Consider the following 56,249-nt stretch of genomic DNA (forward strand, 5'->3'; position numbering starts at 1 on the left):
GCGGCCACCGGATTCAAAAACTAGTCGCGGCCCGGCATCCGACACACTTCGGTGCTGATCTGCGCTTATGACGCCACCGCGGCATGAGCTTGGACACAGTGGCGCGAGCGGGAATCACGCAAAGGGCAAAAGGGTTCTAACATATAAGCAACCTCCGCTTTCGCCCCGAAAGGTTCATACGTGACTGAGTTCAACCCCTTTGCCTTTGAAGGACTCACCTACGACGACGTGCTGCTGCTGCCTGGCCCAACGGATGTGATCCCGTCCAACGCCGACACCACCACCCGCTTCACCAAGCGCATCAACATCCAGGTGCCGATCAGCTCGGCCGCCATGGACACCGTCACCGAGGCTCCGATGGCAATCGCGTTGGCCCGCCAGGGCGGCATCGGCGTGATCCACCGCAACCTTTCCATCGCGGACCAGGCCAAGCAGGTCGACCAGGTCAAGCGCTCCGAGTCGGGCATGATCACCGACCCGGTCACCGTGCACCCGGGCGCCACCCTGGCCGACTGGGATGACCTGTGCGCGCAGTACCGCGTCTCCGGCCTGCCGGTGGTTGACGAGAACAACAAGCTGCTGGGCATCATCACCAACCGCGACACCCGTTTCGTGCCGCGCGAGCAGTACCTGACCACCAAGGTCTACGAGGTGATGACCGGCATGCCGCTGATCACCGCCAAGGACGGCGTCTCCCGCGAGACCGTCATCGAGCTGCTCTCCAAGAACCGCATCGAGAAGCTCCCGCTGGTCGACGACGAAGGCAAGCTGACCGGCCTGATCACCGTCAAGGACTTCGACAAGGCCGAGCAGTACCCGCTGGCCACCAAGGACGAGGACGGCCGCCTGCGCGTGGCCGCCGCCGTGGGCTTCTTCGGCGAAGGCTACGAGCGCGCCATGACCCTGATCGACGCCGGCGTCGACGCGCTGGTCGTGGACACCGCCAACGGCCACTCCAAGGGCGTGCTGGAAATGATCGCCCGCCTGAAGAAGGACCCCGCCGCGGCGCACGTCGACGTCATCGGCGGCCAGGCTGCCACCTTCGAGGGCGCCAAGGCGCTGATCGACGCCGGCGCCGACGCCATCAAGGTCGGCGTGGGCCCGGGCTCCATCTGCACCACCCGCATCGTCGCCGGCGTGGGCGTCCCGCAGGTCACCGCCATCTACGAAGCTGCCAAGGCCGCCATCCCGGCCGGCGTGCCGCTGATCGCCGACGGCGGCCTGCAGCACTCGGGCGACATCGGCAAGGCGCTGGTGGCCGGCGCCGACTCGGTCATGCTCGGTTCCCTGCTGGCAGGCACCGCAGAGTCCCCGGGCGACCTGGTCTTCATGGGTGGCAAGCAGTTCAAGGCCTACCGCGGCATGGGCTCGCTGGGCGCCATGGAAACCCGCGGCAAGAACACTTCCTACTCCAAGGACCGCTACTTCCAGTCGGACGTGCCGTCCAACGAGAAGCTGATCCCGGAAGGCATCGAAGGCCAGGTTCCGTACCGCGGCCCGCTGTCCGCCGTGGTGCACCAGCTGGTCGGCGGCCTGCGCCAGACCATGTTCTACGTGGGCGGCCCGACCATCGAGGAGCTGAAGGCGCGCGGCAAGTTCGTCCGCATCACCGCCGCCGGCCTGAAGGAATCGCACCCGCACGACATCATGATGACCGTCGAGGCCCCGAACTACCGTTCACGCTAGAAACCCCAGGCCAAACCCCGTCCCAGCCCGCCCATCCGGCGCGCAGGGGCGGGGTTTTCCCGTGCCCGCGCGCCGCCGACGGATTCGCGGCCAACGCACGGGTCCACATGCCGCGCACGGACTTATCATGGGATGCACGACGCCCTGGCCTACTGCCGGTTTCGCCCCGAAACCCCGACCCCGGCCCGCAGAAAGTGGAGGGTGCGCCATGAGCGACACCGAGGAAACCATCGTCCACTACGCCTCCGGAAACGTGCGCGAGGCCATGTTCGCCGCGCTGCGCGCCGCCGGACACGACCCGGCCCGGCTGCGGGCCGAGGACACCAACGAAGCCGACCACCTCCACCTGGGCGGGAAGCACACCACCGCCTGGATCGCCGACACCCTGGCGCTCGACGACGGCGCGCGCCTGCTGGATGTCGGCAGCGGCATGGGCGGGCCGGCTCGCTACTTCGCCGGCCGCGGCGCGACCGTCACCGGGGTGGACGTCACCGCGGAGTTCGTCGACCTGGCCACCGAATTGAACCGCGCCTGCGGGCTCGACGGCGCCGTCACCATGCTCAACCGGCCTGGCCAGGACACCGGGCTGCCCGAGGGCTCCTTCGATGCCGCGCTGATGCTGCACGTGGGCATGAACATCGCCGACAAGGCCCCGGTGTTCGCCGAGGTCTTCCGGCTGCTGCGCCCCGGCGGCGTTTTCGGCGTCTACGACCTGATGGGCACCAACGAGCTGACCTTCCCGATGCCATGGTCCATCACCAGGGAATGCTCCCACGTGGAATCGGAAACCGCCTACCGCGGCTACCTGGAAGGCGCAGGGTTCGATGTGCAGCGCAGCATGGAGCACCGCGACGAGGTGCTCGCCCGGGCAGCGCTGATGCTGCAGCAGGGCGGCGCCCCGCTCTCCGGAGCGCTGATCCTGGGCGAGGACGTGGTGCTGCGACGGCAGCATTCCATCGAAGCGGTCCGCGACCGGCAGGTCACCCCGACGCTGCTCATCTCGCGCAAGCCGGAATAGCGCGCTCAGTGCGGCCGCCCGTCGCGGGGGAGCGGCACTGCTTGCCCGGGACGGATGCGCCCGGGGATCAGCGTGCGGCACCCTGCCTCGCGCGACGGCGCAGCCAGCCGCGGCACAGCATGAAGACCAGCGCCCCCAGCCCGGTGCCGAGGGTATTGGCCACCAAATCCCTGGCCGAGGGCACCCGGTCAGGGAGCAGGAGCAGCTGCCCGGTTTCGATCATCACGGAGACCCCGAGTCCGCAGAGCACCGCCAGCCACGGCCAGCGCAGCCACCACGAGGCCAGCAGGCCCAACGGCATGAAGTACAGGATATTCGCGCCGAATTCGATCTCGCCGTAGCCGAACCACTGCGGCACGCCGATCCGGTGCAGCTGCTCGATGAACGCGAACAGCCACGGCCCCGCTTCGGCATCCACGGGTGTCGGCCAGAATGCCACCAGCACCAGCGCGATGGCGTAAGCCACCGCCGCGACCAAGGCCCACCGGGCCGAACGGTTCTTCACTCCAACTACCCCCAAGAAGTTGCGCAAACGCATCTGTCCGCAATTTTAGTCTGGTTCGAGACCGCAAGACCTGCATGACCGGCACGCGTGTATCGCCAGTGACTGCCGGTGTTTCGCGGCGACTAAGGAGCGACGGCGACGTCCGACCTTCCCCGGGCCCAAAGAATTCTTTTCCGGCACTTCTCCACAATCCGCACCCCACCCACCACCAGCCAGTGCGCCCGGGCGTTCACTGGAGCCATGAACACCACCGCACTGGCCCAAGGCCTCACCAGCCTGCACCACGTACTGGCCCAGGTACGTCCCGCGCCCGGTGCCGCCCTGCCCGAACTATCGGGCACCCAGCTGCGGGACCTGGCCACCAGCCTGCTGGACACCTTCGCCGCCCTGCGCGAAACCCTCTCCGATACCACCGATCCCCGCCTGGCCCTGGAACTGGCGACCACCGCCCAGCAGCTCGGCTTCGAAGCGACCCGCATGGATTTGGTCGCCGCCGAACGCACTGCCGCCACCGCCGCCCACACCCTGGCCCACACCGAACTGGAGCACTTGCGCGAGCACCCCGCCGACACCACCAGCACCCCGGTGCGCGCCTGCGGACGCGCCTGCTACCGCAACCCCGAAGAACTGCTGGCCTCCTGGACCCGCACCCCCTACTGGCACACCCACCGCCTCATCCTGGATTCCATGGACTTGGTGGGGCGCAAGGACTTCACCGGCGCCCGGGTTGCCCCACGCTTCGAGCACCTGGCCGCCCTGCTCTTCGAGTCCGGGGTGGATCCGACGGTGGTGCGGCAGGCCAGCCGGAAACTGGCCAAGGTCGAACCCGAAGACCGCACCTTCGAAGGCACCGCCACCAGCCCGACCCTGTTGCATGCCGATGGGCGCACCGTGGAGGAACACGCCGCCCACGTCCTGGCCGAGGAGTTCATCCCGTTCGCGGCGGTGAAGAAGATCGCCTGCCTGATCCTGGAGGCCATCAACCGGTCCGGGCCAATCCCGCCGGCCTCGCTGCGCCGTGGCGTGTTCCCGCTGCCGATCCGCAGCCCGCACTTCCGCGAGTTTTTGGTGCGGACTTCCACGGCGGAGGGGGCGTGGGTGGATGCGTTGATCGCGGCGGCGAACAAGGCCAGCACGCAGGCCGGGCAGGCCGCGCGGAGGAACCCGGCCTCGGCGAACCCGAACCGGGGGTCAGGCTCAGGCGGGCCGGTGGCGGGGGCGTCGTTTTTCAAGGACCCTGCCGACAATCCGAACCAACCCACGGGGCAGGACCCGCAGCCGCAGGCGGATGCCGCCACCGAGAGCGAAACCACCGGGGCCGGAGCTACCGGGGCCGGCCCCGACGGGGAAGGCGGCTGGTCCATCCAGGACCTGCTGCCCGAAGGATCCGAGCAGCTGCGCTGGGACGATGACGAGTTGTTCATCCCCGAAGCGACCCCGCCCGAACGCGCGTTGAACGCGTTGCTGGAGATCCTGCTGGACGCCACCGGCGACGACCCGCCCGGAACCGCCTTCGGGGACGGCGGCCCGGGCCAGGGATCCCTCTTCGATTCCGACCCCGCGAACGCCGACGAGGACAGCGCCGGCAAGGCCGCCTGGGCCGAGGACGGAGACGAGCGCTCCGCCGGGGACCCCGACAGATCCCCGCCGCAGCGCAAGCGCAAGCGGTTGCGGCCGGTGGTCATCGCCCACCTGCAGCTGAACGACTTGCAACACTTGGCGTCCTCCACGGCGCAGACCGCGCACGGGGTGGATCTGCCGCCGGCGGCGTTGCGGCAGCTGCTGTGCCAGGCGGATCTGATCCCGGCGGTGTTCAACACGGACGGGGTGCTGCTGGACTTCGGGCGGACCAAACGCTTCGTGCCCGAGGTGCTGCAGCGTGCGGTGCTGGCCAGGGACCGGTACTGCCTGGTGCCCGGGTGCACCGCGACGGTGGAGCAGCTGGAGTTCCACCACACCGACCCGTACGCCTTGGGCGGGGAAACGAACTTGGACAAGATCGCTCCGGGGTGCAAGAACCACCACATCGAGTTCGACCATGAGGTGATCAAGATCGTGTGGGTGAAGGGCTTGCCGTGGGTGCTGCTGCCCAAGGACAGGGATCCGGCGCAGCGGTTGCGCAGGAATTACAGTCCACCGGGCGTCCCGACCAGCATCCCGCTACCGGATTGACGAGCATTCGGTTTTCTTTCCGCGCGCAGTTGCCAATCCCACGTGCCCCGACCGGTCGCCAAACCCGATCTGACACGTAGAATTATTCGATGGCGGCGCGAGGTGCGCGTGCGGGGTCCCTCCCGCCACGGCGCCGCAGGACGGAAGGAAACCGATTCACGTGGCTCAGCCAGCGAACCTGAAGAAACTTGCCCGCGAGCGCATGGAGCGCACCGGCGAGAGCTATACGACCGCCCGCAAGAACATCCTCACCAACAAGCCCGAAAGCCCCCGGGCCGCCCGCGCCGCCGAAGCGCGCAACTACGCCTCACAGGGCAAATCCGGAAAGCAGGGCTCCGGCAAGGCCAAGTCCGCCAAACCAAAGCGCCCGGAACAGCCAGCCAAGGCACCGGCCAACTTGGACGAACTGCCCGAATACCCGGCCCCGGAGAACGTGGTGCAGTACGACGCGGCGCTCTGGCATCGCGTGCTCACCCAGGCCGGCGTGACCAACCCCGTCACCGGGCAGCCGTACTCCGAGGCCATGCTCGCGGGCCTGGCCGGCGGCGTCGGCTTCATGCAGCACAGCTTCCAGGACGAGGACGCCGTCAGCGTCACCCTGGTGACCCGCGCCCATCCTGAGCCATATACCCAGAACCTGTTGACCCGCTGCGGCGCCAAGATCAACGAGCGCACCACCGGTTCGGCCGTGCGCGCCGCCGAATACCTCGACACCGGGCTGGACGCCGGACGCGCCGTCGTGGTCCGCGTCGCGGTCAACGCCCTGCCGTGGATCGAGGAGGGCGAAGTCGACGAGTCGGACACCATCGATCTGGCAGTGGTTGGAGAACTCGACGACGACCTGCTGGTGGACGACGGTTCCGGCTCGCTGAACCCCATCAGCCCCGAGGACCTGACCGCTGCCCGCGCCCGCCGGAAGCGCGAGAAGTTCTGGCAGGCCTGGGTCACCTCGCGCCGCTCGCCCAAGCCCGAGGCCCTGGCCTCCAATGTGCTGGACGCGGTCCAGGAGACCACGGCCCGGCTGCTGGGCACCAGCGAGCTGCGCGGCATCCCGGTGCACTTCGCCAAGAACTTCGGCATCGCAGGCATGCGCAACTTCGCGGCCCGCCTGCGCGACACCGAAGGCAAAACCGGCTGGAACCAGATGTTTGCCGACGCCGAACAGCTGGAAATTGGGCTCTCGCAGCTGGCAGGCTTCCTGTCCGACACCCGTTTCGGCGGAATCGGCGGCCTGCGCGGGCTGTATGCGGACTTCCTTGACGAAGCCGCGGACCTTCCGGGCCTGTCCGAACTGGGGGAGCACTCCGCTGCCTACGCCCAGCTGGCGGCCTTCTGGATCGACTTCGCCCAGCTGCTCGAAGAGCCGGCGGACATCGACCAGCGCCAGCCGCTGTTCGACAAGATGGCACAGGTCATGGACCAGATTGCCGATGCCGAGCAGGAGGCCGCGCAGGCCCTGGCCGACACCGCGGCCACGCTGCGCACGGTGGCGGGTGTGGCGCACTAGACGCGCAGTCCGGCGCAATCTGGCGGTGGTCAAAGGCGGGAATCGGCCGCACTCTTGATAACCTAGGGTCGTGAGTAATGAGATTGAGATCGGCCGCGGCAAGCGGGCCACTAAGGCATATTCCCTGGACGACGTAGCGATCGTACCGAATCGCCGCACCCGTGACCCGAAGGACGTGTCGGTCTCCTGGCAGATCGATGCCTTCCAGTTCGAGACCCCGTTCATCGGCGCACCCATGGACTCGGTGACCTCCCCGGCCACCGCCATCGCGCTGGGCAAGCTGGGCGGCCTGGGCGTACTGAACCTCGAGGGCCTATGGACCCGCTACGAGGATCCGGCCAAGGTGCTTGAGGACATCGCCGGCCTGAACCACGAAGCGGCCACCCGCAACGACCCGAAGATCACCGCCAAGCTGCAGGAACTGTACTCGGCCCCGATCCAGGCCGAACTGATCACCTCCCGCCTGGCTGAAATCCGCGAATCCGGCGTGGTCGTCGCCGGCTCGCTGACCCCGCAGCGCACCCAGGAGTTCTACCGCACCGTGGTGGCTGCCGGCGTGGACATCTTCGTCATCCGCGGCACCACCGTGTCCGCGGAGCATGTCTCCAAGACCACCGAACCGCTGAACCTGAAGCAGTTCATCTACGAGCTCGACGTGCCGGTCATCGTGGGCGGCGCCGCGGGCTACACCCCGGCCATGCACCTGATGCGCACCGGCGCGGCCGGCGTGCTCGTCGGCTTCGGCGGAGGCGCGTCCTCGACTACCCGCCGCACTCTGGGCATCCACGCCCCGATGGCCACCGCCATCGCCGATGTCGCCGCGGCCCGCCGCGACTACATCGAGGAATCCGGCGGACGCTACGTGCACGTGATCGCCGACGGCGGCCTGGGCAACTCCGGCGACATCGTCAAGGCCATCGCCATGGGCGCCGACGCTGTCATGCTCGGCACCGCACTGGCCCGCGCCGATGAGGCGCCGGGCGCCGGCTACCACTGGGGCATGGAAGCAGTCCACGAGGTCAGCCCCCGTGGCGACCGCGCCCGCGTGGGCACCGTCGGCTCGCTGGAGAACGTGCTCTACGGCCCATCCCGCGAAACCAACGGCACCTCCAACCTGGTGGGCGCGCTGCGCCGCTCGATGGCCACCACCGGATACTCCACGCTCAAGGAATTCCAGCGCGTGGACGTCGTGCTCTCCCCGTACGAGTCCGACCGCTTTTAGGCACTCCGGGCGCCTCGCGCCCGCAGGCTTCCGCGGCCCGCCACCTGCGCCTTCACCGGGCAGGCGGCGGGCCGCCGCCGTTTGGCCGCACGCCGGCACCCCAACGAACTAGCGGCGCGGAAGGTTCCCGCGCGGGCTGCGGAGGTGTCCAAGGCCAATCTCACGCCCCGCGCATTTCTACTTCTACAGCCAATCGAAGTACGGTGGTAGGGTGCTGAAAACCGCCCTCAAACCCCAATGGCTCCTCGCGCTGCTGGCCGCCCTGGCGCTGGCCACCGGCTTCGTCGCCCTGTCCGGCTGGCAGTTCGGATCCTCCGAAACCGAGCCGCTGGTCAAGGCCGACAAGACCGAGGTCGCCGTCCCGCTGACCGAGCACCACCAGGTCGGCACTGAACTGCTGGGCACCGTGGCGGACCAGATCGTCACCTTCAGCGGCGAATTCGTCGAGGGCAGCGACGAGCTGGTCGCCCCGCGCCTGCACGACGGAGTCAAGGGCGCCTGGGTCGTCACCGAGTTCAAGGTCGACGGCGCGCCGAAGGATGCGGCCATCGCGGTGGTCCGCGGCTGGCAGCCCGATTCCTCGGCGCCCAGCCCCGCTCCCGAGGGCGAGCTGGAAATCACCGGACGCCTGCTGCCTTCCGAGGGCCCGGAGCTGGCCCACGACGTGCGCAGCCCCGCGCTGGAGACCCTGGCCTCCTCGCAGCTGTCCAACCTCTGGGACACCACCTTGTACGAAGGCTTCGTGACCGCCCACGAGATCAAGACCGCCGAAGGCGCCGCGGCCGAGCAGCCTGGCCTGTCCCGCGTCTACGTCGGTCCGCAGCCGCAGGAAGCCCAGGTCAACTGGCTCAACGTCTTCTACGGCATCGAATGGGTGGTGTTCGCCGGCTTCGCGCTGTTCCTCTGGTACCGCATGGTGCGCGACGACTACCAGCGCGGCATGGAAGAGATCGCCGAGCGCGCCGCCGAAGCCCACCAGAACGACCCCCGCGACGACGACGGCCCAGCGAGCAGCTGACGCGCCTTCGCATACCTGAATGACTGACCTCCCACGGAAGGACCGCCCGACCATGTCCAGCACCACCCCCGCACCCCGCCCCCGCAAGTTCGGCGGCACCCCGGCGCAGATCCGCTCCGCGGCTGCCTTCTTCCGGGTGTTCGCCTACGTCACCGGCGTGATGCTGCTGCTGCTCGTGCTGGAAATGGTTTTCAAGTACTTCTGGCAGCTGGAGCTGTTCATCGGCGGCCAGCTGCTTGACGGCACCGCCAACACCATCGGCATGCACAACCGAGCGGAAGTCGCCGGCGGCTTCAACGCCTCGCTGGGCATCCTGATCGCCCACGGCTGGCTCTACGTGGTGTACCTGTTCGCGGACTTCCGCCTCTGGTCCCTGATGCGCTGGCCGTTCTCCCGCTTCATCACCATCGCCCTGGGCGGCGTGGTGCCGTTCCTGTCGTTCATCACCGAGCGCAAGGTACACAAGGAAGTCATGGCGGAGATGGAAAACCACCCGAAGGCAGCCAAGCGCTACTAGCGGCACACGCTGTCGCAAACGTCCGGCGGGCCGCTTCCCCTTGCAGGGAGGCGGCCCGCCGACGTCGTTTCCACCCCGGGCCGGCGGGCGGCGGCGCCGTATTCCGCGCCCGGAACCGGCCAGGGGGCAGCGAGCGCGCCCGGAAACCGGCCCGAATGTGACCCGGTGGTGACGTTGATGACAGTGCCCGCGCTGTTTCGCGACCGGCGAACCCAGTAGACTGGGGGAGTGACTACTGCTCCCCTCAATCCAGAACATAAGCCGGTTCTGGTCGTCGACTACGGGGCCCAATACGCGCAGCTGATTGCTCGCCGCGTACGTGAGGCTCGTGTGTACTCGGAGATCGTTCCGCACACCCTGTCCACCGAAGCCATCTTGGCCAAGAACCCTGCAGCGATCATCCTCTCCGGTGGTCCCTCCAGCGTCTACGCCGATGGCGCCCCCTCCGTCGGGGCCGACCTGTTCGACGCCGGCGTGCCGGTGCTCGGCATCTGCTACGGATTCCAGGCCATGGCCAGCGCCCTGGGCGGCACCGTTGCCGAAACCGGCCTGCGCGAATACGGCCGCACCGCGACCGAATTCGCCGGCGAGGCACGCTCCATCCTGGCCGGCGCGGAAAACGCCCCGACCGTATGGATGAGCCACGGCGACGCCGTCTCGGAAGCCCCCGAGGGCTTCGAGGTCCTGGCCACCACTGCAGGCGCCCCCGTGGCAGCCTTCGCCAACGAGGCCAAGCGCCTCTACGGCGTGCAGTGGCACCCGGAGGTCAAGCACTGCGAGTTCGGCCAGGACGTCCTGGAGAACTTCCTGTACAACGGCGCCGGCCTGAAGGGCGACTGGACCGCTGACAACATCGCCGACGAGCAGATCGAGCGCATCCGCGCCCAGGTCGGCTCCGGCAAGGCCATCTGCGGCCTGTCCGGCGGCGTCGACTCCGCCGTGGCCGCCGCTCTGGTGCAGCGCGCCATCGGCGACCAGCTGACCTGCGTGTTCGTCAACCACGGCCTGCTGCGCGAAGGCGAAGCCGAGCAGGTGGAGAAGGATTTCGTCGCTTCCACCGGCGCCAAGCTGTACATCGCCGACGAGCGCGAGCGCTTCCTGACCGCGCTGGACGGCGTCACCGACCCGGAGACCAAGCGCAAGATCATCGGCCGCGAGTTCATCCGCGCGTTCGAGGCCGCCGAGGCGGCGATCATCGCCAAGGAAGCCTCCGAGGGCGAGCCGGTGAAGTTCCTGGTCCAGGGCACCCTGTACCCCGACATCGTCGAGTCCGGCGGCGGCGAAGGCACCTCCAACATCAAGAGCCACCACAACGTGGGCGGCCTGCCGGAGGACCTGCAGTTCGAACTCGTCGAGCCGCTGCGCACCCTGTTCAAGGACGAAGTTCGCGCCGTGGGCCGCGAGCTCGGCCTGCCCGAGGAAATCGTGGGACGCCAGCCGTTCCCCGGTCCGGGCCTGGGCATCCGCATCATCGGCGCCGTGAACGAGGAACGCCTCTCGATCCTGCGCAAGGCCGACGCCATCGCCCGTGCCGAGCTGACCGCAGCCGGCCTGGACGACGAAGTCTGGCAGATGCCGGTGGTGCTGCTCGCCGACGTGCGCTCCGTGGGAGTCCAGGGCGACCACCGCACCTACGGCCACCCGATCGTGCTGCGCCCGGTGTCCTCCGAGGACGCCATGACCGCAGACTGGTCGCACCTGCCGTACACCCTGCTCTCCAAGATCTCGAACCGCATCACCAACGAGGTGGACGGGGTCAACCGCGTGGTGCTGGACGTCACCAGCAAGCCACCGGGAACCATCGAATGGGAGTAACCGGCAGCTAGCTGTGCCGGTCCCGGGCCCGCCGCCAGGCGCGGCCCGGACACCCGAAGCGGAATCCATGCGGTGGGCCGCGGCGCGTTATGCGCCCCGGCCCACCGCCCGGGTTCCGCTTCACACGCTTAAAACGTGTTTCACGCCGGTGTTCTGCCGCGCGCGTGCACTACGTTAGATAGAGGTGTCGCGCGCGGGCGCGCGCCGCCGCTAGGCCGGTTCAGTGAAGGGAATGACTGTCGTGACCAGTGCTCAGAATGCTGCTGCGGATCGAGTAGCCGCCTGGGTGAAATCCTTGGGGCAAAGCGCCGGGGCCGACACCACCTTGAGGTTCGCTCCGTCGACGTCCAACAGCATCGACATCACGCACGCCAACCCTTCGGGGCTGGCCCAATTCCTGGCCGGCCGACGCACCCGTCTGTCCACCCTGCTGCACGACGCCGAGCAGTACGCCGCGGCCAAGCGCACCGCCCGCGCCTTGGCCTCCAAGATCAGCGAGCTATGGGACGAACGCGGCATCGACGTGGGCTACCTGGCCGCCGGCGTGGCCAACTGGCGCGCCGTGCACGAGGGCAAGAGCGAACCGGTCTCCGCCCCGATCATGCTCGGGCGCATCACCCTGTCCAAGCACGTGGACACCGACGACTACGACGTCCAGCTGGTCGGCCGCGCCACCATCTCCCCGGCGTTCGTGCGCCAGTTCGAGGCCGACCACCACGCGACGATCGACGTCTCCGCGGTGGACGCCGCCGCCTACTCGATCGCCCGCTTCGACCCGGTGCGCGGCATGGACGCCCTGCGCCATCTGGTCTCCGAGGTGCCGGGTGTGGTCGTGGGCCACCGCCTGCTGCTGTCCACCTTCTCCGACCTCATCGACCCGGCCGACCCGGCCAAGCTCAACGGCCCGCACCCGGTCATCGAGGCGCTGATCCAGCACTCCGAGAACGAGAAGCTGGCCGAACGCGCCGCCAAGGTCGCCGAAGCCACCAAGGGCTCGACCGCGCTGGCCAACATGGTCGCCGCGAAGAACGCCACCCCCGACGCCGCCGGGAGCGAAACCGACGATGCCACATCCGGCGCAAAGCAGGATGCCAAGGCCAAGGCCAAGGACGACGCGAAGGCCGAGCCGGAGGACACCGGTTCGCGGCTGCGCCGGGTCAAGAACCTGATCAAGGATTCGGCCCGCCCGCGCCGTCCGCACGAACCGGTCATCCGCCCCGCCGGCAAGCCGGTCCCGGGCGCGAACCGCAAGGTCCACACCGGGGACACCACCTTGGCCAAGTCCTCCGACGAGCGCGACCCCGAGGACGAGCTCTACCTGCTGGACGCCGACGAGTCGCAGTCGCGCATGCTCGAATACATCGCCGCCGGGGAATCCGTGGCGATCAACGCCGCCGCCGGCACCGGCGCCACGCAGACTGCGCTGAATGCCGCCGCGGTGCTGGCAGCCCAGGGCAAGCGCGTGCTGGTCATCGCCGAGCAGCGCACCGCCGCGGAGGAATTCGTCGAGCGCTTCAACGCGAAGCTGGACGCCGCCAGCCTGCTGCTGGAGCCGAACGAGGACCCGGACGCGGTCCGCAAGCAGCTGACCCGCGCCATCCTGCGCAACGAGCGCGCCACCGAGCCGCAGCTGGGCAACCTGTTCAAGCGCTTGCGCGACTCGCGCCACGCGCTGCACGAGCACGTGAAGTCGCTGCATTCGGTGCGCAGCCGCTGGGGCTGCTCGCCGTACCAGTCGATGCAGGAGCTCGCCCGGCTCTCCGCGCTGAACCCAGCCCCGTCCACCACGGTGCGGCTGAAGCGCTCGGTGCTGGACTCCATGGGCCAGCGCGGCCACGTCGCGGCGCAGCTCAAGCGCGCCGCCCAGCTCGGCGCGTTCTCCCGCGAGCACACCACCAGCCCCTGGCACGGCGCCCCGCTGCGCAACCAGGAAGCCACCGCGCAGGCGCTGAGCCTGGCCAGCGGCCTGGGCCGCGACCTGCCGATCCTGCACGAGCACATGCTCAAGATCGCCGAACGCAGCCAGATCCGGCTGGATGACAGCTACGACAAGTGGGGCGACCAGCTGGCCCTGCTGGTCGCCGTGCGCGGCTCGCTGGACAAGTTCGAGTCCGACATCTTCGAGGGCGACATCGACGATCTGATCGCCGCCACCGCCACCAGCGCGTGGCGCCGCGAGCACGGCGTGGAGATGGGCTCGCTGGTGCGCTCCCGCCTGCGCAAGATCGCCAAGGAATACGTCCGCCCGGGCATGCACGTGCCTGACCTGCAGGCTGCCTTGCAGGCGGTGGCCGTGCAGCGCGAGGCCTGGCGCGCCTACGCCACATCCCAGCGCAACCCGCAGGTTCCCGGCGGGCTGCTGGACGTGGAGGCCGGCTACCACGACGCCGGGGCGCGCATCGACAAGCTCTCCGCGATGCTGCCGGCCCGCACCGGCGGGAACCTGCGTGAAATGCCGATCACCCAGCTGCTGGATTTGATCGCCGCGCTGGTGGACCACAAGGAGGACCTCGCCGAGCTGCCCGAGCGCACGCTGATCGCCGAGCAGCTCTCCGAAGCCGGCCTGGGCGACCTGCTCGACGACTTCGCCGAGCGCCAGATCGACGCCGACGCGGTGGACGCGGAGCTGGAGCTGTCCTGGTGGCAGTCCGTGCTGGATGCGATGATCTCCGGCGACGACTTCCTGGCCATGAACGACGGCGCGAAGCTGGAGCGGCTGGAGGCCGAGTACCGGCTGGCCGACGGCGCGCACATCGCCGCCGGGCCCGAGCGCATCCGCTGGCAGCTGGCCCGCAACTGGAAGGCCGCCCTGGCCGACCACCGCGCCGCCTCCCGCGCCCTGCGCGAGATGCTCAAGGACAATACCGTCTCCATCGCCAAGGTGCTCTCGCTGGGCGAATCGCTGGTCAATTCGCTGACCCCGGTCTTCGTTTCCGCCCCGCTGCTGCTGGGCACCGCGCTGCCCGACGACGCCGAGTTCGACGCCGTCATCCTGCTGGAGGCCAACTACCTGACCCTGCGCGAGGTGCTCGACGCGGTGCGCCGCTCCCGGCAGGTCATCGCCATCGGCGACGAGATGCTCGGCGGCCCCAAGCCCTTCGAGGTCTCCGTGGACCCCACCGCCCGTATCGGCTCGCGCGACGCCGGGGTCTCCGCGCTGTCGGCGCTGAACAAGGTGCTGGTCACCGGCACCCTGTCCACCGTGTACCGCGGCATCGACGAGGGCCTGGTGCAGCAGCTGTCCGCCACCTACTACGATTCGGCGATCTCGCGGCTGCCGCAGGCCATGGCCACCGCGGAGCACTCGGGCAAGCTCAGCGCGCTGTACGTGCCCGACGCCACCGGCACCCTGGCCAGCAGCGACGACGGCGTGCAGACCACCGTGGCGGAGGTCGCGCGCATCGTGGACCTGGTCTTCGAGCACTTCTCCACCCGCCCCGGCGAGTCGCTGGCGGTCATCGCAACCAACCGCACCCACGCGTCGGCCATCGCGGAGGCCATCCGCGTGCAGCTGCCGAACCACAAGTACGCGATGGAGCACCTGCGCGCCAAGCACGAGCCGTTTGTGGTCACCACCGTCAACCGGCTGATCGGGCTGCGCCGCGACGCGGTGATCTTCGCCTGGGGCTACGGCCGCACCCCGCACGGCAAGACCCTGCACGAATTCGGCGAGCTCTCCCGCCCAGGCGGCGAGCAGCTGTTCGTCGCGGCGGTCACCCGCTCGCGCACCCGGCTGACCCTGGTCTCCAGCCTGCAGCCCGAGGAGCTGGAAGCCTCCCGCCTGCACCACGGCGCCGGCGCGTTCTTCGACCTGTTCACCCGCGTGCAGGCCGGCGACTCGGCGATCGCCAGCTGGGCGCACCCGCGTTTCGACGCGTTGGTCTCCGACTTGGCCCGCCGCCTGCGCGAACGCGGCGCGATCGTCTCGGAGGACTACCGCGGTGTGCTGGACCTGGCCGCGCATGCCTTCGACGTCGACGGGCAGGACATCCGCCCGCTGGCAGTGGTGTACGACGGCACCGAGCACTACGCCGGGCTGACCGTGCGCGAGCGCAGCCGCCTGCGTCCGGACTTCTTCGAGAACCACGGCTGGCGCTACGTGCCGCTGTGGACCATCGACGTGTTCACCGATCCCGGGGCGGTCACCGACCGCCTGGCCCGCTACCTGCAGCTGAAGCCTGCCTCCGCGCCGGCGCCCTCCGAGCAGTCGCGCGCCTCGCTGGCCGCGGCCCCGCCGGTGCGCGCCAGCCAGGTCACCTCCGGGACTGCCGCGGAAGCCACGCCGGACGCCAAGGCGGATGCGAAGACCGGTGCAAAGACCGAGGCCGCAGCGCAGCCGAAGTCCGACCAGGACGCCTCAGCAAGCGCACCGAAGGACCAGGCGCCAGCGGCCACGGACGCCGGGGCCAAGGAGACAGGCTCCCAGGAATCGGGTTCCAAGGACGCCGAGTCCCAGACCGCTCAGGCCAAGGAGGATTCTCCAGCCGCCAAGGCCGAAGCAGACGGCGCCACCCCGAAGCCGGTGCCTGCCAGCACCCAGCCGACGGATACGGAGCGCTCGAAGTAGATGGATGAATCCGTACCCGGTGCTGAGCCCTTGCCCGCGGCAGGGGAGCAGCGCCGGGATCCGCAGCCGGCGCCCCGCAAGAAGCGCGCGCGGGTCATCGCCCCGCCGCAGCACCTGCAGGCCCGCGTGCAGCTGACCGGTTCCTACACCCCGGTTCCGCACACCTCCTCGGTGGACGAGTCCTCCGCGAACTCGCGTCCGGCCAACTCCATCGCGCAGGCCGCCAGCCCCGCGAAAACCACCCGGGATCCGCTGGCCGGACTGCGCGCCAAGGACGACGACCCCCGCCTGTGGGGAGACGCGCCCGAGGACCTGGCCGAGGCCATGAAACGCGAAAAACCCCCGCACTGGGGGTAGCCCGGGCCAAGTGCTAAACAGCCCGCCGACCGCCTGCAGCACGCAGGGGAGCGGCGGGCTTTGCGCTGCCCGGGGCAAGGGGCTAATTCACCAGCACCGCGGAGACCTTGCCGCGGGACACCGCCCCGGCCAGGTCGTCGGACAGGCTGGCCGCGGCGGCCACCACGATGATGCCCTCGCCTTCGGCCGGGCTCCCGGAGAGCATGCCGAACTCGCCGCGGTCGGCCGCCGGCACCCAGAGCACCGCCACACGCTGTGCGATGGTCTCCGAGCGGATCTGCCGCTCGAACCCGTCGCCGGTGGTGAGCACGATGTCCACCAGCTGCCCGGGATTCAGCAGGCCCACGGCGGCCGGATCGCTCAGCCGGATGGGGACTGCGACGGTGCCAGGGGCGCTGCCTGCCAGCAGCTGCGGGCCCACCAGCAGGTAGCTGCGCAGGGCCGTGCCCGCCGGCACCGCGATGGCCAGCCGCTGGCCCACCAGCTCCTGCGGGTCGGTCAGCAGCCGGTGATCGTCGGGGTCCGCCGGGATGCGCTGCAGCTGCACGTCGGCGGGGGAGATCATGGCCCCGGCGGCCAGATCGGAGACCGCCACCACGACCTCGCGCTGGGCCAGCTGGCCGGAGGAGAGCTCGTTCAGGGCCGCGGCGGCGGCCAGCAGCAGGCAGGCGATGGCCAACGGGCGGCGGTAGCGGCGCAGCGCCTCGTGGCGGGTGCGCACTGGGCGCACCTTGGGCCGGGGGATCACCGGGGCGCGGCGTGTGGCGGGACTCTTCATGCACCCAGTGCACACCCGGCCGGCCGACGGGCGCCGGGAACGAGGACGGAGTGGGGAAAACGCCGGGGCGGAACCCTAGCCCAGGAAGTGGCGGGCGCCGCCGGGGGTGATGACCAGGTCCACGGGCATGTCGTGCGGCGCGACGGAGAAGGTCCCGGAGGCCACGACCTCCTCGTCGTACACCATTGCGGCCACCTGCACCGGGAACTGCTCGATCTGCGGCAGGAAGCGGTCGTAGTAGCCGCCGCCCTGGCCCAGGCGCAGCCCGTCGGTGTCGATCGCCAGCGCCGGGATGAATACGGTGGCGACCTCGTCGAACAATTCAAGTCCCAGGCGCGGGCCCACCGGTTCCATGACCGGCGCGCGCGGGCTGCGGACCACTTCGACACCCGGGAACCACTGCACCCAGGACAGCTGGTACTGCGGTTCGCACACCGGGACGTAGACCTGGATGCCGTCGGCGACCAGCGCCGCCAGCAGCGGTTCGGTGTCCGGCTCGTCCGGGGCGGAGCAGTAGGCGGCGACCGTGCGCACCACCGGGGCCAGGTCCTCCAGGTAGCGGCGCACCGCATCGGCCATGGCCGCGGAGCGCTGCGCCCGGACCTCGGCAGGCAGCGCGCGCCGCGCCGCGCGGATCTGCGCGCGCAGGGCCTTTTTCGACTCGGCGAAGGCACCTGCGGACGCGGCGGCGGAATCGGCCGGAACGGCGGAGGGTGAGCTCTGTGCATCCATGGCACCAACTGTACTCACTGCGCGGCCCGCGCCGGACTCCGTGTGACACGCGGCGGCCGCCGCCGCGGCCGCGCGGCGGATACCATAAAGGCATGAAAGGCTTTTGGCGCGGCAAGGCCGCGGTCCCGGATCTGGTGTCGCAGCGTTTGGCGCTGCGCCAGCTGAAGCTGTCCGACGCCGCCGAGTGGTCCGCGCTGCGCCATGCGAACGCGAAATGGCTCAAGCCGTGGGACCCGACCAACCCCTCGGGCCCGCCCGAGGCGATGACCTACCGCGAGATGATCGGGCTGAAGCACAACGCCGCCCGGGAGGGCACCGGCTACGCCTGGGTGCTCACGCTGCCGCAGCTGCACAGCGCGAACCCGCCGATCATCGGCCAGGTATCGGTCAGCGGGGTGCAGTGGGGCGCCGCGCGCACCGCGTCCATCGGCTACTGGATCGACCAGTCCCATGCGGGGTTCGGACTGATGCCGGAGGCCTGCGCGCTGGTCATCGACCACTGCTTCGGCGCGCTGGGCCTGCACCGGCTGGAAATCAACATCCGCCCGGAAAACGCCGCGAGCCTGCGGGTGGTGGACAAGCTGAAGTTCCGCGACGAGGGCCTGCGCCGCGGCTACCTGCACATCGACGGGCAGTGGCGCGACCACCGCACCTTCGCCCTGAACCGCGAGGAGCTGGCAACACCCATGATCGAACGCATCTACGAATAAATCCGCCAATTCCAGGCGGAATCCGCAAATGTGCTTCTGAGGTGGCACATCGTGCACGAAAACTTTGCAACACGCCTACGCAAGTGCGGGTGACCGGTTCATCGGTTGCATAGTGTTGAGTCGAGAAGCCGTATCCGGTTTCCCGCAGGATTTGACCGAACCTATCGGTGATGGAGGAACCACATGGCCGGCACGTCACAGAGCGCTTCGCAGGCGAAGGCTGTCTCTGAATTTAGGATTCGCGTGCGCTACGGCCGGTTGTCTCTTGCCATGCTGGGTTTGCTGGCCGTCGTGGCCACCCTGGTCGGACTGGTGCTCGCACCGTTCACCGCGCTGACCTTCGGCTGGGTCGGCATCTTCTTCCTGGTCGGACTGGGCTCCTTCGCTTCGCTGCGCATGCTCGCCGTGCGCGACCGCAACCGCAAGCTGCTGGCCACCCTAGAGGCCACCCGCCAGCGCGCGATGCAGACTCCCGCCATGGAGGACGGCGCCAACCAGGTGCTGGTCCGCAAGCAGGACACCGGCGACGAGGTCTTCGACGCCCGCCCCGGTTCCTCCCGCCGCGCCCCGGCCATCACCGCCGACGAGTTGCGCGCCGAGGCGCTGCGTGTCGCCCACGGTTTCGGCGGCGTGAAGCAGCCGGATACCTGGGAGCCGACCAACGTGCCGCGCCCGACCTATGTCCAGGTGCGCGAAGCCACCCAGCGCGAGATCGCCGCGCGTGTGCGCCCGGAACCGTTGCCGGTCTCCGAGCCGCTGCGCCCGAGCAAGCAGATCAGCCTCAAGGCCTCCGAGGACGCCAAGCGGATCGCCTCGGAAGTCTCCGCCGAGGACCAGGCCGCCGTGGCCAGCGTTCCGGCCAAGCTGGCTCCTGCCGCGAAGGACGCCGCAACCCAGGCCCCTGCCGCTGCAGTGAAGCCAGCGGTCGAGGCCACCGGCTCCGAAACCGCCGCCCCGCGCACCGAGGCGCCGGCCCAGGACAAGACGGCAGCCTCCAAGGCCCGACTGAACCTGGACGCCGTCATGCAGCGCCGCCGCGCCTAGCGCACCAGAGACCAGCAAAAAACCTGCGATCCGTGTGGATCGCAGGTTTTTTGCCGTTTCGGGGTCTTCGCGCCGCAAGCCCCGGGGCCGCCGGTCCTAGAGGTTCGCGTCCTCGGAGGGCAGCGGGCCGCGGTGGCCCATGTGGTGTGCGAAGACCAGCGTGGTCTCGGTGTGCCCCACGGACTCGTCGGTGGCCAGGTTGTCCAGCACCCAGTCGCGCAGCGCCTCGGTGGAGCTGACGGCAATATGCAGCAGGTAGTCGGTGCCGCCGGAAACATGGAACATGGACAGCACCTCTGGCAGCTTCGGGATGCGGTCGACGAAGGTGTCGATCTTCTCGCGATCGTGCACCCGCAGCTTCACGGAGATCAGCGCCTGCACGGTGCGGCCCACGCTGCGCAGCGAGACCTCGGCGTGGTAGCCGGTCAGGATGCCGCGCTCCACCAGCGAGCGGGTGCGCAGCAGCGCCGTCGACGGGGCGATGCCCGCGCGCTGGGCCAGCGTCGCATTGGAGATGCGCGCATTGGCGACCAGCTCGTCGATGATGATTCGATCAATCTCGTCGAGATCGGTACCGTGGGTCTGCTCTGATTGCGATGACATAAGAATATTTCACCATACTTGGGCTCAATCGAGCACTGCTTCGATGCGCCAGGTGCGTGCCGTGCCTCCGCCGGGCCGCGGCTCAGCTGTCCGGAACGTCCGGCACCGGCGGATATATTAGTGTCATGACACGAGCATCCGAGCAGACCGGAGAACTGTACGACACCCGATTGGCCGCCTACGCGCTGGTGGAGAACGACGGAAAGGTGCTGCTGACCTTGTGGGACATGCGCCACCGCGATCCGCGCTTCATCCCGCGCTGGACGCTGCCCGGCGGCGGCATCGACCTGGGCGAGCAGACGTCGGAGGGCGTGATCCGCGAGGTCTTCGAGGAAACCGGCTACCACGTCGACACCCTGGCGCTGCTGGACGTCACCACCGGCATCATCCCCGGTGCCAAGCGCTACTCGGGGGAGGGCCACCCCATGCAGACCGTCGCGGTCACCTACACCGCGCAGCTGGCCGGCGGGGAGCTGCGCGCCGAGCAGAACGGCTCCACCAGCCAGGCCGGCTGGTTCACCCGCGAGGAAATTCGCCAGCTGAACAGGATCGAAAGGGTGGATGTGATGCTGCGGATGACCGATCCCGGCGCGCGCAACCGCTGATCCGGGCCGTGCTGGCCTAAAATCGGTAGGGACATGAAGTTCCCACACGCCACCCCCGCCCGCACGCTGGCCCTGGCCGCCTGCGCCCTGGCCCTGCCGCTGGCCGGCTGCACCACCCCTCCGCAGGATGCTGGAACCGAGCCCAGCCGCGATGTCACGCTGCGCATCGCGCCGACCGAGGATCCCACCGGGCAGGCGCTGGCCCACGTCTACGGCGACGCGCTGGAGCAGCTGGGCTACACCATCAGTTTCACCAAGCCCTCGCAAGATCCCTACCGCCAACTGGCCGAGGGTGCAGCGGACATCGCGATCGACACCGCCCCTGAGGCTATCGGGCTGCTCCCGGCGGAGCAGGACCCGCGCGGCGAGGACCAGCTGCTGGCCGGCGACGAGGCCAAGAAGCTCGTGGGGCTGCTCAACGACGCCGAGCTGGGATTCACCGCGTTGCCGCTGACACAGGGCGATGCAGGAGCGGTGATGGTGCTTTCCGGCGCGGAGGCGACCGAATACTCCGTCACCTCGGTGGCTTCGCTGGCCGCCGCCTGCAGCGAGCTGACCTTCATCTCCGCCGCGGCGCCCACCGCCGGGCTGGAGAACGCGCTGGAAGATGCAGGTTGCGCCAAGCCGGTGTTCCGCACCGTCGACGCCGCCACCTTGCACGACGAGCTGCGCGCCGCGGTGTCCCGCGTGGTGGTGCTGCAGCAGCACGACGCGGTGATCGGGGACGAGGCGTTCACCACGGTCGACGGCAGCGCCAAGCTCTTCGACGCCGCACCCTACCTGGCGCTGGCCGGCGAGGCGGTGGACCAGGACGCGGTCGACGGTCTGAACCAGGTCACCCGCCAAGTGAACCAGCAGGCCCTGGTCGGCCTGAACCGGATGGTCTCCGGCCCCGATGCGATAGCGCCCGACGACGCCGCGCAGCGCTGGCGCTGGATCATCGACAACTAGCAGCCCGTCACCCGGCCGATGATCCCGGCCGGGTGCAACGGTTGAGTAACAAGGCGCGCCGCGCGCGCCTGACGTGAGAAAGTGTACCCATGGCCGAATTCAAACAATCGACGAAACTGCACAACGTCCTCTACGACATCCGCGGGCCGCTGCTGGAGCACGCCACCCGCATGGAGGCCGAGGGCCACCGCATCCTGAAGCTGAACATCGGCAATCCCGCGCCGTTCGGCTTCGAGGCGCCCGACGCGGTGCTCGTCGACATGATTCGCAACCTGCCCAACGCCCAGGGCTACTCCGACTCGCGCGGCATCCTCTCCGCCCGGACCGCGGTCTCGCAGTACTACCAGACCCGCGGCATCCAGACCATCGGCGTGGACGACATCTACCTGGGCAACGGCGTCTCCGAGCTGATCACCCTGAGCCTGAACGCGCTGCTTAACAACGGCGACGAGGTGCTGATCCCGGCTCCCGACTACCCGTTGTGGACCGCCTCGGTCTCGCTGGCCGGCGGCACCCCGGTGCACTACCTCAACGTGGAGGAGGAGGGCTGGCTTCCGGACCTGGAGGACATGGAAGCGAAGATCACCGACCGCACCAAGGGCATCGTGATCATCAACCCGAACAACCCCACCGGCGCCGTCTACCCGAAGGAGACCCTGGAGGGGATCCTGGAACTGGCCCGCAAGCACGATCTGATCGTCTTCTCCGACGAGATCTACGAGAAGATCCTCTACGACGACGCCGAGCACATCAACACCGCCGGCCTGGCCGACGACGTGCTGGTCATCACCTTCTCCGGGCTGTCCAAGGCCTACCGGGTCTGCGGCTTCCGCGCCGGCTGGATGGCCATTTCCGGTCCGCGCCACCTGGCAGCGGACTACATCGAGGGCATCAACCTGCTGACCAACATGCGCCTGTGCGCCAATGTGCCGGCGCAGCATGCAATCCAGACCGCGCTGGGCGGCTACCAGTCGATCAACGACCTGATCCTGCCCGGCGGCCGCCTGCTGGAGCAGCGCGACGCGGCCTACAACCTGCTCACCGCCATCCCCGGCGTGAGCGTGCAGAAGGCCAAGGGCGCGCTGTACATGTTCCCGAAGCTGGATCCCGAGGTCTACCCGATCCACGACGACGAGAAGTTCGCCCTGGAGCTGCTCAAGGCGCAGAAGATCCTGATCTCCCAGGGCACCGCGTTCAACTGGGTGCGCCCTGACCACTTCCGCCTGGTCACGCTTCCGAACGTGCGCGACCTGACTGATGCGGTCGGCCGCATCGGTACTTTCCTTGAGGACTGGCGCGCCCGCGCATAACTCCGCGGCGAGGGCCGCACCTTGATCACAGGCGCCATTCTGTTGTCCAGAATTGCGGGGCGGCGGGGTGGCGCCTGTGTTTTGTGCCCAGCGGCTAAGCCAGCACAGGTGATGGGGTCAGGTGAGGTGAAGTTGTTGAGTCCATCTGCGCCAATACTGCCTCGAACTTCGCGGTGACATCGCGCCCGTGCTGCTTTGCCCTGCCCGTTGTGAGCCGGTATCCCCGCGGATGCTTGCTCCAGAGCCCCTTGAGCTCGTCGAGCTCGTATTTCCGGGCCCACTGCAGCTTGTTGGTCGCGCGGTCGAACCGCAGGCACACCGCGACGTCGAAGTCCCAGGAACCGAAGCTGAAATGCCGTTTGACCGTTGGGTCCAAGGTGCGGGACTTGACCTGGATGCGGTGCCCGTCCGAATCCTGGATGTCGGCGGAAGGATTGCCCGGTGACAGGAGCTGTCCGCCATAGACCCTATGGGCGGCGTATTCGGCGATCTCGCCCATCAGATCGCTGGAGGTCCGGGTCAGTCCGCGATGCTGGAACTCGGACCGCAGGCGTGCTTCGAGGCGTACCAAGTCGCCGTCGCTTAGGTTGCTGAGATTGTGTTGGTTCACGAATCCCATGCTAGGTGAGCAAGATGAGGTTTCACCGATTCAATCACCCGAACGCCGATCTGCGCGAGAATCCCAGCGAATCAAGCCCCCACCCGGTAGGCTGTCACCAAATACGAGCGGGACAAGGGAGAAACGATGACCGCCTACCCGGAGAACTTGATCAGCGCGCTGCGCGTCGAACCCGGCCTGGATTTGTCCCAACGAGCGACCGGAGACCCGGACTGGTGGCCGGCGGATGCCCCGCAGGACAAGAAGGAAGCCGCGCAGCGGATGAAGGAGCTGGGCGAGGAGCTGTCTTCGCTGCAGGAACGGCTGTTCGCCTCCGCGCTGCAGCAGGAGTCCGAGGACTCGGTGCTGCTGATCCTGCAGGGAATGGACACTTCCGGCAAGGGCGGGATCGTGCGCCATGTGGTGGGCCTGCTGGACCCGCAGGGCGTCGACCATTTCGCGTTCAAGACCCCGACTCCGGAGGAATTGGGGCACGACTTCTTGTGGCGCGTGGAGAAGCGGTTGCCGCGCCGGGGCATCATCGGTGTTTTCGACCGCTCGCACTACGAGGACGTGCTGATCCACCGGGTGCAGCAGCTGAGCACCGCCGAGCAGGTGGAGAAGCGCTATGCGAAGATCACCGCGTTCGAGAAGCGACTGGGGGAGCTGAGCATCCACCCGATCAAGGTGATGCTGCACATCAGCCGCGACGAGCAGTACCAGCGGCTCTCGGAGCGGCTTCAACGCCCGGACAAGTTCTGGAAATATGCGGTCGGCGACGTGGAGGATCGGCTGCGCTGGGACGACTACCAGCAGGCCTACCAGGTGGCGATCAACCGCACCGACAGCACCGCCGCCCCGTGGTTCGTCATCCCTGCCGACCAGAAGTGGCGTGCGCGGCTGTGCGTGGCCGAGCTGCTGCTGCAGGTGCTGCGGCGCATCGACCCGCAGTGGCCGCCGGCGAAGTTCGACGTCGCCGCGGAAAAGGCCCGGTTGGACGCGACACGCTGATCCGGCTTTCCCATGGCGCTCCCCAGAGCTCGGCCTGCACAGCTTGCGGTGCCCGGGCTCAGAATTCGTGGAACGCGCAGGCCTGGGCCCGCTGCGCGGCTGTCGCCTGGTCGTTCAAGTCCTTGCACCAGCTTGGATAGACCCGGAACCCGCGTTTGCCTGGCCATCTGCCCGAGGTGATTTTCAGTTCGGACAGATGCGCACCGGTGAATCGGAATACGCCGCGTCGCCCCTGCTGCTCCACGAAGACGAGCAGGCCTGCGGCCGTATCGTCGTCGCCGAATGGTTCGGTCGTCCCGTCAACGGCCCGCCGCCAGAATGCGACGAAAGCGCCAGCCTTTGTCGGAGTGTTGCGCGCCGTACGAATATGCCATGCTTCGCCGTCGATCTGGGCGAGACCGGACTCGTAGTCGCTGTTCTGCGCTGCGGGAATTACCGCGATGGGCGCCGACACGGAAGCAGCGTAGGCCTCAAGCATTGTGAATTGCACCCACCCAAGATATCCCACCGCCAACGTGGAACTGCTGGTCGGCATCGCATGGTGCGCAGGCCGTCTGCTTTCGCTGATGACTTGCCCGGTTCGAAGCGTCCGAGCCCGGCGTGCGCCGAACTAGTCCTCGGTGTTCTCCAGATGGCGGGCGCGGGCCGCCTCCAGGCGCTGCGAGACGCCGTTGAGCCAGTTCTCGCAGTGGGCGGCCAGCGCTTCGCCGCGCTCCCACAGGGCCAGCGAGGCCTCCAGCGGCGCGCCGCCGGTCTCCAGCTGGTTGACCACGGCGATCAGCTCGTCGCGGGCCTTCTCGTAGGACAGCGCGGCGATGTCGGTCGGGATCTGCTCGTTCATGCGATGGTGCTCCAAACTAGTGGGCCGCCTCGGCGGCGGGGAAGATGTCCTGGACGGTGGCGGTGAGCTGGCCTGCGGCGACCCTGATGCGCAGCAGGTCCTGCGGGTTGGCGGTCGAGGCATCGCGCAGCACGCTGCCGTCGGCCGTCTGGGTGACCGAATAGCCCCGGTCAAGGGTCTGCTGCGGGGACAGGGCCCGGACCTGGGCGCGCAGGTGGGCGACCTCGTCCTGGGCGCGCTGCACCCGGTGGCCGATCAGCGCGGTGGAGCGCTGCACCCAGCGCTGCAGGTCCTCGGCGCACGATTCGACCATGACCTGCGGGCTAGCCAGCACCGGGCGGGCGCGCAGCGAGGAGACCAGCTGGGCCTCGCGCTGCAGCATTGAATCGATGGACCGCTCAAGGCGCTGGCGGGCGGCTTCGAGCCCGGCGAATTCCTCGTTCAGATCCGGCACGATGCGCTTGGCTGCATCCGTAGGAGTGGAGGCGCGCAGGTCGGCGACGTCGTCCAGGATCGGACGGTCGGCCTCGTGGCCGATCGCGGAGACCACCGGGGTGGAGGCGGCTGCCACCGCGCGGACCAGGTCCTCGTTGGAGAACGGCAGCAGGTCCTCCAGCGCGCCGCCGCCTCGGGCGATCACGATGACGTCGATCTGCGGGTCCGCATCCAGCTTCTGCAGCGCGGCGATGACCTGCGGGACCGCGTCCACGCCCTGCACCGCGGTGTTGATAACGGAGAACTGCACGGCAGGCCAGCGCAGCGTCGCGTTGCGCACCACGTCCTTTTCAGCGTCCGAGTCGCGCCCTGTGATCAGCCCGATGCGTCCGGGCAGCACCGGCAGCCGGCGCTTGCGGGACGGGTCGAACAGTCCTTCGGCGCCCAGCGCCTGGCGCAGCCGTTCTAGGCGCACCAGCAGCTCGCCCAGGCCCACGGGGCGCAGGTCGGTGGCATTCAGCGACAACCGGCCGGTCTTGGTGTACAGGCTGGGCTTGACCCGGGCGACCACGCGGGATCCCACGGTCGGGGTGGTTTCCAGCTGGCGCATCACCGAGGACCAGACGGTCACGGAGAACGAGTTGTCCACGTCGACGTCGCGCAGCGTCAGGTAGGCGTGGCCGTTGCGCACGTTCGCCTCCAGCAGCTGCCCCTCCACCCAGGTGTAGGGGGAATTCTCGATGTGGATCTTCAGCTTTTCCGACAGCACCCGCAGCGGCCACGGGTTTTCCGGGCTCGTCTGCGCAGCGGTGGCGGGCACGCCGGTCGGCGCGCCGGCTGGCGGCGATGACTGCATCTGCTCACGGCTCCTTTTGCGGTGTGGCGCACCTGTGGCGCGCATTCGACGCTACACCACCGGCCCGACATCTGCGCGGATTTGCCCCGGCCGGCGGCCGCGCAGACACCGCGGTATCGCAGGCAGAGGCGGAACTCACAGCCCCGGTAGGGTGGTTCGGCTCATATGAGCATGCGCTAACTTGCGCCGACTTCGTAGACTAGAGGCATGGCTACTTCCACTTCTGTCCCGGTATCCCTGCCGGTTCCCCGTATTCCGCGCACCCGCCGTTCTCCCCAGGAGATCCTGGCGGCGTCCCCGCTGGTGACCGAGCGCAAGGTGCTGCTGGCCGCTCCGCGCGGATACTGCGCCGGCGTGGACCGCGCGGTGGTGGCGGTGGAGAAGGCGCTGGAGCACTACGGCCCGCCGGTATACGTGCGCAAGCAGATCGTGCACAACGTCCACGTGGTCTCCGAGCTGGAATCCCGCGGGGCGATCTTCGTGGAGGAGAACGACGAGGTGCCCGAGGGCGCGCTGGTGGTGTTCTCCGCCCACGGCGTCTCCCCGGCAGTGGTGCAGTCGGCCGCGGAGCGCGGCCTGCAGACCATCGACGCGACCTGCCCGCTGGTGACCAAGGTGCACCGCGAGGCAGTGCGCTTCGCCAAGAACGACTACGAGATCCTGCTCATCGGCCACGAAGGCCATGAGGAGGTCGAAGGCACCTACGGCGAGGCCCCCGAGGTCACGACCATCGTGAACAATCCGGAGGAAGCCGACACCGTCCAGGTCAAGGACCCTGACAAGCTGATCTGGCTCTCGCAGACCACCCTGAGCGTGGACGAGACCATGGAGATCGTGCGCCGTCTGCGCAAGCGCTTCCCGAACCTGCAGGATCCGCCCAGCGACGACATCTGCTACGCGACCACCAACCGCCAGGCGGCCATCAAGAACATCGCCCCGCAGGCGGACCTGGTGATCGTCGTGGGTTCGGCGAACTCCTCCAACTCGGTGCGCCTGGTCGAGGTCGCACTGGATCACGGCGCCAAGGCCGCCTATCGCGTGGACTTCGCCAACGAGGTCGACGAGACCTGGTTCGAAGGCGTCTCCACCGTGGGCGTCACCTCCGGCGCCTCGGTGCCCGAGGTGCTGGTGCGCGAGGTCGTCTCGCTGCTGGCCGAGTACGGCTTCAACGACGTCGCCGAGGTCACCACGGCTGAAGAGGACATCATCTTCTCGCTGCCCAAGGAGATCCGCAGCAAGCTGAAGGAATCCGGCGACGAGGAGCGCGCCCTGGGCGGGCGCGGCCACCGTCCCGAGTCCCGCTAGCCCCCGCAAATTTCACGCGCCCGCACAGAACTGGGCGCACAATACTAGTAAAAGGTAGAATTTCCTCCCGTGGCTCTTACTATCGGAATCGTCGGACTGCCCAACGTCGGCAAGTCCACCATGTTCAACGCGCTGACCCGTGCCCAGGTGCTGGCAGCCAACTACCCGTTCGCGACCATCGAACCCAACGTAGGTGTCGTGCCGCTGCCTGACTCGCGCCTGAAGGTCCTCTCTGGGATCTTCAACTCGGAGCGCATCCTGCCGGCCACCGTGTCCTTCGTGGACATCGCCGGCATCGTGAAAGGCGCCTCGGAAGGCGAAGGCCTGGGCAACAAGTTCCTCGCCACCATCCGCGAGGCCGACGCGATCTGCCAGGTCACCCGCGCGTTCGTGAACGACGACGTGATCCACGTGAACGGCAAGGTGGACCCGGCTTCGGACATCGAGACCATCGCCACCGAGCTGATCCTGGCCGACCTGCAGACCATCGAGAACCAGCTGCCGCGCCTTGAGAAGGAGCTGCGCAGCAAGAAGATCGAGAAGTCCTTCCTGGACGCAGTGCTGGCAGCGCAGAAGATCCTGGAAGAGGGCCGCACCCTCTACTCGGCCAGCAAGACCGACGGCGTGGACCTCGTCGAGCTCGCGCCGATGCAGCTGATGACCACCAAGCCTTTCATCTACGTGTTCAACACCGATGAGGCAGGCCTGGCCGACACCGAGATGCAGGAAAAGCTCTCCGCGCTCGTGGCTCCGGCCGAGGCGATCTTCCTGGACGCCCAGTTCGAGGCCGAGCTGGCTGAACTGGAAGAGGACGAAGCCGAAGAGATGATGGAAGATGCAGGCATCGTCGAGTCCGGTCTTGGCAAGCTGGCCCGCGTCGGCTTCGACACCCTTGGCCTGCAGACCTACCTGACCGCCGGCCCGAAGGAAACCCGCGCGTGGACCGTCCGCAAGGGCGCCACCGCTCCTGAGGCGGCCGGCGTGATACACACCGACTTCCAGCGCGGCTTCATCAAGGCCGAGGTCATCGGCTTCGACGACCTGGTCACCGCCGGTTCGGTGGCCAACGCCAAGGCAGCCGGCAAGGCGCGCATCGAAGGCAAGGAATACATCATGAAGGACGGCGACGTCGTCGAGTTCCGCTTCAATGTCTAGATCCTCGTTACTATGAGAGCTCCCGGCCGCACTTTCCTGCGGTTGGGAGCTCTAATTTTTGCCCACGATCAGTTGCATCGGATCCCACGATTCTTGAGGGTTCAAGAAATTCTGTGGATTCCGCACCATCTGGGTCTAATACGTATCAGCGAACACTGGTATGACTGCCTTTTTCAGGAAGCACACATTTCCTGGGTCAAAATGCCCTATTAGACCAACGTGGCATAAAGGGTGAGAGCGGCAATCAGTACCGGAATGAGCCATCCGTAGAATCGAAGGTTCTTCCAGAAGACAGGTTTATGATTCCGCGACGATTTAACCAAATGCTTGTTGGGGGCGTTCGATATCTCGATGGTGCTATTGTCTCCTGAAGCAACGACGTTGTCATTCCCGTGGACTCCTCCCAAGTTAAAAGTGGCACCTTTCTCTATGACGATTTGAATCATGGCAGGCGTGACCATACCTTGTATCTCTGCAGCGTCGGCGATAGCGGCCATCTCTTCCGCTGCCTTAATATTTGTCGGAGGGTTATCAGGGAAATTCGCAGCTGCGCCTACGAGCGTCACAGCGGCAAGATACTTCGACATACCGGCAGCATTTCCCAGCGCTCCGCTATCATTCAGCTCTTTTGCAATGTCCGCTTGGATGGTACTGATCGGATCGTCGTTGCCGGTCAGCTTCGATTCGAGGGCTGCGGCGATCCATCGGCTCGCAGCGGCGATATCGCGAGTTCGGATGTGTAAGCCAGCAGCTGTCTCGAATGGGATGTCCTGTTCCAGCGCCCCTTGCTGTATTTCGGGAGACTTGTCGGCGAGCGCGCTGATGATGCCAGAAATGGCGCCCTGCATGGGGATCTGTCCCGCAATGGTGCTGTTGAGGATCAATGAGGTTACTTCTGGTCCCAGAGCATCAGCGATACTGAAGTCTCCACCTTCTACCATTGCTCGATGCCAAATTTCCTGGCATTGCTCGTAGACAGTACCTAAATCAAAATATGCACGCTCCATGAGAGTATTTTCGCATATATACGAGGGACACTATTTTGTCTTCGCTGAAATTTAAAAAGCGTTATGGAACTGGGCAACCTCTGCGTTTGCATTGGAGATACGGTTCGGATGGAAAATAGCCAATACTCGACGACGCGCCGGCAGCGGCAGTTCCAAGGAGGCTCGTGCGAAGGTCTTTTTGTGGCGACGTAACGTTGATCGACTCAAATAGCGAAGACGAACACAGCGGTCGTTGGAGTTGAGTATTTGAATCAGTCTAGGAAGACACAGATATCGATGCACTATATTAAAATCGACAGAGCGAGTTGACTCATCTAAGATGCTCGCGAAATAAGACTTCCTTCGTGGTATGGAAACCGCCAGGGCGTACGTCGCGGCGGGTACCCTCGTGACCTTTCGGGCTGGGGAACGCCAGTTTTGTACGCATCATATGCGTATGAACCTTGATTCGTACGCATATGATGCGTAAACTCATCTAGTGAATATTGATCTTGGGCAGCTGATCCGCAAACGGCGCGACGCACTGGGGCTCGACCAAGCCGCACTTGCTCTCAATCTAAACGTACGTCAGCAAGCCGTCAGCGGTTGGGAGAACGGCAGATCCAGACCTCGCCGATCAATGCTGGATGAGGTGGCCCGCATTCTTGAAGTGGACTTGGAAACTCTCCTAGACGCTGGCGCTTATCGGACGCCGGCGCATGCAGTTTCGCTCCCGGTTCAGCCGCTAGCGCGCACCCTCCCACTCGATGAACTGACCGAGGAACGCTTCGAGGATCTACTTACCGACGTGGCGGCCACGCTGCACCAGAACGGTCATGCGAGCAGGTACGGCGGCCGCGGGCACAAGCAACACGGCATTGACATTCTCATCACTTCTAACGGGGCGAATCTCGCTACTGGTCAGTGCAAGCGACATCGTGAGTTCGGACCGGCAGCTGTCAGGAAAGCTATCAGCGAGGTCACGATCGCCGCACCCAAGAACTATCTATTCCTATCCCGACCAATCGCCACCCCTGCCGCGCGCAATGAAGCAGGGAAGTACACTACTTGGGAACTGTGGGACGGTGAGGATATATCTCGCCACATCCGGAATCTTCCGCGCGAAAAGGCACTGCGGATTGTCGATACCTATTTCCCGGGGCACCGAGAGTCGTTCCTTGGAGTTGCTGCACCTGGCCCATGGCTCCTGCCAGAGGACTACTTCGGCAGCCCACGGGACACGATCTTTAATCACGACTGGACCTTGGTCGGGCGACAGGTCCAACTAGACCAGCTGGTGAGCACGGTTGACCAGAGTGCCGCAGCCGTCACGTTCTTGATTGGTGCTGGCGGCGTGGGAAAGACGAGACTTCTCAAGGCGTTCGCAGATGTTAGGTCAGCTACTACCCCGATCCGGATCCTGCCCGGCAACGTGCAAGTGACCGCGGCCGACCTCGAACTACTGCCCGATGAACCTAGCCTGGCCATCATCATCGATGACGCCCATGAACTTGCCCGGATATCCGACATTGTGGCTGGTATCTGGCGGCACAACCAAAATGCGAAGGTCATTCTTGCTACTCGACCCTATGGACTGCGAACTCTCAAGGAGGATATGGCTTGCCACGGACTGCTTCCAACTCCATACGCTGAGATCATGCTTGGAGATCTTGAGTTTGACGAAGCCGTGGCGCTGGCGCGTGAAGCGCTTGGCGGCGAAGAGTCTCCAGCGCTCGCACGTCAGCTCGCTGCGCTCACAGTGGACTCACCGCTGGTGACCGTCGTCGGTGGCGTCCTGATACAGCAAGGCCACCTTGCGCCGACGGCATTGGTACACGATGACAACGTCCGATTGCACATCATGCGTGGGTTTCGCGACGCACTGGTGGATGATCCGTTGTCGTACGACCCGCCGGTACGGCACGCAGTATTGGATGCGGTCGCTGCCCTGCAGCCAGTCCGCACTAACGAGGAAGCTACACGCGCATCGCTGAGCGCGATCGTGGGCAAGCCATATGACGAGTTGTGCAAGCACTTGCGGAGCCTGGAGAATGCCGGAATCCTGAGACGGCGCGGTGAGGCTCTGCGGATCGTTCCCGATCTCTTGGGCGACGTGATCCTGACCGAAGCTGCATGTGACGAAATCAACCAACAGGGCACCGGTTACCTCTCTCGTGTCGAACCACTGGTCAAGGGAACTAGTGTCGAACATCTGTTTGTCAACGTGAGCCGTGTTGACTGGCATGTTCGTAGGCTGAATGAGGATGCACCGAGCCTTGCCGACTCTCTTTGGGCTGCTTTCCGCGCACGAGTCGAGGATGCCGATGCGTTCGACAGACGCACCCTTGCCGAGACCTTGGCGAAAGTTGCATACTTTCAGCCAACCCGGGCTCTTGAACTGACTCGATGGCTAATCGACAACCCAACAGATCACCTCGATGGTGAGCACCTCTTTTGGAGAGAACTTCTCCCGACGGGCTACAACAGTGTACTCGAGTCGTTGCCGGCAGCGATCAAGCTCGCCGCATTGACCGAAGACACGCTCTCGGAGGCACTTTCACAGTTGTGGGAACTGGCTCAGGGTGATACGCGTCCCACCAACCCACATCCGAGTCATCCGCTTCGGGCCTTGTGTGAATTGGCTGCGTTTGGCGTCGGCAAACCGATTTGGTTCAACGACTCGATCGTCGACAGCGCTTCAACATGGTTTGTCGATGGTCAGCGGCTATCTCCGTTTGACGTTCTCGAGCCGATGCTCGCGACGGAAGGAGACGAATCTTCTTTTCGCGGCCATACAATCAGCTTTCGACCTTTCGCGCTGAATCCGCAGAGCATCATGAGGGTCCGGCAACGGGTCATCGACCTGGCCTTCGAAGAACTGGATTCCCCAGACCTGCGACGCTCGGGAGCCGCAGCTAAGGCATTGAAGTCCGCTGTGCAGTTACCTCGGGGCAGCTTTGGCCGCGAGGTATTGCAAGATGAACTGGATGGGTGGATCCCGAGCATTCTTGAGACAATCAAGCGCCTCGGTACCTCAGTTGCGGCCGGTGGTCTGGATCCTGCGGTTCTCGTCGCTGTCCGTGATGCTCTGTTCTGGCACGACAGTTATGGGTCCGGCTCGACTCACGAGGCTGCGCAGCGAGCCGTCGAGTCAATTCCAAATAGCGTCGAGGCCCTACTTGGTCTGATGGTCCATGACGGCTGGGGCCGGCTGGTGCGCGAGCGTGGCGACAACTTTGAGGCGATGGAAGCTAAACGCATGGAACTCTTGCGGCAGCTGGATGAGGCCCTTGGATCCCACGCGGATGATGAGGTAGTCGAGCTGCTGGTCGCGCGGCTCAGAGCCGAACGGGAAGTCTTTGGCTCGGCCGAAGGTTATCCGGGTCCTTTGGTTCAGAGCCTGATCGACTCCCGCCCGAGTCTCGCACACGCAATGCTGGTGAAACTGCGGGATGCCCCTGGAGGCACAGATCTCGACCCTGTTCTTCCGGTCATTCTCGGTGCGTTCGCCACACATGATCCTGCAGGTGCACTCCTGGAAATCAAGGATCTGCTTGGCGGCACGTCGTTAGAACGCCGACAGGCCGCAAGCCAAGCGATTAGTTGGAACCGCGGGCATCGCGAGCTCTATCTCGGAGAGTTTGATCTGCTGTTGGAACTGGCCACGGACACCGACGTAGCCATACGACGAAACGTGGCCCGGGCGGCTCAACTGTTAACGAGAACCCAGAAAGCAGAGGCGATCCGCTTGCTCGCACGCCTCCGGTTCGGCGATAGCCAAAGCCTTTCCGACGACTACTTTATGTCGTTTCGCCTTGACTCCGGCATCTCTTGGGACGATTTCTCCGACGCCGAACTCGATCTAATTCGCCAAGACCTCATCACGTTGCCCGGGATCGGCGAGTACTCGGTGTCACGGGCACTTGCGGATCGATCGCAAACGAACCCGGAGTGGGTCGTCCGACTTCTCCAAGAGCGGGTTGAGTTCGCCGAGAGCGTCGACTCAATCCGCAATTACCAAGCGCTCCCGTACTCCTGGGACAATGACTTGCGGATTCGAGATACGTCAGCCTTCCTATCGAGCCTGAGTGGCATTCTGGCCTGGATCGCGGAAAAGCTCGACTCTTGGCCCCGTCGAAATATGGGTGCAGATCTCTTTCGCGCTGTGGCGGTCAAGTACGACGACCAAGTGCTGGATCTTCTTAGGAAGGCTCTCACTGGCGGCACTGAGAGCTCAGTTCGAGCTGTAGCAGCTGTCCTCCACGAGGCTCCGCGGACCTTTACTTGGGACCACCACGAGTTCGTGCGCGTTGCGCTGCACGTAGCCGATAAGCTCGGCGACGACACGCTCCAGCAGATGATGGGAGCCCTATGGTCGGCCACAATCTCCGGTGGTCGGAGCGGCACACCCGGTGAGCCGTTCCAGGAGACGATTGAACAGCGGGACAGGTCGCGAGCTATCGCGAAGGACTTGCCGGCCGGATCAATCGAGAGACGGTTCTACGCTGATTTGGCGAAGTCGGCGGAGAAAGACGTTCGGCGTGAGATCGAAGATGACCTGCCTACTGATGGGCGCAGTTGGTAAACTAACCTGAATACGCGGTATTCATTTGTGACTTGCCATGTAACGTTATTCGGCTACGGAACGTCGTGGAGTTCCGCTTCAACGTCTAATTTCTGAGCGTTTCAATGCCCCGGTTTCCTCGAAGCCGGGGCATTCGTGTTTTGGACTTCGTCTTGCACGATGACACCAGCTCGCGCTGTAAACGATGCGGGTGTTTATCTGGACCATGCCTGGCAAATTGTCGTATTGGGCTCGGGTCAGTTGTCCTGGCGAAGGGGCGGCGGGGCGAAACGGCCGGCCCAGGCAGGCGCCTTTTCCGGGCGTGGCCCGATGCCGATGACCAGTGCCGGAATTGCACTCAGGAACGGCATCTTGGTGAACGTAGTTCCAAGCCACCGCGGTGGACTGCTAAATTCGCTGCGGAGTGCAGGCATGATGGCGGCCGCATGCATGATGCGCTGAGCTCCCTGGATGAGTGCCGCCGGCCTGTTGCGGCGCCGTTGCACCTTGGCCAGCAGTCGATCAGCGCTGCCGTCGCGGAAACCGCCGGAGCCCAGGGCTCGGGCAAGGATCCGGGCGGCGGCCACCGAATCTTGGATGGCCAAATTGATGCCTACACCGCCCACCGGGGACATCGCGTGCGCCGCGTCGCCCAGGCAGATGGCACCGGGAACATGCCAGGTACGTAGCCGATCCACTCGGACATCCAGGTGCTTGACCGCGTCCATTGAGTCGAGCCGCCCGACGTCCTCGGCCAGCTCCGGGAAGATCCGGGCCGCCGCGTCCCTGAAGGCTTCAATGCCGCGGGCGCGAAGCAACGCATCTTCTCCTTTGCGCCCCAACTGCGCCACCTGCAGATAACCGCGACGGGGGATGCCGATGGCTACTTGTCCCTCGTGGATTCTTGGCAACAGCGACTCGCCGACCCGTTTGTCGGTAGGCAGCCGGTACCACCACACATCGAACCCGACCGGGAATTCTTTGGCCTCCAGCGCCAGATCCCGGCGCACCGTCGACCAGCGCCCGTCGCAAGCCACCGTCAAGTCCGCGGCTACCTCGCCCACGCCATCAGGGCAGCGGTAGGACAGCCCGACGCCCCTGCCGTTCTCGCGCAATACGCCGGTGACCTCGTGCTCGGTGAGCAGTGTGAAACAGGATTCGGCCCGCGCCGTGTCGGCCAGCAAACTGAGAAGGTCCCATTGCGGCACCATCGCCACATACCGGTGGCGAAGCGGAAGGCGCCCGAAATCGGCCACCGTGATCTCTTTCCCATCGGCACCGGGGAACTGGGCGCGTCGGACCTTGGACTGCGGAAGCTGCTCGAACCGTCCGAAAATCCCTAGATCGTCGAGCAGCCCCAACGTCGTGGGGTGTACTGTGTCCCCACGGAAGTCGCGTAGGAAATCGGCATGTTTTTCCAGCACGGTGACGTCGAGCCCTGCTCGGGCAAGCAACAGCCCCAGCACGATGCCGGCCGGTCCGCCGCCGGTGATGATGCAGGTGGTGTTTCGTCGGGGAAGTTGCCGCATTTTTGCTCCCTGGTCACCGGTTGATGCCTTGCCGGCGACGCTAGGCTTTTGCACGGGTAGTGGGCAACGATGCTGCACCGATGGCGCCCAGTGACTTGCGGGTGCTTGTGCTCGACGCAGGGGCAGGCCAATGTTGAGCCATGAAGGATAGGCGCGGGAGCTGGACTTCTTGGTGCTGCACAATGAAGCGGGAGGCAGATACATGGCACAGTGGGAACCGGGCCGGGGAATCGTTGAATTCCCCGATGGGTTGCGGTTCAGGGGACGCGGGCTGCGCTCGTTGCGGCGACCGTCGCCTGCCGCGGATTTCGGCGTGTACCTCACCGGGCGAAGACCTCCGGCGCATGAAATCGAGCACCGCTGGGTGCGCTGGCGTGATTTCCGGCTGCCGGATTCCACCGATGAGGTGGTGGCGGCCCTGCGCGAGGCCCGTGAACGCTCTGCAACACAGCGCGTGGAGATCGCCTGCGGTGCAGGCTTCGGCCGTACCGGGGCAGCCCTGTCGGTCTTGGCAGTGATGAGCGGGATCCCGGCGGATGATGCCGTGGCTTGGGTGCGAGGGCACTACCATCGCCGGGCTGTTGAAACACCTGCACAGGAGCGCTGGGTTTTGGAAGTGGCCGAGTCACTGCGAGGGTGACCGGAACTCCACCGCGGCGATCGCCGAATGACTAGCTGGCTTGGTAAGTTGGGATCCAAAACATGTCACTGGTGCAGGGGAGGTACTTGATGAGCCGGTCGCCGGAGAACATCCTGTTGCGCCTTCCCGAGGCGGAAGAGCAATCGATCCGGGATGTTTTCGCGCGGCTGGAACAGCGGGGTTTTCCCCGGCAGCAGCAGACGCCGCACATCACCGTCACCTTCGCCCCTGCCATGGAGCCGGAGGTCGTCGCCCGCGCGGCCGAGCTCCTGCCTGCGGTGATTCCTTCCACGCTCGCGCGGGTGGGCACCGTGGTGTTCGGAACGAAACGCAAGCAGACCGTGGCCTGGCTGCTGGAGGCCAGCGACGAGTTGGAGATCGCAGCGCGGAGCATCAGCGCCTTGAATCCTGCGGGCAGGGGGCCGCGCTGGACACCGCACTTGACCATGGGTTTGCGGCTGCCGCGGGACATCGTGCCGGACTACCTGCGCGCCATGGACGAGCTGGTTTCCCCGCACCTGAAAGAGTTCACCGCCATCCGTGCAGTGTACTTCCAGCCGCAGAGCCAGGCGAGTGTGCTGCTCGCCGAGGCGGGAATGAAGACGCGGCGCAGTCCTGCCTGACGAAGCCTCGCCGGACCTCGAACACCCGGACCACGCAATCTCGAACCTCGCGGACATGGCGGACGCTGGCGCAGATCGACGAGCCCGATGACCGGCGGATTCCGCCTGCCGACTGCTAGTCTGTGAAAAAGTCCGCTGAGGTGAAGGTATTTGCCTCATCAGAAGCTGGAACCGGGCGGCTGCGTTGGCCGGCCTGCTGAATCGGTGGGGACTGCGATTCATCCGCACCAGCTTGTGATGGGGTTGGCCTTGCCTCGAACCGCAGGGAGCCGTCGTGCAAGATCCCCGAACAATCGCCGACTATTTCTCTCGCGTGCTCAGGCGCGGCCAGCTGGAATCGGTGGTCTTCGAGAAATCCTCCACCTTCATCGCCGTGCCCCGGACCGAGCTGCTCACCGGCGCCACCACGCCCCAGGACGCGATCACGCTCTTCGAATCCCGCGACAAGAATTCGGGACGGTCCGGGTCGGCAGACCAGGACAAGCCTCTGCCGGTGGTGATCTCGCTGCTCTCCACCGAGTACAAGGAATCCGGGCACAGCGGACTGCTGCTGCTTGCAGCCCAGCTGCATCGAGATGGCCGCTTGCTGCCGCAATTCGACCAAGGCACCTCGCCGTGGATCCCCGCGGACCGGCTGGTATCGGCTACCAGCGAGGGGCTGGAAGTCATGGCGGGCCCGCAAGAGAAGTTCTGGCACTACCTGCGCACCGAAGCCAACGCCGCCATCTCCCAGGTCGAATCGATGGCCGATGCTGTCGGCATGGCCGACACGCTGTTCACCAAGGTTTCAGGCTCGGCACCGGAACACTTCGCCCTGCAACGGCAAGCCGAGGGATTCGATGTCGACACCGAGTACTGCTACATCCAGGAACATGAACGCTTCACTGCCCTGAAGCCCCTGCTGGACCTCTACGACTTCCTGTCGGTCCAGGAGTCCCTGCCGCCGCTGCTGCGAAGCGCAGCCAACGGGTGGCAGGGTGAACGCCGCTCCGAGCTGACAATCCATGAGGCCGGCGGGCTCTACCGCAGCGCCAAGGAATCCTGCGGATCGATGGACAACGACAACCCGCTGACCGATTCGCAGCGCCGCGCCGTCCACGCGTTCCTCGGCTCGGGCCGCGGCGACGTCACCGCCATCAGCGGTCCGCCGGGAACCGGCAAGACCACGATGCTGCAGGCCATCGTCGCCAACATGATCACCCGCCGTGCGCTGGAAAGGGCCGCGCCTCCGGCGATCGTGGGAGCCTCGACGAACAACCAGGCAGTCACGAACATCATCAAGTCCTTTGCCTCGGTGGCAAAGGACAAACCGGGAATCCTGGACTACCGCTGGCTGCCGCAGGAGCAGGATGGCCTGGCGCTCGCCGGGAGCACGCTGGGTTCGCTGGCCGTGTACTGCCCGGCTGCGGGAAAACTCAAGGAGGCGAAAGGGCAGTACCTGGTCGAGCAGCTCAACAAGGGCGAAACCTATGCCGCCTACAGCGGCGAGGTCTACCGGGCAGGAGCAAGGGACCACTTCGTCTACAGCGCGCAGAGGTACTTCGGCGCACCGAACGACATCGCCGGGCTGTGCGACTGGATCCACGACGCGCTGTCGGAATTGGACTACGAACGGATCCGTTTGCTGCAGGTCATGGCGTCCCAAGGCCCCTCGGAAGAATTCCAGCGAGTGTGCGAGGGCATTGAATCCTCCCGATTCGGCCGACTCATCGAGGGAATCGACGAGGTGAAGGCATCGCAGAACTTGCAGGAACTGGACGAGAAGTTCGACCTCACGCTGCGCTACGCCCAGTTCTGGCTGGCCGTCCACTACTTCGAGGCGCAGTGGCTGCTGGCTGAGGACCTGCTGGATGCAGAGGACCGCAAGAAGAACACGCGACGCGTCATGGACAGCTACTGGCGCCAGGCCGCGGCATTGACCCCGTGTTTCGTGATGACGCTCTACCAGATGCCGAAGTACTTCAAGCTCTACATCAAGCCCGGGGAACCGTACCGTTTCGACCTGGAACGCGCCGACCTGCTGATCATCGACGAAGCCGGACAGGTCGACACGCCGCTGGGGCTTCCTGCTCTGGCCTTGGCCCAGCGGGCGGTCGTCGTGGGGGACAGCAAGCAGATCTCGCCGGTGTGGAACATCGACGAACTCAGCGACGAGGAGGTCGCCGCATCGGCGGGCATCGATACCCCCGGCTGGTGGGGCGATCTGCGGGAGCGCGGGCTGACCTGCTCGGCCCCGTCCAGCTTGATGAAGGCCGCCAGCCATGCGTCCAAGTGGGAATACGGCGACGGGCACCCGGGCCTGTTCCTCAGCGAGCACTTCCGCTGCCACCCGCAGATCATCGGGTTCTGCAACGAGCTGCTCGACGACGGCCTGCTGGTACCTCGGCGGCGCGCGGACAATTCCCCGCTTGAGGGCGCGGAGCCGGCATTCCAATGGCACGACGTGCCTGGGTCCTTCGACTCGCCGGCAGGGTCCAGCCGCCAGAACGAGGCCGAGGCGAAGGCCATCGCGCGGTGGATCGTGGAGAACTATGCCCGCTATGCCAAGATCTACAACCCCCGGCATCCCTCGCCGAACAAGAAGCCGGCCGGGGACGAGCTGATTGGAGTGGTGACTCCCTTCAGCGCCCAGGCGCGGCTCATCGAACGGGAGATCGCCAGGGCGGCCCACCAGGCCGATGACTTTCTGGGCATCCCGCCGGATCTTGCCTCGAAGATCACCGTCGGCACCGCGCATCGGCTGCAGGGCGCGGAACGGCCCATCGTCTTGTTCTCCGCAACCTACGGCCAGAACAGCGGCCAGGCAGGATTCATCGACGCCAACTACGAGCTGCTCAACGTGGCGGTCTCCCGGGCCAAGGACCTGCTTGTGGTGTTCGCGGCGCCCAACCGCTGGAACAACGGTCAGGCCTTCGAAGCCATGGGCCGACACGCGGACAGGATCCCGCTGGATCTTCCCGAGGAGACAGCCGGTCCCGCGCTTGAAGTGCGAGAACCGGTGATGGGGGAGCCTGCGCCTGCGCCGCCGACACCGGAGATCGATGAAGAGCCGCCGCCGTCCCGGACGCTGACCGCCACCGCACTGCTGAACCGGTGGCGCAGTGCCGGCCAGCTGAGGGAGGAGGACACGCAGCTCAAGGCCCAGCGGATGAACGAGCGCCTGCGTGATGCCGGGGTGCTGGCCGGTCGGCCCGGCGAATGGCAGCCGACGGCGCTGGCGCGGTTGCTGGGCGCGGGAACCGTCGAGAGGCACGACGCCCGGACCGGCGACGCCTATGAGTCGCTGGAGTACGGTCCCCGGATGCAGGCACTGCTCCTGGAGCTTTACCTCGAGGGGAAGCTCTGAAACGAGTTCGGTGAATCCGGGGGAGATTTGCGTGGCCGTTCGTTCTGGCATGCCGTCGGCCATGCCTGGCGGAAATATTGACGGCAGCAGAAGCAGATCGCCTAGAACAACGGCCAGGGGACAGCCGGCATCTGTCCGCTGGGTCCAGGGAATGCCCCGGTGCTCTGCAGCCGCTGGCAGCGTGCGGCCAGGGCGTCGATTTCCTCGCCGGTCAGCAGCTTGTCGAGGTCGCGGCCCAGCTGGCCCTCCAGGCCCTCGACGACCCTGCCGATTCCTGCGAGCTCGTCGTCGTCCAGCGTTTGGCCGAGCCAGCCCCACAGCACGGTGCGCAGCTTGTGCTCGCGGTGGAAGGTGAGCCCGTGGTCCACCCCGTAGCGGTGCCCGTCGGGCATGGCAAGGATGTGGTTGCCCTTGCGGTCGGCGTTGTTGACGACGACGTCGAACACCGCCATGCGCCGCAGGCTCTCGGTGTCCTCGTGCACCAGCTCGACGACCCGCCCGCTCTCATCGTGCCCCGTGAGCACCTGCTTCCAGCCGGTGCCCGGCCTGCTGGCCTCCAGGACGAGATCCACGGGGCTCTGCCCGGCATCCGGTTCCTTCCACAGCTGCGCCATTCCCTCGCCCAGCGGCCCGTCGCGCAGCCAGGTCTGCGGTACGATATCCCAGCCGAAGGCCTGGGACACCAGGTATGCTGCGACTTCCCGGTAGGCCAGCTTCCCGTGGGGAAAGTCCCACAGCGGGCTTTCGCCGGCGATCGGCTTGTAGACGACCTCGGTCGCCCCGATGCTGCCCAGGAATGTCGCGTTGGACGCCGTCGTGATGCGGCCGGTGAGCTCCAGCTCGGCGGCCATGAGATCCGGGGCCGGCATCAGTCCTCCGGAGGGGTGCAGACATGCCCCTCGGGGTCCATCGGATACCCGCACAGCGGGCACATCGGCCGTCCGGCGGCCACGATTTCGCGGGTGCGCTTGGCGAAGGCCCGGGCGGTGCCCACCGGCATGCGCACGAGCAGCATTTCGTCGACCTCGGTGGGTTCTTCCTCTTCCAGGGGGTAGAGCTCGATGACGATCTGCGAGGTGGACGCGTCCCAGCCCAGGCTGATCGGGCCGATCCGGAATTCCACCTCGACAGCTTCGAGCGGGTCGTTGTCGACAAGTTCAACGGGCGTACCCGTCGGAACGCTGTAGGGGTTGCCGTCGAGGGTGCGCAGCTGGTCGAGGATCTCGTCGATCTTCTCGGCGAGCGCTGCAGATTGCTGCTTCTCCAGGGCGAGGGTTACCAGCTGCTTGGCTGCGCGCACCTGCAGGTAGAACGCCCGCGACCCCGGGTCGCCGATGACGCCGACAACAACACGATCTGGCCAGGAAAACTCGTGAACACGTGTAGACATGTCAATATTCTAGGCCGAACACCTTTACGGCGCCTGGTGTCCCGAGCCTCCGCCAACTGGGGCGTCGCCGGTGTGGGCGGCCTTGGCCAGCCAGGACAGATCGCCGGCCTCGGTGTTGATCGAGTAAACGCTGGGGCGCTGCGGCCCGTAGTGCACGATCGACACCGACGCGGGAGCGACGTTCAGGCGCTGGAACATGTCCAGGTGCATGCCCAGCGCGTCGGCGAGGATCGACTTGATGATGTCGCCGTGGCTGACGGCCGCCCACACGGCGCCAGGGCCGTGCTCGGATTCGAAAGCCGCGTCGTGGCGGCGGATCGCCGCCACCGACCGGGCCTGCATCGCGGCCAGTGATTCGCCGCCGGGAAACGCGGCCGCGGAGGGCTGGGACTGGACGACCTTCCACAACTCCTCGGTCGCGAGATCCTTGAGCGACCTGCCCTGCCACTGGCCGTAGTCGCATTCGAGCAGGCCGGAATCCGTGGGCGCGTAGGGGGCGGCAGGCTGGCGGTCGATGATGAACTGGGCGGTCTGCAGGCAACGCTCCAGCGGGCTCGACACCACCCCGACCAGAGGCACGGCAGCCAGCCGCTTTCCGGTCGCCGCAGCTTGCTCCCGGCCGAGCTCGTCCAGGTTGACGCCGTCGCCGCGGCCCGCCAGCAAGCCGGCGGTGTTGGCGGTGGAGCGGCCATGCCGCACGAGAATAACTGTTGCCATTCCTTCAGACTAGTGTGCAGGTGCTGCGTCGCGTGGTTCCGTCGGCGTATCCGTGCAGCGAGTCGGCGTGAGTCCGCCGGCTCGCCGGGCGGACGCCTGCGCCTCTTTCTGGTGGCATTCAGCTTCGGAGGCGCCGGAACACTTGCACGATAACCTGAACACCATGAACAGGGTGCCAGAGAACGCAGGCCATGCAAGCGCGGGCCGCGGGTCCGACCGGGCAGCGCGGCCCACGGTCTCGATAGTCATTCCAGTGAAAAATGACAGCGCCATGCTCTCCTGTTGCCTCCGTGCACTGAAGACGCAGACCCGCGCTCCCGACGAGATCATCGTCGTGGACAACGGATCGACTGATGAATCAGCGCAGGTTGCGCGGGAAGCCGGCGCCGCGGTGGTGCAATGTCCCCATCCGGGCATTCCCGCCGCAAGTGCCACCGGGTACGACCATGCCCGCGGCGAGATCATCTTGCGGCTGGATGCGGACTGCCTGCCTCCGGCAACCTGGGTTGAGGACATGGTTGGCGCGTTTGTCCTGCACCCGGAAATCGCAGCATTCACCGGCCCCGCACATTTCAGCGACGGCCCACGGCTCCTTCGCCGACCCCTGGCATCCGTCTACCTGCTGACGTACACGCTGGCCACCGTGCCCGCCTTGGGGCATCGTCCGCTGTTCGGGTCCAATTTGGGTGTGCGTCGGGCAGCCTGGGCCCGGATCAGTAATCAGGCGCATCGCCATGATCCCGAGGTGCATGACGATCTGGATCTCGCTTTCCATCTGGGTTCGCACTACAGGATCGGTTACCTGGGATCAGCGATGATGGGGATCTCGATGCGTCCGTTTTTCAACGCACGTGCATTCGCGCGGCGGCTGCACCGCGGCGTCCGGACCGTAACGCTGCATTGGCCCCATGATTTCCCGCCTCGGCGCTGGAAGATGCTGATCGATGTCCGCCGCGGCAGGCATCACGAGGACAAGAGGATCTCCCGTGGTTCCCGCGTCGCCTGAGCAGGGTCGCGGATCCGGCTTCCACGAGCCGCCTAGATCCTTCGCCGGGGATATCGAGACTAAGGATCTGCATGCCATGAGCTGGAATATCAGGAGACGCACCCGCCATGTCCTGGGACCGACGGCGGATCGCTGGACGGTGCGGGGCCCGCGGATCCAAGCTCTTCTGCGGTCCGAGCGCCCGACGCTGCTCGGCCTGCAGGAAGCGCTTCCGGCCCAAGTTGAATTCGTCCTTGCGGTGCTGGGTTCCTCTTATCGCTCGGTGGGCTACGGCCGGGGGTATCGCGGCGGGGGAGAACGCTGTCCGATCATCTTCGATGAACGGCGCCTGGAGCTGCTTGGCTGGGAACAACTCTCTCTGTCCGACCGGCCGACCAGTCCCGGATCCGTCTCTTGGGGCAATCTCCTGCCCCGGATACTTGTCCGGGCAATCTTCCGGGATCTGCGTACCAACAGCTGCATCCACATGGTCAACACCCATTTGGACCACTTGTCGCGGCGCTCGCGCCTGCGCTCCGCGCACTGCATCGGCCAGCTGGCCGCCGCACGAAGGATCCCGACCTTGGTCACCGGCGACTTTAATGCAGGGCTGCAGTCCCCACCGTTGCAAGAACTGTCGCGCACTTACGGCTTGGCCGAGGTCACCGGCGTAGCGCTGCGCCCCTTGGGTCCCGCGTGGGGAACGCTTGGCTCCTACCGTATGCCGCGGCTCGATGGCCGCAGGCTGGATTGGATCCTGGTGTCCTCCGGGATCACCGTCAGCGCGGCAGGAACCAACGGGTTGGTCTACCTCGGCGGATGGGGATCCGATCACCTGCCGGTGCAGGCGGTCATCCGGTTGCCGGGCCGGGGAGCGCGACAATGATCGAGAACTTCCTGCGCCGGCCCGCCGGCCCGGCTGCCGTGGGCGCAGATGCCCTCCGGTGCCTGGCGGCGCTGGGCGTTCTGTTCGCGGCGATCTGCTGCGAGCCCACCGATGCGGCGATCCTGGGCTTTGCGCTGCCCGGGTGCGTGGCCCCGCGGTTCCTCGGAATGCGCCCGATTGCCGACGCCGCGTTCGTGGCGATCCTGCAGGTTGCCGCATGGAGCAATGTCGCCGACCTGTATACGCGGATAGCGTGGTGGGATCTGGCCGTGCATTTCCTGGGCAACGGATCGATCGCCGTGGTGCTGTATCTCGCGCTGACCCACGCCAAGGTGCTGCCCGACCCGCGGTCGCCGGAATTCTCACCGCGCCTGGGCGTCACGGTGGTGACTGCCCTGGGGCTTTCGGCCGGAGCGGTCTGGGAAATGATCGAATGGCTGGGGCGTGAACTGGCCAGCAACGAGATCTACACGGCGTACGAGGATACCCTCTCGGACATGGCGCTGGGCGGCTTGGGCTCCCTGGCAGGGGGACTAGTGCTGGCCAGGATCCCGTTGCTGCAGGTGCAGGCCGCCAGGCCATGAGTCCGGCGGCCACTGCTGTCCCGGGCTCCCGCCGGTGCAGATAGCACGGTGGCAGAGAACCTGTGGATTCTCCGGGCCAAGCGTGAACGAGGTACGATGAAATTTGGCCTTTTCGAGCTTTGCGGCATCCACGAGAGTGCCCGGTTGCCGCCAGCGAATGACCCGCCGATGACGGCACCGCCGAGCCCCGGAAAACAACGGGGCCAGCATATGGAGTGATTGTTTGCCTGGGACAGCGTTGCAGCCCCACCTCAAGACCCCACCCGGATCAGGGACAAAAACGATCGTCGTGGACAGCGAGCACGCTGGCCGGCGATTGGACAAGTTCCTCCGCGCCCGGTTCAAGCACGTGCCTGCCGGCCAGCTGTTCAAGCTGCTGCGCACAGGCAGGCTGCGCATCAACGGACGCAAAATCGACCAGACGTACCGCCTGGCCGAAGGCGACACCATCCAGCTGCCGGTCCTGGACGCGGCGCCGGACGCGGCGCGCCCGGCCAATGTTGCCGTTGGGCTGCTCAAGCGACTGAAGAATTCGGTGCTCTACGAGGACGCGGACCTGCTGGTTGTGGACAAGCCGGCGGGCGTAGCTGTGCACAAGGGCACCGATGTCGAGGCAGGGGTGATCGAGGCCTTCCGCCAGCTGCGCCCCGAGCTGCCGCAGCTGGAACTGAGCCACCGTTTGGACCGGGATACCTCAGGGGTGCTGGTCCTGGCGAAGACGCCGAGCATGCTGCGTCACCTGCATGATTTATTGCGCGACAGGGAAGACGAGATCGAGCGGCACTACCTGGCCATCGTCGCCGGCACCTGGGCCGGAGAAACAGCGATCCGTGCGTCCTTGCTGCGCCGGGAAGACAAGGTGGTTGTGGCGCCGGCCGGCCAGCGGGCCGAGACCCGGGTGAAGGTCAAACGCCGGATCGGCAGAAACGCCAGCTTGCTACGGGTCCAACTGCTGACGGGCCGCAAGCACCAGATCAGGGTGCACCTGCAGCACGCGGGACATCCGATCGCGGGAGACGACCGCTACGGGAGCAGGGCCTTCAATCGCAAGGTCGCCGAATCGGGCGGCAACGGGCTCTACCTGCATGCATCGACGATGATCATTCCCAAACCCGATGGGTCGCAGCTGGCCATCGAAGCGCCCATGCCGCAACGCTGGCAACAGCTGCTGGCTTCGGGCTTGTAGCCGGCGAACTGCAAGGCTGCCAGCAGGTGGCCCACTCCGATTGTCAAGGAACGGTCAGGGCCGGAAGCTGGTTTATCGGGTTCGGCCCTTAGGATGGGGATTTCGAGGACCAATCGAGTCCGTCAGTCCCAGCAAAGGAGCCGTCGGCCATCGGTTTCAATGTTTATCTTTCAGGCGAGATCCACACCGAGTGGCGCGACGAGATCCAGCGCGGCGCTGAAGCCGCCGGCCTGGACATCGTTTTCACCGCTCCGGTCACGGACCACCCGGCCAGCGATGCCGCCGGCGACCATCTGGGGGAGACCTCCAGCCAGTTCTGGCGCGACCATCAGTCGTCGAAGGTCAATGCCATTCGCACCCGCACACTGATCGAGAAGAGCGACTTCGTGGTGGTGCGCTTCGGCGACAAGTGCAAGCAATGGAACGCCGCGTTCGACGCCGGCTACTGTGCAGCCTTGGGCAAGCCCTACACGACCCTGCACGATGAAGGCATCGTGCACCCGCGCAAGGAAGTCGACGCCGCCGCCCAGGGCTGTTGCCAGAGCACCGGCCAGGTGGTGGAAACCCTGCGCTACGTGCTGCAGGCCTAGGGATTCATGAGTTCCAGACGTGGCGATAACCTGAGGTAGCTTCCACCAGATGCCGCCGCAAACCAAGTGCCCGGTATCCTTGCGAAAATTCCATAGGGATACCGGACACTTGGCCATGGAAACATGAGCCAGCTGAGCTCCTCGAAGCGGGCTGGACCCTCTCAGATCCGATGCATCACGGATTTCAGGTGGTGCGTCATCGGCACGCCGACCGCCGCCATCGCGAAATGGGTGGTCAGGACGTCGCCTGCGAGTTCGATACGCCGTTCGGTGCCGTCCACCAGTTTGGCGCTCGCCGAGTTGGCGACGCGTGATGCCAATGCACAGGTGAACCCTTCGTCCGTCGCCGTGAGCGGGCCTTCGGCCAGCTCTGTCTGTCCGGTGGGCTGCGCCAGCACGAACTCCACGGCGGATCCGTCGACAATCCGCAGATATCCGGTTTCGGTGTGCATGGGCGCGCCAGCGGGCGACCACGTGCGCTGCACGTAGTGGAGGAATGGCTTGCCCACGTCGGTGAACGTCACCTCCTCTGTGTACGCAAAGGAGTCGATGGTCGGGTACTCGCCGGCCCCTCTGCCTCGCCACGTGCCGATGATGCCGGCGACTGCCGACAGACCGGGATGCAATGCCATTGGTGGTTCCTCTCCATGGGGGTATTACCTTGCACCTTACCGTCTGAGGAACATTTGCGTCTTTCCACCGGGAGGATTGATGTTCTGCCAGTCAGGTAGGCTTTCAGCATCGATATTGGAAGACAGGAAACCATGCAGGCTCACCAGAAACCGCGGCCGCAGCGCCCCATTCTGGATCCCTTGGCCGGTTACCTCTCCATGGGTGTGCTTGTCGCCATTGTCGTCTTCGATGCACTTCCGCTTCTCATGCTCTTGGTCTCGGCCGTGATTGTCGGCGTCACCACCGGTGAATTTCCTACCGGCGGCGGGATGGGCAAGTCCGGAACTTTCCCGGGCATCGACCCGCAACTGTGGATGGCCTGGATTCTGGTGGGGCTGTATGCGCTCTGGTCCCTGGTCTCATTTCCGCTGCCGCTGGCCCGCCATCGTTCAAAACGCGGCTCCATGCTGATGACCGGATTCCTGCTCTTCGCGGCGACGGTGGCACGAGTGGCCGGATTCGGCGGCAGCGATCGTTTCCCCGGCGGCGGGACACGCTGGATCTCTGTCGCAATCCTGTGCGTTGCTGGTTTGATTCTGCTCCGGATGGTTCTTGGGTGGCTGCGGATGGTGCCGCAGAGCTGGCGCAACGGTTCCGGTTAGCGCTGGAAAGGGGGAGCCGAGGGGAGCGTATCGTCCAGTCCGCGCCGGCGAAGCTCCTGCTTGGCGTGTTCCAGCCCGCCGTGCTCCAGCGCGGCAAGCTTGGTTGCGCCTTCCCAGACCAGCCGCCCATGCCGGTGCACTGTCACTTCCAGATCCCCGGCCAGGTGCTCCAAGTCGCCGGGAGCGTTGCGGTGTTTGCTGGGCAGCGGGACGGGCAGGACGAACGCCGCATCAAGCGGGGCGGATGCCTCGACCTCGATGCGCCAGCCGTAGCCGCGCCCGGACAACCGCCAGTGCTCGTCGTCAGTGCGGGTGCGCACGGGGGAAACAACCGGGTTACTCAGCCTGAGCACGCGGCCATCGGGCATCCGGAGGACCAGTGCGGTGACTTCCACGGTGAGCCGACCGGTGGTGACCAGGCCGCCGGCGAAGGCGAGGCAAACGCCGGACTCCGCGAAGCCCTGAGCCTGGCCCCACCACCAGGATTCGGGGAAGCCCTCGCGTCCCCAGTTCTTCTCCCCATAGACCTGCGCGTCGTGGAACTCCCACGTCGTGCCGCCCAGGACTGCGGTGCCGGAGGCCTTGCCACCCAGCAGCCATGGATGCCAATACTGGTTGAGTCCCGGAACCAGTTGGAACACGCTGGAACCTCCCAGCGCCCGGTGCGGCCAGAGCAGTGGATCGTTCAGCTGGAGATCCAGCTGCGCTTGGGAGCCGAGGTCGACATGCAGATGCTGCGCGGAGGCGTCGAAGGCGCGCTGAGCGCCGCCTGCCCGGACGCCGAGCCGGTCCGGGTCGGTCCAGGAACCGTCCACGGCGGCGGTCTGCAGGAATCCGGTGGGCCAGGAGGCCAAGCCGATGGTCGACCACGGCCCGTCCGGTCCGGTATTGGCGCCGCACAGGGCGATGACCACGCGCCCGGTGTCCGGATCGGTGATGCGCCAGAAATAGCCCTCCATCGCGACGCCGTGGTGCGCCCGGATGGGGTGTCCGAAAAGCGGATCGGCTCTCGTGGAGCGATACCGGCGAAGCAGTCCCATGGCCCAGTACAGCACAGTCGAATCAGGGCTGTCGATGCCTGCTCGCCGGGCGAATGCGGTCCCGCCGGGACGGAAGTTCAGCTGAACCTGACGAACGCCCGCGTCGGATGCTGCAGATCGCGGATTTCGCTGAAGCCCATGGACCGGTAGAAGGCCAGCTGGCGCGGTTCGTCGTCCGTGATGAGGACCTTTTGCCGGACGTCGTCGTAGGGCTGGAAGGCCAGGCGGAACAGTTCGCTGCCCACGCCGGTGCGCTGGTACTCGGGCGCCACCAGCAAGTCCTGCAGGTAGGCGATGGTCAGCCCGTCGCCGACAATGCGGGCCAGGCCGACCAAACGGTTCCCGTCGCGCGCGGTGACCACCGACAGCGACGCGGCGATGGCGGCTTCGAGCCGGTCCGGGTCCTGGGTGTAAGCGGTCCATTCGACACAGTCATACAGGGCCAGCAGTTCGTCGCGCGCCGGCAGGCGGCCGGAATCGTAGGTGATGGGCATGGATCCATCCTTGCCGGTCATCCGTCTTTCCGCCACCGCGGGGCGGGCCGGACGACGGCAGACAAGCGCCGCAGAGGTCGCTAGGCTGGGGAGCATGAGCATGCAGTCGTGGCGGTACGCGGCGTCGCGGAATTCCGACGGCGAGGGGAACATCAGCTGGAATGTCCGCGAGCTTTACGAGCAGGAGCCGGGCAAGCCCCCTGCCTACACCGCCAACGGCATCGGGCCGTATGGCGAGACCCTGCAGGAGCTGCGCCACGACCTGCGGTTGATGTACGCGGACGTGTTGCGCGAGGATCTGCCGATTCTCGACCTCACGCACGAAGAGCCCGAGCTGGTTCCGCAGGAGGTGAAGGAAGAAGGCCCTGGCATGGAACACGGCCGTGCCGCCGCCGACTCCGCCCCAGGGGAGCAAGCAAGCCTGCGGAAGCTGCGGGCAACGGACGCTGGGGACGTGCTGCGCGCTTTCGAGCCGGGCACGGGCATGGAACGGCAGGGATCCGTGGGCTCACTCCAGGAAGCGGAACATTATGTTGCGGCGCTGCTCGATCCCGGGGCGCGCCGCCATCCATGGGCCATCGTCGTGCAGGACCGGCTTGTGGGCCTGGTGTGCGTCAACGTCGACGCGGCCAATCGCAGCGGATGGTTCTGGTACTGGATGAGCTCCGAAACGCGCGGCCGGGGATGGACCAGCCGTGCCGCGGCGGCCGTCGCGAACTGGGCGTTGAGCGCGCTGGAACTTGAACGGCTGGAACTGGGGCACCGGGTGGACAACCCTGCCTCGGGAAGCGTTGCGCGCTCGGCAGGATTCATCCGGGAAGGGACCGAACGGGCCAAGTTCCTGGTCGACGGACGGCGCATCGACGTCGCCACCTACGGCCGGCTGGCCACCGATCCGTGGCCGTCAACCACCGGACTGAGCCTCCGTGGGGAATCATGAGCATCGAGACATGGCTGGAAGTCGGACCGGGAGTTTTCCAACGGCGCTACGACCCGCTGGATGTCTCGGTGGGGGCGGTGGTCGGCCCGCACGGGGTGACGATCATCGACACCCGCAACAACCCTGTCGAGGCGCGGGAGATCATCCGCGATGCGAATCGGCGGTTCGGCCAGCCGATCGTAGCGGCGGTGAACACCCACGCGCACTACGACCACACCTTCGGCAACCAGGTGTTCGCACAGGCCGGCATCCCGATCTACAGCCACTACCTGGTCCCGCGCCACTTCGAGCAGTACGAGAAGCCGCATCTGCAACGCATCCAGGCGCAGCCTGAGCTGGAGCCGGACAAGTCCTGGGCTGCGGTGGAACTCACCGCACCGACCGCGCTGCTGGACAGCACCCAGCGGGTGCAGCTCGGAGGGAGGGAGATCGAGTTGGTTCCCCTGGAGCCGGGCCATACCGATACGGACCTCGCGGTCTTCATCCCGGACGCGGGCGTGTGGTTCCTGGGCGACATCGTGGAGGAATCAGGCCCGCCGATGTTCGGGTCCGGATCCTATCCGCTGGGCTGGCCGCCGGTGCTGCAGGGCCTGCTCGAGCGGATCCAGGAGACCGATGCAGTGGTGCCCGGGCATGGAAGGGTGGTGGACCGCGAATTCGTTGCGGCGCAGGCGGCGAAGTTCAGCGGCCTCGCGGAGACCCTGTTGCTGGCCCACGCTTCCGGGACGCGACCGGAGGTCATCGAGTACAGCCAGGAACTGCGCAATTACTGGCCCGATGAATTCCTGAAGTCCGCCGCCGAGGACGCGTATCGGCAGCTTACGCAGTCCTGAGCCGCGGCATTGCCCCGAAAATCAGCTGCCCGGTTTGGTGGCGATGCCGTCCAGCCAGAGCGTCTCCGACTCATCGCGGTGCACTCCGTAGGAGCCGACGTGCTTGGAGCTGAGCGTCGGGCCGTTCTGGATGACGTAGACCAGCGCCATGCCGTGGCCTCGCCCCAGCTGGTACTCATCCTTGAGCCAGGCGAGGATTTCGCTGGCCTTGACCCCCGGCAGGTCCAGGCCCCTGGCCTTGGCGAGCTCGACGAGCTGCCGCGGCGTCAAACCGGTCTTCTTCTCGATGGTGTCCAAATAGGCCTGGAACGACATGCGATGATCCTTAGAATGGCGAACACGAACTGAACAAATTCTGCGCGAGGAAGCTCTTGCGCGGCAAGCATCCCGAGGAAATTTTCTCCGGAGCCAGCCCGTGTATACGACGACGGGCGTAGAACCCGGGCAGGTAGCCGCGGTAGCGTGGGGACGAGTGGGCGGCAAATGCCATCGAGTCCACCCGGACCGTTCATGGCTGGCGAAAGGACACCTTGTGGACGAGACATGCAAGCTGCTCAGGGCGTTACCAGCCCTGTCCGGCCATCCGCCAGCTGCTGTCGAGCCGGTGCAGGAAGAACCGGAGACGTTGTTTCTGCGATGGCTGCAGACGGCCGTAGATGCCGGAGTGGCCGAGCCGCACGCCATGACGCTGTCTACCGTCGACAACGTCGGTGTGCCCGATGCCCGGGTGCTGATTCTCAAGGGTGTTGATCGCCGTGGCTGGGCCTTCGCCAGTACCCGCTCCAGTGCCAAGGCTAGCCAGTTGGCAGCCAACCCGCAGGCGGCGCTGACCTTTTGGTGGCAGCCGCTGCTGCGCTCGGTCAGGGTGCGTGGCCAGGTGGTGGAAGCCTCGCGTGAGGAAAGCCTGGAGGATCTACAGGCGCGGAGCGAGGTGTCCCGGGCAGGCATCGAGCCGGAGCAGTGGGTGTTGTGGCGGGTGGTCCCGTCCAACGTCGAATTCTGGCAGGGTTCAACCGACCGGCGGCATACACGTCTGGCCTACCAGCGGACGGCGGATGGCTGGCTCCGCGGATTCGGGGATTTCACGTAGTTCCAGGACAGGTTCCACGACCTCGGGAATTGCCGAACCCGTTGCAATCAGCACTGTTTGGTGGACATACTGGCGCCATGGCTGCCAACGACGTCACCCCGCAATCCAATACCCGCACTGCCCGCCGGCCCCGGAGGAGAAAAATTCTGGCCTGGCAACCGGGCAAGGATACGGCCATCGCCGCGGCCACGCTGCTGGCCTTCTGAGCCTGCTATTGGGCGGGCACCACGATCAGCGAGTGGATCCTGTACGCGGGCATCCTGGTGATCGGCACGCTGATTCCGGCTTGGACGGTGTTCACCCTGCGGGGCGAGGGTCTGGAAGGCGTAGGAATCCATCGCCGGTTCCTCGTGGTCTCGCTCATCGTTTCCGCGGCCCTCGGCGCGGGCTCTGCCTACCAGTTGTTCGCGTTGGCCACCGAACAGGGCGTCGAGGTGCTTCCGCATCTGCTGGCGAACCTGCTGGTCTTCTGGGAGCCGTTCTTCGTGTTCGGCTGGCTGTTCCTGAGATGGGAACGGGCCTTCGGCTGGTTGCCGGCCATCGTGCTGACTGGCGCCGGGTTCACGGTGCAGCATCTCGGGTCGGTTCCCTTCGAAGCGGCGCTGGGCTTCGGGATGTTTGCCATGGCGTTCGGCGTGGTGTTCGTTTGCGTGCGCAACCTGGCGATTTTGTGGCTGTTCTATCCCGTGGCCAGCGGCATTGGAACGCTGCAAGCAGGATTCGCCATGGGCTGGGATGGCGTGGTTTCCGGCACTGTGCTGCTGGCCGTGCAACTTGTGGTGCTGGTTGGATTCTGGCGGTTCGCGCGTTCAAAGAACCTGGTTCAGCCTGGCGGAGAACGTATGAACTAGTTGCGACCGGCAGTCCGCTCCGCCAGCGGGGCCCGCAGTTCTTCCGGCTCGGCTGTTCGACGCCTCATAAGCCTCCGGACGAGAACCACAAGCGACAGCGGCAGGGCAAGCGCTCCGGCAGCCAAGGCCAGATCCTGGCTGAGTCCCATGGTGCCGGCCTCGGGGAACACGTCATCGAGCAGCACCGTGAAGAAGAAGCTGGGGATGATGCCCGCGGCCAAGCTTGTCAACGTCAGGAGGAGCGCGGTCAATCGCGAGGCCACGACATGCCCGAGCCACGCCATCAAGCCGGCAAGGCCAAGCCAAGGGAGCAGCGGGAAGACCAAAACGAACCAGAAACCCGGATCTGGGTGCATCCACCACGGAGCGCCGGAGACGAGAGGATCGACGATCAGCAGCAGGGCAGCCATGCATAGTCCGCCCAGCGAAGGCAGCAGTCTCCAGAACCGGTTCATGTTTCCACGTTAACCCGAACCAGAGCCGCCAGCTGGTATGCCAAGGTGTCGCCTGTCGTGGCTACGGTGTGCCGGGGCCGGCAACTGGATCCGGATGGCTTCCGCTTGCTGGCTCCAGCCTCAACTCATACAAGACGGTGTTCACCCATTGCCCTGCCGACGGGCCCGTAGGGGCCTGGGCAATCCGTTCACGGAATCCGACTTCACGGAAGCCGAGCTTCAGGTGCAGCGCCCGGCTGGCCTGGTTGCCTTCGAAAATGGCGGACTGGATCATCCAGTAGCCCTGCGACTGAGCGCGAACGATCAGCTCTGCAAGGAGGGCGCTGGCCAACCCGCGCCCGGAATGGGCACGGTCGATGTAGACGGAGTGCTCGATCACGCCTCGGTAGGCCCAACGTTTGGAAACCGGGGCCGCGGCAATCCACCCTGCAACAGAATTCGCGCTGTCAACTGCCACGAGCCCGAGGCTGTCGACCTTGCCTGCCATGAAATCGGCGCACTCGGGGACGGCGCTTTCAAAGGTCGCCAGACCGCCGTCGATGCCCTGCTGGTAGATGCGCTTGATGCCGGGCCAATGGGATGAAGTTAGCGGCAGCACCCGCAGCTCCCCGCTTGGTTGCACGGCTAGAGACCCATGATGAGCGCGGTGGTATCTTCCAGCGCTTCGGGCCTGAGCGTGTAGTAGGCCCAGGTGCCGCGCTTCTCCCGCGCCAGGAATCCAGCATCAACCAAGACCTTCAAATGGTGGGACACCGTTGGCTGTCCCAGTTGCAGCGGCTCGGTCAGGTCGCACACGCAGGTGCCGTTCTCCGGCCCGTTTTTCACGATCGACAATAGGCGCAGGCGGTTCGGATCCGCCAGCGCCTTCAAGACGCGGGCACCGTCCCGGGCATCGGCTTCGCCCAGGGATTCCGGCGTGCCAGTGGGGCAGCAGGCAGCGCTGTCGGCCGTCGTGGCAAGGGAAGTTGCCGACATTGAAGTGCTCCAGACCTGGATTGACAATCATCGATACGGCTCATCATACTCAAACAGGATATAAATATCGATGAACATCAATATTGCGTAAGGATGCTTCGTGCCCTCACCAACACCACCGGATACCCGACAAGTCTCCGGCAAGCTCTCCACCCTCGACCGCTACCTGGCCATCTGGATCCTCCTGGCGATGGGTATCGGACTCGGACTGGGGCGGCTGGTTCCCTCGCTGGGACAGGCAGTGGATTCCGTCCAGGTCGCCGGGGTTTCGCTGCCGATTGCCCTGGGGCTGCTGGTGATGATGTATCCGGTGCTGGCCAAGGTGCGCTACAACGAAACCGGCCACGTGCTGGCCGACAAGAAGCTGATGGTCACCTCGCTGGTGATCAACTGGCTGCTGGCGCCGGCCTTCATGTTCCTGCTGGCCTGGGTGTTCCTCCCGGACCTGCCCGAATACCGGACCGGGCTGATCATCGTCGGGCTGGCCCGCTGCATCGCCATGGTGCTGATCTGGAACGACCTGGCCTGCGGCGACCGGGAAGCGGCCGCGGTGCTGGTGGCCGTCAACTCGGTGTTCCAGGTCCTCGCGTTCGGGCTGCTGGGCTGGTTCTACCTCCAAGTCCTGCCCGGCTGGCTGGGCCTGCCCACCACTAGCGCCGAATTCTCCGTCGGGGCCATCACCCTGTCGGTGCTCGTGTTCCTCGGGATCCCGCTGCTGGCCGGGTTCCTCACCCGCACCTTCGGCGAGAAGGCCAAGGGGCGCGACTGGTATGAGAACACCTTCCTGCCGAAGATCGGCCCCTTCGCGCTCTACGGGCTGCTGTTCACCATCGTGCTGCTGTTCGCGCTGCAGGGCGACACCATCATCAGCAAACCCTGGGACGTGGCCCGCATGGCGCTGCCGCTGCTGATCTACTTCGTGGTGGTGTTCGGCGCAGGCATGCTCATCGGCC

55 protein-coding genes (2 of these 55 cut by a window edge) are annotated in these 56,249 nt (G+C 66.1%); 35 read left to right on the plus strand and 20 right to left on the minus strand.

All coding sequences use genetic code 11. The features are described 5' to 3' along the window. The 3 genes from ATC04_RS06405 to ATC04_RS06415 all read left to right on the plus strand — a co-directional run. Positions 1–24, plus strand: partial view of an acyltransferase family protein gene (locus ATC04_RS06405; RefSeq protein WP_152666864.1) — the 3' portion only. It extends 2,076 nt beyond the left edge of the window; only the last 24 of its 2,100 coding nucleotides appear in the window; the start codon falls outside the window, past its left edge; the stop codon is at positions 22–24. Between the two features lie 156 nt (positions 25–180). After that, positions 181–1,686: an IMP dehydrogenase gene (guaB, locus tag ATC04_RS06410; protein ID WP_047119630.1), complete on the plus strand. Its 1,506-nt coding sequence runs from the start codon at positions 181–183 to the stop codon at positions 1,684–1,686. A gap of 208 nt (positions 1,687–1,894) precedes the next feature. Next, a complete protein-coding gene (locus tag ATC04_RS06415; protein ID WP_052772429.1) occupies positions 1,895–2,704 on the plus strand; it encodes a class I SAM-dependent methyltransferase in 810 nt (269 codons plus the stop codon). 67 nt (positions 2,705–2,771) lie between these two features. Here the strand turns inward: ATC04_RS06415 and ATC04_RS06420 are convergent, their stop codons facing one another. Then, positions 2,772–3,242: a VanZ family protein gene (locus tag ATC04_RS06420; RefSeq protein WP_047119629.1), complete on the minus strand. Its 471-nt coding sequence runs from the start codon at positions 3,240–3,242 to the stop codon at positions 2,772–2,774. A 207-nt stretch (positions 3,243–3,449) separates the two neighbouring features. On the opposite strand from ATC04_RS06420, the gene ATC04_RS06425 reads away from it, so the two are divergent. The 8 genes from ATC04_RS06425 (at position 3,450) to ATC04_RS06460 (ending at position 16,384) form a co-directional block, all read left to right on the plus strand. After that, complete coding sequence (locus ATC04_RS06425; protein WP_060617001.1) at positions 3,450–5,381, plus strand: HNH endonuclease signature motif containing protein; 1,932 nt, start codon at positions 3,450–3,452, stop codon at positions 5,379–5,381. Positions 5,382–5,541: 160 nt separating this feature from the next. After that, positions 5,542–6,888, plus strand: coding sequence for a DUF4872 domain-containing protein (locus tag ATC04_RS06430; protein WP_047119626.1), 1,347 nt, complete (start codon positions 5,542–5,544; stop codon positions 6,886–6,888). A 70-nt stretch (positions 6,889–6,958) separates the two neighbouring features. Beyond that, positions 6,959–8,110, plus strand: a complete 1,152-nt coding sequence (locus ATC04_RS06435) for a GuaB3 family IMP dehydrogenase-related protein (protein WP_047119625.1) — start codon at positions 6,959–6,961, stop codon at positions 8,108–8,110. 211 nt (positions 8,111–8,321) lie between these two features. Further along, a complete protein-coding gene (locus ATC04_RS06440) occupies positions 8,322–9,128 on the plus strand; it encodes an SURF1 family cytochrome oxidase biogenesis protein (protein WP_047119624.1) in 807 nt (268 codons plus the stop codon). A gap of 52 nt (positions 9,129–9,180) precedes the next feature. After that, entirely contained in the window at positions 9,181–9,645 is a 465-nt protein-coding gene (locus tag ATC04_RS06445) for a DUF3817 domain-containing protein (protein WP_113606534.1), read from the plus strand. 228 nt (positions 9,646–9,873) lie between these two features. Continuing rightward, positions 9,874–11,460, plus strand: a complete 1,587-nt coding sequence (gene guaA, locus ATC04_RS06450; protein WP_047119622.1) for a glutamine-hydrolyzing GMP synthase — start codon at positions 9,874–9,876, stop codon at positions 11,458–11,460. A 232-nt stretch (positions 11,461–11,692) separates the two neighbouring features. Further along, a complete protein-coding gene (locus tag ATC04_RS06455) occupies positions 11,693–16,027 on the plus strand; it encodes a DNA helicase (RefSeq protein WP_047119621.1) in 4,335 nt (1,444 codons plus the stop codon). Beyond that, on the plus strand, positions 16,028–16,384 hold the full coding sequence (locus tag ATC04_RS06460) for a hypothetical protein (RefSeq protein ID WP_047119620.1): 357 nt from the start codon (positions 16,028–16,030) through the stop codon (positions 16,382–16,384). An 82-nt stretch (positions 16,385–16,466) separates the two neighbouring features. Here the strand turns inward: ATC04_RS06460 and ATC04_RS06465 are convergent, their stop codons facing one another. Next, positions 16,467–17,162 (minus strand): RcpC/CpaB family pilus assembly protein, encoded by a 696-nt coding sequence (locus tag ATC04_RS06465; RefSeq protein WP_082123938.1) that lies wholly within the window; start codon positions 17,160–17,162, stop codon positions 16,467–16,469. Between the two features lie 75 nt (positions 17,163–17,237). After that, the gene (locus tag ATC04_RS06470; protein ID WP_052772427.1) at positions 17,238–17,894 is read right to left on the minus strand and encodes a 5-formyltetrahydrofolate cyclo-ligase; all 657 of its coding nucleotides are present in this window, start codon (positions 17,892–17,894) and stop codon (positions 17,238–17,240) included. Positions 17,895–17,986: 92 nt separating this feature from the next. Here ATC04_RS06470 and ATC04_RS06475 point away from each other — a divergent pair, with 92 nt between their 5' ends. Continuing rightward, positions 17,987–18,604: a GNAT family protein gene (locus ATC04_RS06475; RefSeq protein ID WP_047119619.1), complete on the plus strand. Its 618-nt coding sequence runs from the start codon at positions 17,987–17,989 to the stop codon at positions 18,602–18,604. A 183-nt stretch (positions 18,605–18,787) separates the two neighbouring features. Next, complete coding sequence (locus ATC04_RS06480; RefSeq protein ID WP_152666863.1) at positions 18,788–19,648, plus strand: hypothetical protein; 861 nt, start codon at positions 18,788–18,790, stop codon at positions 19,646–19,648. 96 nt (positions 19,649–19,744) lie between these two features. Here ATC04_RS06480 and ATC04_RS06485 read toward each other — a convergent pair whose 3' ends face one another. Then, the gene (locus ATC04_RS06485; protein ID WP_047119617.1) at positions 19,745–20,251 is read right to left on the minus strand and encodes an Lrp/AsnC family transcriptional regulator; all 507 of its coding nucleotides are present in this window, start codon (positions 20,249–20,251) and stop codon (positions 19,745–19,747) included. Positions 20,252–20,376: 125 nt separating this feature from the next. Between ATC04_RS06485 and ATC04_RS06490 the strand changes: the two genes are divergently transcribed. The 3 genes from ATC04_RS06490 (at position 20,377) to ATC04_RS06500 (ending at position 23,117) form a co-directional block, all read left to right on the plus strand. Next, positions 20,377–20,856 carry an NUDIX domain-containing protein gene (locus tag ATC04_RS06490; protein ID WP_047119616.1) on the plus strand — a complete coding sequence of 160 codons (480 nt, stop codon included), beginning with the start codon at positions 20,377–20,379 and terminating at the stop codon, positions 20,854–20,856. Between the two features lie 33 nt (positions 20,857–20,889). Next, positions 20,890–21,807: a glycine betaine ABC transporter substrate-binding protein gene (locus tag ATC04_RS06495; protein ID WP_047119615.1), complete on the plus strand. Its 918-nt coding sequence runs from the start codon at positions 20,890–20,892 to the stop codon at positions 21,805–21,807. Between the two features lie 89 nt (positions 21,808–21,896). Then, on the plus strand, positions 21,897–23,117 hold the full coding sequence (locus tag ATC04_RS06500; protein ID WP_047119614.1) for a pyridoxal phosphate-dependent aminotransferase: 1,221 nt from the start codon (positions 21,897–21,899) through the stop codon (positions 23,115–23,117). 94 nt (positions 23,118–23,211) lie between these two features. Here the strand turns inward: ATC04_RS06500 and ATC04_RS06505 are convergent, their stop codons facing one another. Continuing rightward, entirely contained in the window at positions 23,212–23,727 is a 516-nt protein-coding gene (locus ATC04_RS06505) for a hypothetical protein (RefSeq protein ID WP_152666862.1), read from the minus strand. A 135-nt stretch (positions 23,728–23,862) separates the two neighbouring features. Between ATC04_RS06505 and ATC04_RS06510 the strand changes: the two genes are divergently transcribed. Further along, positions 23,863–24,726 (plus strand): PPK2 family polyphosphate kinase, encoded by an 864-nt coding sequence (locus ATC04_RS06510; RefSeq protein WP_052772426.1) that lies wholly within the window; start codon positions 23,863–23,865, stop codon positions 24,724–24,726. 58 nt (positions 24,727–24,784) lie between these two features. On the opposite strand, the gene ATC04_RS06515 is transcribed toward ATC04_RS06510, so the two are convergent. The 3 genes from ATC04_RS06515 to xseA form a co-directional block, all read right to left on the minus strand. Beyond that, complete coding sequence (locus tag ATC04_RS06515; RefSeq protein WP_231735920.1) at positions 24,785–25,180, minus strand: MepB family protein; 396 nt, start codon at positions 25,178–25,180, stop codon at positions 24,785–24,787. A gap of 156 nt (positions 25,181–25,336) precedes the next feature. Then, a complete protein-coding gene (locus ATC04_RS06520; protein WP_047119612.1) occupies positions 25,337–25,567 on the minus strand; it encodes an exodeoxyribonuclease VII small subunit in 231 nt (76 codons plus the stop codon). 16 nt (positions 25,568–25,583) lie between these two features. Continuing rightward, positions 25,584–26,858, minus strand: a complete 1,275-nt coding sequence (gene xseA, locus ATC04_RS06525) for an exodeoxyribonuclease VII large subunit (RefSeq protein ID WP_047119611.1) — start codon at positions 26,856–26,858, stop codon at positions 25,584–25,586. Between the two features lie 207 nt (positions 26,859–27,065). Between xseA and ATC04_RS06530 the strand changes: the two genes are divergently transcribed. Beyond that, on the plus strand, positions 27,066–28,163 hold the full coding sequence (locus tag ATC04_RS06530) for a 4-hydroxy-3-methylbut-2-enyl diphosphate reductase (protein ID WP_047119610.1): 1,098 nt from the start codon (positions 27,066–27,068) through the stop codon (positions 28,161–28,163). A gap of 69 nt (positions 28,164–28,232) precedes the next feature. Continuing rightward, positions 28,233–29,318, plus strand: a complete 1,086-nt coding sequence (gene ychF, locus ATC04_RS06535; protein WP_047119609.1) for a redox-regulated ATPase YchF — start codon at positions 28,233–28,235, stop codon at positions 29,316–29,318. Positions 29,319–29,527: 209 nt separating this feature from the next. Here the strand turns inward: ychF and ATC04_RS06540 are convergent, their stop codons facing one another. Then, entirely contained in the window at positions 29,528–30,325 is a 798-nt protein-coding gene (locus tag ATC04_RS06540) for a hypothetical protein (RefSeq protein ID WP_152666861.1), read from the minus strand. A gap of 478 nt (positions 30,326–30,803) precedes the next feature. Between ATC04_RS06540 and ATC04_RS06545 the strand changes: the two genes are divergently transcribed. After that, on the plus strand, positions 30,804–34,889 hold the full coding sequence (locus tag ATC04_RS06545; protein WP_082123936.1) for a helix-turn-helix domain-containing protein: 4,086 nt from the start codon (positions 30,804–30,806) through the stop codon (positions 34,887–34,889). Positions 34,890–35,125: 236 nt separating this feature from the next. On the opposite strand, the gene ATC04_RS06550 is transcribed toward ATC04_RS06545, so the two are convergent. Beyond that, positions 35,126–36,397 carry an FAD-dependent oxidoreductase gene (locus tag ATC04_RS06550; protein WP_047119607.1) on the minus strand — a complete coding sequence of 424 codons (1,272 nt, stop codon included), beginning with the start codon at positions 36,395–36,397 and terminating at the stop codon, positions 35,126–35,128. Positions 36,398–36,599: 202 nt separating this feature from the next. On the opposite strand from ATC04_RS06550, the gene ATC04_RS06555 reads away from it, so the two are divergent. The 3 genes from ATC04_RS06555 to ATC04_RS06565 all read left to right on the plus strand — a co-directional run bounded on the left by ATC04_RS06555 (position 36,600) and on the right by ATC04_RS06565 (position 41,006). Continuing rightward, entirely contained in the window at positions 36,600–37,037 is a 438-nt protein-coding gene (locus ATC04_RS06555) for a protein-tyrosine phosphatase family protein (RefSeq protein ID WP_047119606.1), read from the plus strand. A gap of 89 nt (positions 37,038–37,126) precedes the next feature. Next, complete coding sequence (locus ATC04_RS06560; RefSeq protein WP_047119605.1) at positions 37,127–37,660, plus strand: 2'-5' RNA ligase family protein; 534 nt, start codon at positions 37,127–37,129, stop codon at positions 37,658–37,660. Positions 37,661–37,934: 274 nt separating this feature from the next. Next, the gene (locus tag ATC04_RS06565; RefSeq protein ID WP_152666860.1) at positions 37,935–41,006 is read left to right on the plus strand and encodes an AAA domain-containing protein; all 3,072 of its coding nucleotides are present in this window, start codon (positions 37,935–37,937) and stop codon (positions 41,004–41,006) included. Positions 41,007–41,107: 101 nt separating this feature from the next. Here the strand turns inward: ATC04_RS06565 and ATC04_RS06570 are convergent, their stop codons facing one another. From ATC04_RS06570 to ATC04_RS06580, 3 genes are read right to left on the minus strand one after another with little or no spacing between them, the layout of a single operon-like run. Then, the gene (locus ATC04_RS06570; protein ID WP_047119604.1) at positions 41,108–41,875 is read right to left on the minus strand and encodes an SCO1664 family protein; all 768 of its coding nucleotides are present in this window, start codon (positions 41,873–41,875) and stop codon (positions 41,108–41,110) included. Beyond that, on the minus strand, positions 41,875–42,396 hold the full coding sequence (locus ATC04_RS06575) for a DUF3090 family protein (RefSeq protein WP_047119603.1): 522 nt from the start codon (positions 42,394–42,396) through the stop codon (positions 41,875–41,877). Before ATC04_RS06575 ends, ATC04_RS06570 begins: the two co-directional genes overlap by 1 nt. Before the next feature lie 24 nt (positions 42,397–42,420). Continuing rightward, positions 42,421–43,113: a histidine phosphatase family protein gene (locus tag ATC04_RS06580; protein WP_047119602.1), complete on the minus strand. Its 693-nt coding sequence runs from the start codon at positions 43,111–43,113 to the stop codon at positions 42,421–42,423. A gap of 163 nt (positions 43,114–43,276) precedes the next feature. Here ATC04_RS06580 and ATC04_RS06585 point away from each other — a divergent pair, with 163 nt between their 5' ends. The 5 genes from ATC04_RS06585 to ATC04_RS06605 all read left to right on the plus strand — a co-directional run bounded on the left by ATC04_RS06585 (position 43,277) and on the right by ATC04_RS06605 (position 47,344). Beyond that, positions 43,277–44,119: a glycosyltransferase family 2 protein gene (locus tag ATC04_RS06585; protein WP_082124064.1), complete on the plus strand. Its 843-nt coding sequence runs from the start codon at positions 43,277–43,279 to the stop codon at positions 44,117–44,119. 76 nt (positions 44,120–44,195) lie between these two features. After that, positions 44,196–44,984: an endonuclease/exonuclease/phosphatase family protein gene (locus ATC04_RS06590; RefSeq protein WP_082124063.1), complete on the plus strand. Its 789-nt coding sequence runs from the start codon at positions 44,196–44,198 to the stop codon at positions 44,982–44,984. Beyond that, a complete protein-coding gene (locus ATC04_RS06595) occupies positions 44,981–45,568 on the plus strand; it encodes a hypothetical protein (protein WP_047119601.1) in 588 nt (195 codons plus the stop codon). The genes ATC04_RS06590 and ATC04_RS06595 overlap by 4 nt, the downstream gene beginning before the upstream one ends. A gap of 289 nt (positions 45,569–45,857) precedes the next feature. Then, positions 45,858–46,754: an RluA family pseudouridine synthase gene (locus ATC04_RS06600; RefSeq protein ID WP_235359928.1), complete on the plus strand. Its 897-nt coding sequence runs from the start codon at positions 45,858–45,860 to the stop codon at positions 46,752–46,754. Between the two features lie 203 nt (positions 46,755–46,957). Then, a complete protein-coding gene (locus ATC04_RS06605; RefSeq protein ID WP_231736064.1) occupies positions 46,958–47,344 on the plus strand; it encodes a YtoQ family protein in 387 nt (128 codons plus the stop codon). Between the two features lie 161 nt (positions 47,345–47,505). Here ATC04_RS06605 and ATC04_RS06610 read toward each other — a convergent pair whose 3' ends face one another. Further along, on the minus strand, positions 47,506–47,976 hold the full coding sequence (locus ATC04_RS06610; RefSeq protein WP_047119598.1) for an FABP family protein: 471 nt from the start codon (positions 47,974–47,976) through the stop codon (positions 47,506–47,508). A 132-nt stretch (positions 47,977–48,108) separates the two neighbouring features. Between ATC04_RS06610 and ATC04_RS06615 the strand changes: the two genes are divergently transcribed. Next, positions 48,109–48,618 carry a hypothetical protein gene (locus tag ATC04_RS06615; protein ID WP_047119597.1) on the plus strand — a complete coding sequence of 170 codons (510 nt, stop codon included), beginning with the start codon at positions 48,109–48,111 and terminating at the stop codon, positions 48,616–48,618. Here ATC04_RS06615 and ATC04_RS06620 read toward each other — a convergent pair. Further along, positions 48,615–49,577, minus strand: coding sequence for a tocopherol cyclase family protein (locus tag ATC04_RS06620; RefSeq protein ID WP_231735923.1), 963 nt, complete (start codon positions 49,575–49,577; stop codon positions 48,615–48,617). The genes ATC04_RS06615 and ATC04_RS06620 overlap by 4 nt on opposite strands. A gap of 158 nt (positions 49,578–49,735) precedes the next feature. Then, positions 49,736–50,152 (minus strand): GNAT family N-acetyltransferase, encoded by a 417-nt coding sequence (locus tag ATC04_RS06625; RefSeq protein ID WP_152666859.1) that lies wholly within the window; start codon positions 50,150–50,152, stop codon positions 49,736–49,738. A gap of 94 nt (positions 50,153–50,246) precedes the next feature. Here ATC04_RS06625 and ATC04_RS06630 point away from each other — a divergent pair, with 94 nt between their 5' ends. Continuing rightward, positions 50,247–51,092 carry a GNAT family N-acetyltransferase gene (locus ATC04_RS06630; RefSeq protein ID WP_231735924.1) on the plus strand — a complete coding sequence of 282 codons (846 nt, stop codon included), beginning with the start codon at positions 50,247–50,249 and terminating at the stop codon, positions 51,090–51,092. Further along, on the plus strand, positions 51,089–51,925 hold the full coding sequence (locus tag ATC04_RS06635) for an MBL fold metallo-hydrolase (RefSeq protein ID WP_052772423.1): 837 nt from the start codon (positions 51,089–51,091) through the stop codon (positions 51,923–51,925). The genes ATC04_RS06630 and ATC04_RS06635 overlap by 4 nt, the downstream gene beginning before the upstream one ends. Before the next feature lie 21 nt (positions 51,926–51,946). On the opposite strand, the gene ATC04_RS06640 is transcribed toward ATC04_RS06635, so the two are convergent. Then, on the minus strand, positions 51,947–52,240 hold the full coding sequence (locus ATC04_RS06640; RefSeq protein WP_047119595.1) for a DUF4287 domain-containing protein: 294 nt from the start codon (positions 52,238–52,240) through the stop codon (positions 51,947–51,949). Positions 52,241–52,457: 217 nt separating this feature from the next. Between ATC04_RS06640 and ATC04_RS06645 the strand changes: the two genes are divergently transcribed. The 3 genes from ATC04_RS06645 (at position 52,458) to ATC04_RS06650 (ending at position 53,866) form a co-directional block, all read left to right on the plus strand. Further along, positions 52,458–53,015, plus strand: coding sequence for a pyridoxamine 5'-phosphate oxidase family protein (locus ATC04_RS06645; RefSeq protein WP_047119594.1), 558 nt, complete (start codon positions 52,458–52,460; stop codon positions 53,013–53,015). A gap of 77 nt (positions 53,016–53,092) precedes the next feature. Further along, on the plus strand, positions 53,093–53,221 hold the full coding sequence (locus ATC04_RS20020; RefSeq protein ID WP_286158843.1) for a hypothetical protein: 129 nt from the start codon (positions 53,093–53,095) through the stop codon (positions 53,219–53,221). Between the two features lie 57 nt (positions 53,222–53,278). Beyond that, positions 53,279–53,866, plus strand: coding sequence for a hypothetical protein (locus tag ATC04_RS06650; RefSeq protein WP_047119593.1), 588 nt, complete (start codon positions 53,279–53,281; stop codon positions 53,864–53,866). Here ATC04_RS06650 and ATC04_RS06655 read toward each other — a convergent pair. The 3 genes from ATC04_RS06655 to ATC04_RS06665 form a co-directional block, all read right to left on the minus strand. Continuing rightward, complete coding sequence (locus ATC04_RS06655) at positions 53,863–54,321, minus strand: hypothetical protein (protein ID WP_047119592.1); 459 nt, start codon at positions 54,319–54,321, stop codon at positions 53,863–53,865. The genes ATC04_RS06650 and ATC04_RS06655 overlap by 4 nt on opposite strands. Before the next feature lie 61 nt (positions 54,322–54,382). Next, complete coding sequence (locus ATC04_RS06660) at positions 54,383–54,943, minus strand: GNAT family N-acetyltransferase (protein WP_231735925.1); 561 nt, start codon at positions 54,941–54,943, stop codon at positions 54,383–54,385. 2 nt (positions 54,944–54,945) lie between these two features. Beyond that, complete coding sequence (locus tag ATC04_RS06665; protein WP_047119591.1) at positions 54,946–55,296, minus strand: metalloregulator ArsR/SmtB family transcription factor; 351 nt, start codon at positions 55,294–55,296, stop codon at positions 54,946–54,948. A 100-nt stretch (positions 55,297–55,396) separates the two neighbouring features. Here ATC04_RS06665 and arsB point away from each other — a divergent pair, with 100 nt between their 5' ends. After that, on the plus strand, positions 55,397–56,249 hold the 5' portion of the coding sequence (arsB, locus tag ATC04_RS06670) for an ACR3 family arsenite efflux transporter (RefSeq protein ID WP_047119590.1). It continues 233 nt past the right edge of the window; 853 of the gene's 1,086 nt are visible here — the first part of the coding sequence; the start codon lies at positions 55,397–55,399; its stop codon lies beyond the right edge, outside the window.

It is taken from the genome of Arthrobacter sp. YC-RL1, from assembly GCF_001454985.1.
In the GTDB taxonomy this organism is placed as follows: Bacteria; Actinomycetota; Actinomycetes; order Actinomycetales; family Micrococcaceae; genus Glutamicibacter; species Glutamicibacter soli.

What these genes read in the sequence shown, in the direction of transcription:
- ATC04_RS06640 (WP_047119595.1), bottom strand. Translation starts at nt 52,240, where the DNA reads ATGTCGTTCCAGGCCTATTTGGACACCATCGAGAAGAAGACCGGTTTG.
- ATC04_RS06500 (WP_047119614.1), top strand. Translation starts at nt 21,897, where the DNA reads ATGGCCGAATTCAAACAATCGACGAAACTGCACAACGTCCTCTACGAC.
- ATC04_RS06560 (WP_047119605.1), top strand. Translation starts at nt 37,127, where the DNA reads ATGAGCCGGTCGCCGGAGAACATCCTGTTGCGCCTTCCCGAGGCGGAA.
- ATC04_RS06590 (WP_082124063.1), top strand. Translation starts at nt 44,196, where the DNA reads ATGAGCTGGAATATCAGGAGACGCACCCGCCATGTCCTGGGACCGACG.
- ATC04_RS06655 (WP_047119592.1), bottom strand. Translation starts at nt 54,321, where the DNA reads ATGAACCGGTTCTGGAGACTGCTGCCTTCGCTGGGCGGACTATGCATG.
- xseA (WP_047119611.1), bottom strand. Translation starts at nt 26,858, where the DNA reads ATGCAGTCATCGCCGCCAGCCGGCGCGCCGACCGGCGTGCCCGCCACC.
- ATC04_RS06665 (WP_047119591.1), bottom strand. Translation starts at nt 55,296, where the DNA reads ATGTCGGCAACTTCCCTTGCCACGACGGCCGACAGCGCTGCCTGCTGC.
- ATC04_RS06460 (WP_047119620.1), top strand. Translation starts at nt 16,028, where the DNA reads ATGGATGAATCCGTACCCGGTGCTGAGCCCTTGCCCGCGGCAGGGGAG.
- ATC04_RS06595 (WP_047119601.1), top strand. Translation starts at nt 44,981, where the DNA reads ATGATCGAGAACTTCCTGCGCCGGCCCGCCGGCCCGGCTGCCGTGGGC.
- ATC04_RS06575 (WP_047119603.1), bottom strand. Translation starts at nt 42,396, where the DNA reads ATGTCTACACGTGTTCACGAGTTTTCCTGGCCAGATCGTGTTGTTGTC.
- ATC04_RS06480 (WP_152666863.1), top strand. Translation starts at nt 18,788, where the DNA reads ATGGCCGGCACGTCACAGAGCGCTTCGCAGGCGAAGGCTGTCTCTGAA.
- ATC04_RS06580 (WP_047119602.1), bottom strand. Translation starts at nt 43,113, where the DNA reads ATGGCAACAGTTATTCTCGTGCGGCATGGCCGCTCCACCGCCAACACC.
- ATC04_RS06555 (WP_047119606.1), top strand. Translation starts at nt 36,600, where the DNA reads ATGGCACAGTGGGAACCGGGCCGGGGAATCGTTGAATTCCCCGATGGG.
- ATC04_RS06510 (WP_052772426.1), top strand. Translation starts at nt 23,863, where the DNA reads ATGACCGCCTACCCGGAGAACTTGATCAGCGCGCTGCGCGTCGAACCC.
- ATC04_RS06520 (WP_047119612.1), bottom strand. Translation starts at nt 25,567, where the DNA reads ATGAACGAGCAGATCCCGACCGACATCGCCGCGCTGTCCTACGAGAAG.
- ATC04_RS06550 (WP_047119607.1), bottom strand. Translation starts at nt 36,397, where the DNA reads ATGCGGCAACTTCCCCGACGAAACACCACCTGCATCATCACCGGCGGC.
- ATC04_RS06630 (WP_231735924.1), top strand. Translation starts at nt 50,247, where the DNA reads ATGAGCATGCAGTCGTGGCGGTACGCGGCGTCGCGGAATTCCGACGGC.
- ATC04_RS06540 (WP_152666861.1), bottom strand. Translation starts at nt 30,325, where the DNA reads ATGGAGCGTGCATATTTTGATTTAGGTACTGTCTACGAGCAATGCCAG.
- ATC04_RS06425 (WP_060617001.1), top strand. Translation starts at nt 3,450, where the DNA reads ATGAACACCACCGCACTGGCCCAAGGCCTCACCAGCCTGCACCACGTA.
- ATC04_RS06415 (WP_052772429.1), top strand. Translation starts at nt 1,895, where the DNA reads ATGAGCGACACCGAGGAAACCATCGTCCACTACGCCTCCGGAAACGTG.
- ATC04_RS06475 (WP_047119619.1), top strand. Translation starts at nt 17,987, where the DNA reads ATGAAAGGCTTTTGGCGCGGCAAGGCCGCGGTCCCGGATCTGGTGTCG.
- ATC04_RS06470 (WP_052772427.1), bottom strand. Translation starts at nt 17,894, where the DNA reads ATGGATGCACAGAGCTCACCCTCCGCCGTTCCGGCCGATTCCGCCGCC.
- ATC04_RS06620 (WP_231735923.1), bottom strand. Translation starts at nt 49,577, where the DNA reads ATGGAGGGCTATTTCTGGCGCATCACCGATCCGGACACCGGGCGCGTG.
- ATC04_RS06485 (WP_047119617.1), bottom strand. Translation starts at nt 20,251, where the DNA reads ATGTCATCGCAATCAGAGCAGACCCACGGTACCGATCTCGACGAGATT.
- ATC04_RS06530 (WP_047119610.1), top strand. Translation starts at nt 27,066, where the DNA reads ATGGCTACTTCCACTTCTGTCCCGGTATCCCTGCCGGTTCCCCGTATT.
- ATC04_RS20020 (WP_286158843.1), top strand. Translation starts at nt 53,093, where the DNA reads ATGGCTGCCAACGACGTCACCCCGCAATCCAATACCCGCACTGCCCGC.
- ATC04_RS06465 (WP_082123938.1), bottom strand. Translation starts at nt 17,162, where the DNA reads ATGAAGAGTCCCGCCACACGCCGCGCCCCGGTGATCCCCCGGCCCAAG.
- ATC04_RS06495 (WP_047119615.1), top strand. Translation starts at nt 20,890, where the DNA reads ATGAAGTTCCCACACGCCACCCCCGCCCGCACGCTGGCCCTGGCCGCC.
- ATC04_RS06635 (WP_052772423.1), top strand. Translation starts at nt 51,089, where the DNA reads ATGAGCATCGAGACATGGCTGGAAGTCGGACCGGGAGTTTTCCAACGG.
- ATC04_RS06445 (WP_113606534.1), top strand. Translation starts at nt 9,181, where the DNA reads ATGTCCAGCACCACCCCCGCACCCCGCCCCCGCAAGTTCGGCGGCACC.
- ATC04_RS06615 (WP_047119597.1), top strand. Translation starts at nt 48,109, where the DNA reads ATGCAGGCTCACCAGAAACCGCGGCCGCAGCGCCCCATTCTGGATCCC.
- ATC04_RS06570 (WP_047119604.1), bottom strand. Translation starts at nt 41,875, where the DNA reads ATGCCGGCCCCGGATCTCATGGCCGCCGAGCTGGAGCTCACCGGCCGC.
- ATC04_RS06610 (WP_047119598.1), bottom strand. Translation starts at nt 47,976, where the DNA reads ATGGCATTGCATCCCGGTCTGTCGGCAGTCGCCGGCATCATCGGCACG.
- ATC04_RS06490 (WP_047119616.1), top strand. Translation starts at nt 20,377, where the DNA reads ATGACACGAGCATCCGAGCAGACCGGAGAACTGTACGACACCCGATTG.
- ATC04_RS06455 (WP_047119621.1), top strand. Translation starts at nt 11,693, where the DNA reads ATGACTGTCGTGACCAGTGCTCAGAATGCTGCTGCGGATCGAGTAGCC.
- ATC04_RS06625 (WP_152666859.1), bottom strand. Translation starts at nt 50,152, where the DNA reads ATGCCCATCACCTACGATTCCGGCCGCCTGCCGGCGCGCGACGAACTG.
- ATC04_RS06420 (WP_047119629.1), bottom strand. Translation starts at nt 3,242, where the DNA reads ATGCGTTTGCGCAACTTCTTGGGGGTAGTTGGAGTGAAGAACCGTTCG.
- ATC04_RS06585 (WP_082124064.1), top strand. Translation starts at nt 43,277, where the DNA reads ATGAACAGGGTGCCAGAGAACGCAGGCCATGCAAGCGCGGGCCGCGGG.